The organism is Billgrantia lactosivorans, from assembly GCF_003254665.1.
Taxonomy (GTDB): Bacteria; Pseudomonadota; Gammaproteobacteria; order Pseudomonadales; family Halomonadaceae; genus Halomonas; species Halomonas lactosivorans.
In genome coordinates this window covers 168,303-224,175 of sequence record NZ_QHGY01000002.1, presented here as the reverse complement: position 1 = coordinate 224,175, position 55,873 = coordinate 168,303, and the positions used below count along the sequence as shown (strand labels likewise).

Genomic DNA, 55,873 nt, shown 5'->3' with positions numbered 1-55,873 from the left:
CAAGGGAAGCACCTGGCGCGGCAGCGTCAGGCGGAAGCACACGTCGAATTCCCGATCCTCGATCAGCGCCAGGCTGCCGTTCTGGATGCGCGCGCAGTCGGCCGCCACCGAGAGCCCGATTCCCGATCCCTTGAGCGGCCCCTTGCGCCGTGAACGCCCCTGGTAGAAGGGTTCGAACAGGCGCGGCCGGTCATGATCGGCAATGGGTTCGCCGCTGTTGGCCACGTCGAGGATCAGATGCTCGCGGCCGCCATGGGCGCGAATCATCAGCTCGCCGCCATCCTCGCCATAGGCAATGGCGTTGGACACCAGGTTGTCGAGAATGCGCCCCACCGCGGTACGGTCGACCACCCATTCCAGCGGGCCATCGAAGGCGATGACGTGCATACCCTTGTTCTCCAGCGCCAGCCGGTGCTTGGACAGCGTGGTCTTGACCAGCGTGGCCAGGTCCACCTGCTCGAGGCTGATGCGCTGGTTGTGCTGCAGCAGGTTGTAGTCGAGCAGCTGCTCGATCAGGCGCTGCAGCTCGCGGCCGCTGGCATCGATCAGCGTCAGGATCTCGCGCTGGCGGGGGCTCAGCTCGCCGGCGACTCCGTCGGCCAGCAGCGCCGAACCCTCGCGCACGCTGGCCAGCGGCGTCTTCAGCTCATGCGACATGTGGCGCAGGAACTGCTGCTTCTGTGCCTCCAGGTCACTGAGCCGGGTCGACAGCCAGTCGAGGCGGTCGCCGAGCTGCACCAGTTCGGCGGGCCCCTGGATGGTATCGCGGTCGTTGGTCTCCACGCCGCTGCCGATGCTGAGGATGCGGCGTTCGAGCTGGCGCACCGGCCGGATGATCAGCCAGCTGAACAGCAGCATGAGCAGCAGGCTGGCGGAGACCAGGGCCGTGGTCTGCAGCCATAGCCGCGACTGCACGGCTTCCGCTCGCGCACTGATCATCTCGATGCTGGCGTCGATCTGGCGATTGGTGGACTGGCGCATCGCCTCGGTGTGCTCGGCGAACGGCACGAACAGCGACAGCCAGACCTCGAGTGCCTCGGGCTCCAGCTCTGGCAGCTCGGCGAGCAGCAGCAGCTGCTCCTCGAGTGCCTTCACATCGGCGTCATCGGTCAGGAAACGGCGCTGCTGGGCCAGCAGCTCCTCGAATTCGGCGTGGCGCTCGGCATAGAGTTCGAGCAGGCTCTCCTGCTCCAGCACCGCGTACTGGCGCGCGCTGCGCTCCATCTCGACGGCCAGGTTGCTCAGCACCCGGGCGCGCCGGCTCTCCTCCACCGCCTGGCGAGCGCTGACATCCGCCAGGCGAGAGAGTTCGGACAAGGCCTGGCCGGCCTGGTACATGAGGATTCCCAACGGCAGCATTACCACCAGGAATGCCAGCAGCACGAGCTGCAGCAATGAGCGTGGACGCCAGCGGCGCGAGACCCGTTTGGTCATGACCAATGTTCTATTCAGGAGAAGATGAGGGACCACTATATACGTTCCTGAAGGATAACAGAGTTCCACGCTCGGCTACTGCCCCGCCACACCGCCCCGCCGGAAAAAAAAGAGGCCGGCGAACGCCGGCCCAATACGCAGGGAACTGAAGGGGTTGAAAATATAGGCATCGTTCGCCTGGTCGAGCCATGTCCCATACTTTCAGTGGACCCGAGGGTCCCGAAGCCCCGTACCGGCCCAGTGCCACCAGGAGCTGCCGATACGGGCGGGCGGCGAACCACCCGGCTTCGTCCTATGGCGCCACCGCGGGAGGAAACTCACCAGCGCTGGCCCGAAATTCGATCCCCCGAAGGGGATGAGGCATCCTTGCCGGGGCATCCTTGCCCTTCTGGTACCGTTCCTTGCCTGTCGGCGGTACCCGTCTCATCGCAACCTAAGTTACACATCGCGGAGCGAACGCTGATCGTCTTGAAGCCCGGGTCGCACAGGGCATGGGGGGGTGGTGTTACCCGAGCCTCCCGACGGTCCGAAGTGATTCGAGCCGTTTGAATCACTTCTTCGTTGCTCACCATGTATATTGCCATTTGCGTGCCAGGAATCTCGATATGGCTTTAAAATCAACAAAATAAAAAGGATAAAGAGTTGGCATGCCGACATCCGGGCGGGAAAGCGGGACAAAAATCGAGGGATCGGGCCGTTTTTCGTCACCGAAAGGAGACACCGTTTCGAGGAACTCCTCCGTGGTCATGAAAAAACAGGGAGTTGCAGTGTTCCCGTTCGGCGACAACGCGCCTGGCGGCGTTGCCCCGAAGCGACAGCCGCCGCCCGGCTAGCCATCTCCGGGCGGCGGCGAAGCCCCGAACAGCCTGTGACAGGCGCCTAGCGGGGCTCAGGCGAGCGTCTTGACGAGGATCTTCGACTTGCGCGCGTGGTTGTAGGTGTCGCGCCGCAGCGTGGGCAGCGAGTCGATATCCGACGGGCGGAAGCCGTGCTCGACGAACCAGTGGGCGGTATGCGTGGTCAGCACGAACAGCGCCCCGAGCCCGAGCCGGCGCGCGCGCCGCTCGACGCCCGACAGCAGCAGCGCGCCGCGGGCGCCGCCGCGGTAGTCGACGTGGATGGCCAGGCAGGCGAGCTCGCCCATCTCGGCTTCGGCGAAGCAGTGCAGCGCCGCGCAGCCGATGATCATGCCGTCGCGCTCGATCACCAGGTAGTCGTCGATCTCGTGCTCGAGGCGCTCGCGCGAGCGCGGCACCAGCATGCCGCGCCGCTCCAGCGGCTCCAGCAGTTCCAGCAGGCCGGCGATGTCGCCGAGCTCGGCCGGGCGCAGCTGCTCGTAGCGGTGCCGGGTGATCATCGTACCCACGCCGTCGCGGGTGAACAGCTCGCCCAGCAGGGCGTCGTGATCCTGCCACGAGAGCAGATGGGTGCGTGCCACGCCGTGGCGCGCCGCGGCACAGGCGGCGGCGATGTGGCGCGCCTGCTCGCAGCCCGGCTCGATCTGGCCCAGCAGCGGTTCGGCTTCGGCGGGGGTCAGCTGGCGCTGCAGGGCGCCGTTCTCGTCGTAGAGCCCGGCCGCCTCGCCCAGCAGGATCAGCTTGTCGGCGGCCAGCGCCATGGCCGCGTGCTGGGCCACCTCGGCGGCATCCAGGTCGAACACTTCGCCGGTGCTGGAGAAGCCCAGCGGCGGCAGCAGCACCAGCGAGCCGCGATCGAGCAGCCCCTGCACCGCCGAGACCCGCACCCGACGCACCTCGCCGCTGTGGTCGTAGTCGACGCCCTCGCGCACGCCCAGCGGCTTGGCCATCACCAGGTTGCCGGACACGGCCGTCAGCTCGACCCCATGCAGCGGCGTGTTGGGCAGGCCCAGCGAGAGCCGCGCCTCGAGCCACAGGCGCTGCTCGGCGGCGACCCGCTCGACGCAGGCCATGATCGCCTCGTCGGCCACCCAGCGTCCGTCGTGCCGCCGCGGCTCGATGCCCGCCTCGCTGAGTGCCTGCTCCACCTGGGGGCGGATACCGAACACCACCACCAGCCGCACGCCGAGGGTGTGCAACAGCGCCAGGTCCTGGATCAGCTGCTCGCCTCGCCCGCGCGCCATGGCCTCGCCCTCGATCAGGATCACGAAGGTTCGGCCCCGATGTGCGTTGATGTACGGGGAGGAATTGCGGAACCAGTCGACGAAGGGGAAACGAGTGTCCAAGGCCGCTCTCCGGCAGCAGATGAAAGGGAGGATGTATCGGTTTCGACTATATCAGAGCGACGAAAACGGCGGCACCTTCAAGGTGCCGCCGTGTACCGGTCATAACCCCAGCCAGATTTACGTCGCGAGCGATGACAGGCTGGTCGCCGCCGGAGCGCAAAAACCGGAGTGTAGCCTGCTACACGAGGATTTTGACGGTCCGACGCTTCGGCACCGCCGGCGGCCAGAATGTCGAGCGCAGCAGTCAATCAGCCGAAAATGCCCTTGAACATGAAGAAGAACAGTATAGCCAGCCCGGCCCCGGCCGGCAGCGTGATCAGCCACGACATGGCAATGGTGCCGATCACGCGCAGGTTGAGCGCCGCCATGCCACGCGCCAGGCCCACGCCAAGCACCGCGCCCACCAGGGTGTGGGTGGTGGAGATCGGCAGCCCCGTGCCCGAGGCGAGCACCACGGTCAGCGCCGCGGCCAGGGTCGCTGCGAAGCCGCGGCTGGGGGTCAGCTCGGTGATGCCGGTACCCACCGTGGCGATGACCTTGTGGCCGTAGGTGACCAGGCCCACCACGATGCCGCCGCCGCCCAGTACCAGTACCCACCAGGGCACCAGCGCCGACGTCTCGATGGCGCCGCCGTGCTCGACGACACTGATCACCGCCGCCAGCGGCCCCACCGCGTTGGCCACGTCGTTGGAACCGTGGGCGAAGGCCATGGCGCAGGCGGTGAAGATCATCAGCACGCCGAACACCCGCTCCACCCCGGTGAAGCCGAAGTGGTCGCTCTGGCGGCTGCCGGCCTGCACGCGCCGCTCCATCCAGCCGCCCAGCGCCATCATGCCGAAGCCGAACAGCAGCGACAGCAGCAGGTTAGGGCCGAAGCCGAGGTTCAGCCCCATGTGCTTGAGGCCCTTGGTCAGGGTCACCATGCAGATGGCGAAGCCGACCAGCAGCACGTAGAACGGCACATAGCGCTTGGCCGCGGCGAAGGGATCCTTGGCCTCGAAGATCAGGTGCTGCACCGACTTGAACAGGGTGAAGGCGATGGTGCCGGCCAGCAGCGGCGAGACCACCCAGCTGGCGGCGATCTGACCCACCTTGGGCCAGCCCACGGCATCGATGCCGAGCCCCGCCAGGGCGAAGCCGACGATGGCGCCGACGATGGAGTGGGTGGTCGATACCGGCCAGCCCTTCATCGAGGCGATGAGCAGCCAGGTGGCCGCCGCCAGCAGCGATGCCAGCATGCCGTAGACCAGCAGCTGGGGGTCGTGCTCCAGCGCGGCGGGGTCGATGATGCCCTTGCGGATGGTCTGGGTGACCTCGCCGCCGGCGAGCCAGGCGCCGAGGAACTCGAACACCACCGCAATCATGATCGCCTGCTTGATGGTGATCGCCCGGGAGCCGACCGAGGTGCCCATGGCGTTGGCGACGTCGTTGGCACCGACGCCCCAGGCCATGAAGAAACCGAAGAGGCAGGCCAGGATGATGAAGGTATTCGCGTGCTCTGCAATGATCGACATAGGGGGATGGGTCCTATGTGGCTGTCAGGTTGAGAGAGCGCCCCCCGGCGACGCCGGGCGCGGCGTCCTACCGGGCAGTGAGAATCTGGAGGCGGCTGCCGACGCGCTCGGCGCGATCGGAGAGTTCGCCGACCCAGTCGATGATCTTGTAGAGAAAGACCACGTCCACCGGCTTGAGCGTGTCTTCCAGGTCGAAGAGCCGGCGCCGGATGTCGATCTGCTGCTGGTCGGCCTGCTGTTCGAGGATGTGCAGCTCGCGGATCAGGTTCTGCATCACGTCGGAGACATGACGGCCGAAGCCGGACTCCAGCAGGTCCTGGAGTTCTTCCAGCGCCTGGCGTGCCTGGGCGACGCAGGCCACCGCGGTGTGCATGTAGTCGCGCATGGGCTGGGCCAGCTCATCGGGCACCCGCATGCGCCTGCCGAGCATGATCCCGGTGATGTCGCGCACCTTGTTGGCGATCTTGTCCTGCACGCTGATCAGGTCGAGCAGGTCGCTGCGCGAGACGGGCAGGAAGAGGGTGTTGGGCAGGTTGAGGCGCAGCTCGGTCTTGAGGCTGTCGGCCTCGTGCTCCAGCTGCGTGATGGTCTCGCGGACCCTGGCGGCCTCGTCCCAGTCACCGGCCAGCGACGCCTCGAAGAACGGCAATAGCTGATCGGCACACTCGTTGGACTTGGCGATATGCGCCAGCAGTGGCTGGAACGGCGAGCGGCCGAACATCGCCGAGAACGGATTGGATTTGACCATGGCGTAGTAATGCGCTTGTGGAATGGCGGCGCCAGTATAAAGAATGGCACCCTGTCACGTCATCGAAATATTTGATCCCACGATAGTTCCTGACGCGCACTCACACCAGTCAAATAGCAGGAAGAGGCATGAGCGAAGAGATCGAGATGAAGCTGGCACTGGGCGAGACGGGGCCGGAACGCCTGCTGCAGCACCCCTTGCTGCGCGGCGGGGTGGATGGCGCGCAGCGCCTGGCCAACACCTATTTCGATACCCCCGAGGGCGACCTCGAGTCCGCTCGCCTGGCGCTGCGCCTGCGCCGCCGCGACGACAGCTGGATACAGACCCTCAAGGCCAGCGGCGACGGCAGCGGTGGCTACAGCCGGCGCCGCGAGTGGGAGTGGCCGGTGGCGGGCGGCAGCCTCGACCGCGCCGGGCTTGCCGCCCTGCCCCCCATGGCCACGCTGGGTGCGCAGGTACTGGCACGGCTCGAGCCGCGCTTCGCCACCGACTTCGAGCGCCGCCTGTGGCGCCTGGAACTGGCCGAGGCCACCATCGAAGTGGCGCTCGACCAGGGCGAGATACGCGCCGCCGGACGCCGCGTGACGATCAACGAACTGGAGCTGGAGCTCAAGGACGGCGACCCCCAGGCGCTGTGGAGCCTGGCGCTGGCCTTCGCCGAGACGGTTCCCCTGCGCCCCGCCGACGCCAGCAAGGCCGCCCGCGGCAGCGCCCTGCTCGGCGGCCGCTGGACGCTACCCGAAGGAGCCGACGAAGGCGAGCGCCTGCACCGCGCCCTGCTGGCCCTGGATGCCTTGGCCGATACCGGCGACGATGCGTGGAGGGTGACGGCCCGGCAGGCACTGCTGTCACTTGCCGCCAGCGGCGGCGACGATGCCGGCCAGCTCGCCGCCATGCTGGCACAGCGCGACTGGTTCGACGTCGAGTTCGGTCGAACCGCACTGCGCCTGGCACACCGCCTGGCGGCGTGAGTCATTCTCAGCACCTGGCGCCTAGCCGACCATGAGCCACTTGCAGCAGGACGCAAACGCATGACTGAACCGCTCCGACCCGCCGCCGAAGGTGTGCGTACCCGCCTGTTCCAGGTCATCTTCGAGTCCGATACCCCGCTGGCCAAGGGCTTCGACCTGGCCTTGATCCTGATGATCCTGGCCAGCGTCATTGTGGTCATGCTCGATACCGTCGACCCTCTCAGCGCGGCCTATGGCGAATGGTTCTACTGGGTGGAGTGGGGCTTCACTCTCGCCTTCACCGCCGAGCTGCTGGTCCGCCTGTGGATCCTCGACAAGCCGCTGCGCTACCTGCGCAGCTTCTACGGCGTGATCGACGTTATCGCCATCCTGCCTACCTGGTTGATACTGCTGCTACCCGGCGCTCAGACCCTGGTGATCGTGCGCGTGCTGCGCGTGCTGCGCATCTTCCGCGTGCTGCGCCTGATGCAGTTCGTCGGCGAGGGTCGTCTGCTGGTGGAAGCGCTGTTACGCAGTTGGCACCAGATCTTCCTGTTCCTGTTCACGGTATTCCTGCTGGTGACCCTGTTCGCCTCTCTGGTCTACATGATCGAGCCCCCCGAGGCCGGCTTCACCAGCATCCCCAAGGCCATCTACTGGGCCATCGTCACCCTGACCACGGTGGGCTACGGTGACATCGTGCCCGTGACGCCCCTCGGCCAGGCGATCTCGAACCTGGTCATGCTGATCGGCTACTCGATCATCGCCGTGCCCACCGGGGTGTTCTCGGCCGAAGTGATCCGCTCGATTCGCGCTGACCGCTACTCCGATCAGGCCTGCCCCGGCTGCGGCCATGATCGCCACGAAAAACGTGCGCTCTACTGCCTCAAGTGCGGTACCTGGCTGGACGAGGAAACGCAAGACCCGCACCTCGCCGAACCGCCGAGCGACACGCGCAAGGAGTAGCGACTACGAAGCACTCAATCCTGGAACGGCGCCAGGTCGCCGCGCCCCTCGCGCACGATGATCGGCGGCAGCTCGCGCAGGTCGATCACGCTGGTGGGCTCCAGGTGGCAGGCGCCACCGTCGATGATCAGGTCCAGGTGGGCATCGTAGCGCTCGCGGATCTCCTCCGCGTCGGTCATCGGCAGCGCCTCGCCCACCGGGATCAGCGTCACGCTCATCAGCGGCTCGCCCAGGGCCTCGAGCAGGGCACGGGTGATGCGGTGATCGGGCACGCGCACGCCGATGGAGCGCCGCTTGGGGTGCAGCAGCAGGCGCGGCACCTCGGAGGTGGCGTTGAGAATGAAGGTGTAGGCCCCCGGCGTGTTGGCCTTGAGCAGGCGGAACACGCTGTTGTCGACCTTGGCGTAGGTACCGATGTCGGAGAGGTCGGAGCACACCAGGGTGAAGTTGTGCTTGTCGTCCAGCGAACGCAGCCACTTGATCTTCTCGATCGCCTTCTTGTCCCCCAGGTGGCACCCCAGGGCGTAGCCGGAATCGGTGGGGTAGGCGACCACCCCGCCCTGGCGGACGATCTGCACCGCCTGGTCGATCAGGCGCTTCTGCGGGTTTTCCGGGTGGATCTGGAAGAATTGCCCCATGAGTGGCCTCCCTGTCGTCATCGATTTTGTGCTGCCCACTATAGCGCGCCGGAGGCGGGCGCGTCGCAGCCCGCCGCGACGAAGCCGGCCAGGCGCGGGTGCGTCCATACCGGCGGCACCGCGGTGCGCGGCGGCGGGCTCATGCTGCCCGGGGCCAGGTGGCCGCCGGGGAAGTGGAAATCGCTGCCGAGCGAGGCATGCAGCTCCCGCTCGCCGAGCTGGCGGGCCAGGTCGCGGGTAACGTCGGCGTTCTGGAAGCCGCTGACCAGCTCGGCGGCCTGGCCGCCGGCCGCGGCGAAGTCGTCCAGCAGCTGCCCCCGCTTGCGCCGGGTCAGCCCGTAACGCAGGGGGTGCGCCAGTACCGCCACGCCGCCCGCCTCGATCACCCAGCCCACCACCTCGGCCAGTGCCGGCCAGTGCGCCTTGACGTCGCCCGCCTTGCCACTGCCGAGATGCTTGCGAAACGCCGTGCCCACGTCGGGCACCAGCCCCGCCGCCACCAGCGCTCGGGCGAAGTCGGGCCGCCCCAGGGGGCGATGGGGGCCGGCCTGCTCGCGGGCCCTGGCCAGGGCGTCGTCGAGCCCGACCCGCTCCAGGCGTGCGGCGATCTCCTCGGCGCGCGCCGCGCGTGCCACGGCCTGGGCCTCGAGGCCGGCGCCCAGCGCCCCGCGGACCCCCTGCGGCAGCAGCCCCACCACGTGGATGCCGATTCCCTGCCAGCGGGTCGACAGCTCCACCGCCGGCAGCAGGCTCACGCCCAGGCGGCTGGCCGCCTCGCCCGCCTCGGCCACGCCGGCCACGGTGTCGTGGTCGGTCAGCGCCATCAGCCTCACGCCGCGCGCGGCACACAGGGCGGCGACCTCGGCGGGCGCCAGGGCGCCGTCCGAGGCGGTGGAGTGCATGTGCAGGTCGACGCCCAGGGGGGCGGGATCGCCGGCGAAACGCGCGGGCAGGGTGGGCTGTGGCATGACGCAGGCAGGCAACTTTGTCAAAATGATGGCCCATGGTGCGCGCCCGGCGACGGCCGGTCAACGCACGCTTGGAGTCCGCGGTGAAACCGCGCTTGCCCGAGGAACGCTGCGATGCTGTACGCAATTATCAGTGAAGACGTGAAGAACAGCCTGGAGCGGCGTCTGGCCGCCCGCCCCGACCACCTGGCGCGGCTGGAGAAACTGCGCGACGAGGGCCGCCTGGTGCTGGCCGGCCCGCACCCGGCAGTGGATGCCGAGAACCCCGGCGATGCGGGCTTCAGCGGCAGCCTGGTGGTCGCCGAGTTCGACAGCCTCGAGACCGCCCAGGCCTGGGCGGACGCCGACCCCTACATGATCGCCGGCGTCTACGCCAAGGCGACCGTGAAGCCGTTCAAGAAAGTGCTGCCCTGAGCCCCCCGACGAGCGCGCTTATCCACAGGGGTTTTGCTCACAGCTTCTGTGGATAACGCTGTTGAAACGCCGCGGATGGCTTGCCCGATGCGCCATGCCACGCCGCGGTGACGCCATCGATCAGTTTTTGAGCAGCGCATCCGGCTCTGGAGAAGTTCGTGTCCCTACCCCCCCTTCCGCCGCTGGCCGGCCTCGAGTCCGCGCGCCTCGAGTGGCAGCGCGACGAGACCGGCGAGAGCGCCCCGCGGTCGACGCGCTTCGATGACGTCTACTTCTCGCGCCACGACGGCCGGGCCGAAACCGAACACGTGTTTCTCGCCGGCAACGACCTGCCGCGGCGCTTCGCCGCCTGGACGTGCGCCCGCCCCTTCACGATCGCCGAGACCGGCTTCGGTACCGGGCTCAACATGCTCTGCGCCTGGGCCTGCTTCGACGCCCATGCCCCGCCCGGCGCGCGGCTGCACCTGGTCTCCACCGAACGCTACCCGCTCAGCCGCGACGATCTCGCCCGGGCGCTGACCGCGTGGCCGGACCTGGCCCCCCGCGCCGAGCGGCTGGTGCGCCAGTGGCCCGAGCCGGTGGCCGGCGTGCACCGGCTGTGGCTCGACGCACGGGTCACGCTGGACCTGCACTATGGCGACGCCGCCGAGCGCCTGGCGCTGCTCGAAGGCCAGGTGGACGCCTGGTTCCTGGACGGCTTCGCCCCGGCCAGGAACCCGGAGATGTGGCGTCCCGAGCTGTTCGCCGCCATGGCCGCCCGCTCGCGGCCCGGGGCGAGCTTCGCCACCTTCACCTGCGCCGGCGCGGTCAAGCGCGGGCTGGCCGCGGCCGGCTTCGCCTGGCGCAAGGTGCCGGGCTACGGCCGCAAGCGCGAGATGCTCGCCGGCGAGATCGCCTCGCCGCCCGCCGACAGCCGTCGCCAGCGCACGCCCTGGTTCCGCCCGCCGCCGCCGCGCCCGGCCGGCCACGTGGCGGTAATCGGCGCGGGCATCGCCGGCGCCAGTGTCGCCGCCGCCCTGGCCCGGCGCGGGGTGACGGTGACCCTGGTCGATCGCTTCGACCGCGCCGAGCTGGGCCCCCTGCACCTGCAGGGGGCGCTCTACGTCAAGCTCGCGGTGGAGGCCAACCTGCAGAGCCGCACCTACCTGGCCGGCCTGCTGCATAGCCGGCGCTGGCTGGCCGAGCTCGACCCCGAGCAGACGCTGTGGCGGCCCACCGGCGTGCTGCAGCTGGCCCTGAGCGACAAGGAGCAGGCCCGCCAGGCACGCTTCCTGGACCACCACCCGCTGCCGGAAAGCGTGGTGCGCGGGCTCGACGCCGAGGCGGCCAGCGCCGCCGCGGGGACCCGTGTCGCGGGGCCGGGGCTGGATTATCCCAATGCCGCCTGGGTCAGGCCGCTGGCGCTGTGCGTGCGCCTGGCGCGGACCCCGGGGGTGCGCTTCCGCCGCGGCGAGGTGACGGCGCTGGATGGCGGTGAGGCGGGCTGGACCCTGGCCCTGGCTGACGGGGCATCCATCGCGGCCGACCAGGTGGTGATCGCCACCGCCAGCGAGGCCGCCCGCTTCGCCCAGACGGCGGCGCTGCCGCTGCAGCCGGTGCGCGGCCAGATCAGCCAGCTGGCGCTGCCCGAGGGCGCCCCGACGCTGGGGCGCGTGGTGTGTGCCGGCGGCTACGTGCCCCCGCCGGCGGATGGCGTGCTCAACTTCGGCGCCACCTTCAACCCGGGCGACACCGACCTGGCGGAGCGCGAGGCCGACCACGCCGCCAACCTGGCGGAGCTGGAGCGGGGTTTGCCGCATTTCGTGGCGGCGCTGCGCGAGGCCGGCGCCGAGCTCGCGCCCGGGCGGCTCACGGGCCGGGTGGGCGTGCGTGCGGCGAGCCCCGACAAGTCGCCCTACGCCGGCCCGGTGCCCGACGCCGAGGCCTGGCGCGAGGATTACGCCGTGCTGGCCAAGGATGCCACCCGTGTGCCGGACCTGGCGGGGCGCCACCACCCCGGCCTGTGGATCAGCGCTGCCCACGGTTCCCGCGGCCTGGCCAGCGCGCCGCTGTGCGCCGAGCTGATCGCCTCGCGCATCTGCGACGAACCGCTGCCGCTGGAGTGGCCGCTGGTGGATCACCTGCACCCGGGCCGGCGGGTCATCCGCGATCTCGTACGCGGCGGCTAGGAGTTGCCGGACAGGCGCTCCGGCTGGCGATGGCGGGCGAAGCGCGGCCCCGGCCGGCCCAGGTGGTAGCCCTGGCCGAAATCGATGCCCAGCCCCTTGACGGCTTCGAGCACCTCCTCGTCCTCGATGAACTCGGCGATGGTGCTCACGCCGAGGCTCTGGGCCAGGGTGACGATGCTCTTGACGAAGGCCATGTACTTCTCGTCGCTGAGCATGTTGCGGATGAACTCGCCCTCGATCTTGATCACGTCGATGGGGAACTGCTTGAGGTAGCGGAACGAGGAGTAGCCCGAGCCGAAATCGTCGATGGCGAAGTTGAAGCCCTCGAGCTTGAGGTCGAGGACGAACTTCTCCAGCAGCTTGAGGTTGCTCACCGTCTCGCGCTCGGTCAGCTCGAAGACGATGCGTTCCGGCAGGATGTCGTAGTCGATGGCCAGCTGGTGAATGTGGCCGATGAATTCGCCGATGATCAGCGACTTGGGCGACAGGTTGATGAACAGCATGCCTTTGTAGCCCTGCTCGCGGATCTGGGCAAAGGCCTTCTCGATCAGCTGGTAGTCCATCTTGTGGATCACCCCGATGCTTTCGGCGATGTCGATGAATTCGCCGGCCGGCACCAGGCGGTCGTCGAGCTGGATGCGCATCAGCAGTTCGTGGATGTGCACCTCGCCACTGCGCACGTCGGCGATGGGCTGGAAATAGGGCACGATGCGCTGCTCTTCCAGCGCGCTGAGCACCATCTGGTTCTTCTCGCCGACCTCGCGGAAGACTTCCGCCACCTCTTCCTGCTCCGGCAGCGCCACGCAGTTCTTACCCTTGCGCTTGGCCTTGTACATCATGTTGTCGGCCATCAGGAAGAGATCGTGGGGGTTGCCGGCATGGTTGGGGTAGCTGGCGATGCCGATCGAGGTCGTCGCCCGCACCGTGCTGCCGTCGGGCGCCGTGAGCACCTGGCGCGAAAGGTTGTCGGCGATGCGCAGCGCCACCGAGTAGGCCTGCTGTTCCTCGGTCTCGGGCAGAATCACGGTGAACTCGTCGCCGCCGTAGCGAGCCAGGAAGTCGCCGGGACGGATGGAATGGCTGAGGGTGTCGGCCACGGCATGCAGGAACTGGTCGCCGAAGGCGTGGCCGTGACGGTCGTTGACCGTCTTGAAGTTGTCGAGGTCGAGCATCAGCAGGCTGAAGTGGTCCTGGTGGCGCGTGGCACGGCCCACTTCGTAGGTCAGCATGTCCTTGAAGATGCGCTGGTTGTGCAGGTTGGTGAGCGGATCGCGGGTGGCATAGAACTCGAGATCCTTGGTGTACTTGTAGATCGCCTTGACCGAGCCCACCAGGTTGAGCAGCGTCGACAGGATGCCGTCGATGACGATGTGGCGGATCGGGTCCTGGGCCAGGTTCGACTGCACGCCGATACCGACGATGCCGCCGATCTTGGGCGCCTCGAGCAGCAGCGACTTGGTCTGCAGGCGGATGTCCTCGGGCGTGAGGTTCACCGTCTCCTCGCCCTCGCTCATCACGGTGTGGTGGTGGACCTTGAGGATGTTGCCCGCGGGGGTGTCCTCGTGCCGGCGTTCCAGCAACTGGGTCAGCAGCGTCTCGAAGGTCGCCCGGGTCTCGGGGGCCACCTCGCGGTACCAGAACACCTCCAGCTCGTAGCCTTCGTCCTCCACCTGGAAGATCGTCACCAGGGTGTGCGCCTGGATGATGGTGTTGATGTCGGCCAGCAGTTCCTTGATGAACTCGCGCCAGTCGCGCACCACCTCGGAGGTAATGATGAACTTGCTCAGCAGGCGGATCTCGAACTCGAGGATGTCCTTGTCCACCGCCACGTTGCGCAGCCGCGAGACCAGGGCGTTGACCTGCTGCAGGGCGACATCGATCTCATGGAAGCGCACCCGGGTGTCGCTGACGTCGAGGTTGCGGAAGTCCTCGACGGAATTGACCGCGCTCAGGCGGTGGCGGAACTGATCGAGGGTGACCTGGATCCGCTCGGCGAACAGCTTCGACATGCCCAGTGCCAGCAGCAGGATCAGCATCGCCGCGACGATGAACATGGCCACGTAGTTGAGGCGCATCTCGCGGCTGATCGGCGCCATGTCGTGGCGGATGTCGATCACCCCCAGCACGTCCCCCGAGGCCGCGTTCTGGTGGCAGGAGAGGCACTCCGAGCTGGCCACCAGCGGCATCACCCGGCGCACCGTGCCGGCCTCTCGCCATACCCGTTCGTCGCCCGATGCCAGGGCGGAGCGGATGGCGATGTCCATGGGTGGCTGGTCGATCTCGCCATAGCGCTCCGAGACCCGCTCGCCGCGATAGAACTCGAAACGGTAGCCGGAGCCAGCGTGGAGGCGTTTGGTCTCCTCGATGAAGGACTCCATCACCGCGCGGCTCCAGCCCTGGCGCATTACCTGCAGCATGGCATTGAAGCTCTGCCGCGCCAGGGTTTCCGAGGTCTGCTCCGCCTGGCGTGTCAGGATGTTCTCGTAGAGCAGCGAGGAGACCAGGGTGACGCCGAGGAACACGGTCAGCGAGGCGGAGAGGATCGCCACCAGCACGAACCCCTGAAGCGATTTCCACCAAGCGAAACGGGAGCGAAGGTAGGAGAGCATTGCGATACTCAGCGAGCGGGACAGGGAGCGCCAGAGCCCGACCCGGTAGGGTCGCCGCCGGCAGAGTGGGAAAAATCTCATTCTTGCCGGTTGAGCTTTCTCAGCACCTGACCTGTGTCAATTTCCCGTTACATTCCCGCTTCGGCACACTTGCACTTTGGTAGTGCAGTGCAGCATCACCGCCGATTTCCGCCCCGGCCAAGCCGAGCCAGCGTCTATCCTTCTTCCTCGTCGTCGGCCAGGTCGCGGCCGAAGGCACGCCACTGGGCCAGCGTCAGCACCTCGGTGCTCTCGGTCTGCAGGTCGTGGGCGATGATCAGCTCGCCGCGCTCGAGCTGGCGCCTGAGCTCGCCGACCCAGCCACGCATGCCCTCGCCGGTGTCGGTGGTATCGTAGCCCTGGCGGGTGACGAAGGCCTCGAGCAGGGCCTCCAGGGTCTCGGGCGGCAGCATGCGGTAGGGTACCTCGACGAAGCGCCCGCTCATGTTTCGCCCTCCTCATCGCCACCTTCACCGCGCTCCCAGGCGGCCAGCCGCTCGAGGAAGGCGGCCTCGTCGAGTACCTCCACGCCCAGCTCCCGGGCCTTGGCCAGCTTGCTGCCGGCGGCCTCGCCGGCGACCACCGCGGCGGTCTTCTTCGACACGCTGCCGGCCACCTTGGCCCCCAGCGCCTGCAGGCGCTCCTTGCCCTCGTCGCGGGTCATGCTCTCCAGCGTGCCGGTGAGCACCCAGGTCTGGCCGGCCAGCGGCTGGGGACGCTCGGCGACGCTCTCCTCGGGCCAGGTCACGCCCAGCTCGCGCAGCGCCTCGATGGTCTCGCGGTTGTGCTGCTGGCGGAAGAAGGTGTGCACGTGGGCGGCGACCACCGGGCCGACGTCCTCCACCGCCTCGAGGTCGGCCAGCTCGGCGGCCATCAGCGCATCCAGGGTGCCGAAGTGGCGCGCCAGGTTGGCCGCCGTGGCCTCGCCCACCTCGCGGATGCCCAGGGCGAAGATGAAGCGCGGCAGGCTGGTCTGCCTGGCCTTCTCCAGCGCGGCCACCAGCTTCTCGGAGGATTTCTGCGCCATGCGCGGAAGCGTGGCCAGGCGCTCGGCATCGAGGCGGAACAGGTCGGCCGGCGTCTTGACCCAGTCGAGCTCGACGAGCTGGTCGATGAGCTTCTCGCCCAGCCCGTCGATGTCCATCGCCCGGCGCGAGGCGAAGTGCTTGAGCGCCTCCTTGCGCTGGGCGGCGCAGTAGAGCCCGCCGGAGCAGCGTGCCACCGCCTCGCCCTCGAGCCGCTCGATCTCCGAGCCGCACACCGGGCAGCGGCTGGGGAAGACGATCTCGCGGGCGTCGGCCGGGCGCCGCTCCTCGAGCACCCGCACCACCTGGGGAATGACGTCGCCGGCCCGGCGTATCGCCACGGTGTCGCCGATCATCACGCCGAGCCGTGCGATCTCGTCGGCGTTGTGCAGGCTGGCGTTGGACACCGTGACGCCGGCCACCGAGACCGGCTCGAGCCGCGCCACCGGGGTGATCGCCCCGGTGCGGCCGACCTGGAACTCGACGTCGTTGAGCCGTGTGGTCTCCTCCTGGGCGGGGAACTTGAAGGCGATGGCCCAGCGCGGTGCGCGGGCGACGAAGCCCAGCTCGCGCTGCCGGCGCAGGTCGTCGACCTTGATCACCACGCCGTCGATGTCGTAGCCGAGGCCATCGCGGCGTTCGCCCAGGCGGCGGCAGTAGTCGATGACGCCCTGGCTGCCGGTGACCACCTGGAGTTCGGCGCTGCAGCGGAAGCCGAAGGCCTTGAGGTGTGCCATCAGCTCGCTGTGGCTGGCATCGCCCGGGTCGGGGTCGATGCGCGCCACCTGGTAGGCACTGAATTCGAGCGGGCGGGTGGCGGTGATGCTGGGGTCGAGCTGGCGCAGGCTGCCCGCCGCGGCGTTGCGCGGATTGGCGAAGACCTTGCCGCCCTCTTCCCGCGCCCGCTCGTTGAGCCGCTCGAAGCCGGCGTGGCTCATGATCACCTCGCCGCGCACCTCGAGCAGCTCGGGAGCGTCGCCACGCAGCTTGAGCGGGATCGAGCGCAGCGTGCGCAGGTTGGAGGTGATGCCCTCGCCGGTGCGCCCGTCGCCGCGGGTGGCACCGCTGATCAGCACGCCGCGCTCGTAGACCAGCGACACGGCGGCGCCGTCGAGCTTGGGCTCGCAGCAGAAGCGGATCGTGTCGCCATCGACCTCCAGGCGGTCGGCCACGCGCTTGACGAAGGCCGCCACCTCCTCCTCGTTCAGCGCGTTGTCCAGCGACAGCATGGGCACCGCATGCTCGACCTCGGGAAAGCCGGTGTCGGGCGGCGCCCCCACCCGCTGGGTCGGCGAGTCGGGAGTCACCAGCTCGGGGTGGGCCTGCTCCAGCTGCTGCAGGCGGCGCAGCTTGCGGTCGTAGTCGGCGTCGGTGAGCTGCGGCTCGTCGAGCACGTAGTAGCGGTAGTTGGCGTCGTCGAGCTCGGCACGCAGCTTGGCGACTTCATCGAGGGTGTTCTGATCGGGCTGGCTCATGCGTCTGTCATGTCTCGAAGAGGTTTTTCCGCCGCCTCAACACGACAACCCCGTGATCGCTCACGGGGTTGTCGACGGGTGCGGCATGGCACGCGGTCAGGCGTCAGTTCACCTGGTAGCGATTGAGGCGATTGCGGCGCTCGAACTCCTGCACGCGCTGGCGGGCGAACTCCACCGTCTGCGCGGTCATCACGCTGCGGTTCTCGTCCTTCAGCTCACCGCCGAGGTTGCGCACGATGACCATGGCGGTCTCGACCATCGCCTCGAAGGCGGCGGCGGTGTCCAGCGCCCCGGGCAGCGGCATCAGCAGGGTGATGCCCGGCGTGCGGAACTCGTCCATCGCCTCGATCGGGAAGGTGCCCGGCTTGAGCACGTTGACCATCGAGAACTGCAGCTCGCTGTCGGGGTCCTCGGTCTCGAAGCGGTGGAAGATGCCCATGTCGCTGCTGTAGCGCAGGCCGCAGGCCAGCATCAGGTTGAGCAGCGCCTCGCCGGAGAAGCCCTCCGCATCGCGCGACAGCACGCTGATGACGATGATCTCGTCGGCCTGGCTCAGGGTATCGCGGGCGCGTTCGGCATTGACGTTGTGACGCAGCGCCCGCGCCAGCGTCGGGTGGGCGCGCACCACGTCGTCGTCGCCGAGGGCTTCGGCCGGCTCGCCCTCGGAGGCCTCAGGCCCGGCATAGGCCGAGCGCGGCGGCTCTGCCGCACCGCGCACGCGGGGAGGCGCGAACAGCGGATCGTCGTCATCGGCCTGCTCGATGGCCTCGGCTTCCAGGCGCCGGCGCTCGGCCTCCCTGGCGGCCTGGGCCTCGGCGGCCTCGCGGCGCTGCTGGGCGTCGCGGGCGGCCTTCTCGGCCCGCGCCTGCTCGCGGCGTGCCTTCTCCTCGCGCTTCTGCTCGCGGCGCCTGGCCATGCGCTGGTGGAGGGAGAGGCCGAATCGCTGGACCGACTCGCCCATGCGGCGCGAGCCGTTCTTGAGCGAATCGCCCATGCCTTCGAGGTCGACCAGCCGATAGCGCTCGTCCTCGTCGTGGTGGGGGTCGTGGTCAGAGGGATCGGCGGCGAGCGGCTCTGACTCGTCGAGCGTGGCCTCGTCGTCCAGGGCGGAGAGGGTCGGCTCATGACGCCCCTGCTGCGCGTCCCGCGCCTGCGCGGCGGGCGCCGGTTGCTCGGCTGCGCTTGCGGTCACACCCTCGTCGAGGGCGACCTCCGGCTCGACGCGCGCGGCCGGCTCCGGCTTGGCGGCCGGCGCCTCGGCTCGGGCGGCCACGCTGGGCGCCTTCTCTTTATGCTCGTCGTGGCTGCCAGCGGTGCTGGCGCCCGCTGCCGCGGGTTCGGGCGCGGAGGCTTCTTCCGGCATGGCAGAAGCCGCCGGGCGCGTTGCCGCGGCGGCGTCCGAACTCGACGGCGGCCCGGGCGGGGCAGCGGTGCTCTTCAGACCGGCCAGCACGCGCGAAGGCCCGGGATGCTCCTGGCGTTCGAGCTTGGGCTTCGTCTGCACCTGGGTATAGCTGGCGGGCCTGACGACACGGGCGCCGCCGTTGGGCAGTTCCCAGTTCTCATCGCCGTCGGCCGCTGCCTGGCCATTGCCTTGGTTGTTGTTATCCCCTACCTGGTCCAGGCGGGGCACACGGCGCTGGCGCTTGAGGCGACGTACCCCATCGATCACGATGAGCGTCACCAGGGCCAGCCCCAGAATGATCAGCCATTCTCTAAGTTCCATGGGTCGTCTTGCCTATCACTAGGGCGCCATGCCGGATGGATGTTCGACAACAGCATAGCGCGATTGCCGGAAAAAGGGCCACTTTTTTTGTTTGTCAAGCCCCGGCATTATCGCTCGAGAGTCTCATCGACCCTGCGCCTTTCCCTGTCAATTCGCTTTTTTAATCTGCGGTATGACCGTGATGTGCTCTCTGATATCGCGTTTGACGCTCGCTTGCAAGCCCTTTTCAAGCCTCGGCCAGCGCCGCCGCCTCTTCTACCCCGACGGCCACCAGTCGCGAGACGCCGGGTTCCTGCATGGTCACCCCCATGAGTCTTTCGGCGGCCTCCATGGCGATCTTGTTATGGGTGATATAGATGAACTGGACAGACTCGGACATGTCCTTCACCAGTTTGGCATAGCGTCCGACATTGGCATCATCGAGTGGTGCATCGACTTCGTCGAGCATGCAGAAAGGCGCCGGATTGAGTTGGAAGATGGCGAAGACGAGCGACAGGGCGGTCAATGCCTTTTCCCCACCGGAGAGGAGATGAATGGTGCTGTTCTTCTTTCCGGGAGGTCGCGCCATGATGGCGACCCCGGTGTCGAGCAAATCCTCGCCGGTCAGCGTCAACCACGCGGTTCCACCGCCGAAGACCCGGGGAAAAAGTGACTGCAGGCCCTGGTTGACTCGCTCGAAGGTGTCGCGGAAACGGGTGCGGGTCTCCTGGTCGATGCGTCGTATCGCCCGCTCCAGCGTCTCCAGCGCCTCGTTCAGCTCGGCCTGCTGGGCCTCGAGGTAGTCGCGCCGCTCGGCCTGCTGGTCGTACTCCTCGATGGCCGCCAGGTTGATCGCCCCCAGCCGGCGGATGCGCTCGCCGACCTCCTCCAGGCGGGTCTGCCAGGCCGACTCGGTGGCATTGGGGTCGAGGTGCTCCTCCAGTGCCGCGGCCTGGTGGCCCAGCTCGGCGAGCTGCTCGTCCTGGGTCTCGGCCTTGAGTGCCAGGGCCTGCACCTGCATGCGCGCCTCCTGCAGGCGTTCGCGGATTCCCTCGAGATTGCGCTCGTGGCCCTGCCGCGCCAGCTCGTCCTCGCGCAGCCGCTCCACCAGCTCGGCCGCTCGCGCCTTGGCCTCGTTGAGCGAGCGCTCGTCGCCCTCGCGGCGGTGCAGCAGCTCGTCGAGCTTCTCGCGCTGCTCCTCGTCGGGCTCACGCAGCTGCTCGAGGGTCTCGGCCAGCTCCTCGCAGCGCGCCTGCAGGCGCTCGCGGGCATCGGCGCCGCGTCCCTGCTGCTCGGCCAGGCCGGCACGCTCGGTGCTGAGCCGCTGCCGCTCCAGCGCCAGCTGCTGCACTCGCTCGTTCAACGGCCGCTGCCGGGCGCGCAGGGCGGCCAGGCGCTCGCGGGCATCGCTGCGCGCCCGCTCCAGGCGCTCGCGCTGCTCGGCGCCCTCCTCCAGCCGCGCCATGGCCTGCTGCCATTTCTCGCGCGCCGCCTCAATGGCCAGCCGCGCCTCCTCGCGGGCCTCGTCCAGCCCCGCCAGCTCCTCGGCGAGCTCACCGGCGCGCCCCTGCAGGTGCTCCAGGCGGCTGGCGAGACCGCTGTCCTGCACGGCGAGCTGCTGCTGCTCGCCGGCCAGGCGACGCTCCTCCTGGCGGATGGTGTCGAGCTCGCGCTCGGCCTGCTCGGCGCGTTCGCGTTCGGCCTCGATCGCCTGGTCGCGCGCCGCCAGGCGGGTCTCGATGGCGTCGAGCTCGGCCGCCGCCTCCTCGAAGCGACGCCGGCTGACCAGCAGCGCATCGGGACCGGCTCCCTGGCCGCGATGACGCACCCAGTCGCGCCCCAGCCACAGGCCCTGCGGGGTGATCAGGCTCTCGCCCGTGGCCAGGCCGCCGCGCTGGGCCCAGGCCTGCGCATCGTCTTCCACGCAGCGGATCGCGGCCAGCCAGGCCGCGGCAGCACCGGCGCCACGCACCCGGGCGGCCAGGCTGTGCGCGGCGAAGTCCACCTCGAGGTGGGGCGACAGCGCCCCCAGTTCGGCGGGCGGCTGCGCGCTTGCCGGGCGAAAGGCGTCGGGGGCCGCCAGGCGCGCCTTGAGCCAGGGCGCCAGTACCCAGGAGACGCTGGCCTCCCAGCCGGGGTCGACCTCGAGCGCCTCCCCCAGGCGCGGCAACGCGCCGAGATCATGGCTCGCCAGATGCTCGGTCAGGGCCTCGTCGGGGTCGGTCAGGGCGGCCTGGATCAGCGCCTCGAGCGAGGCCAGCTCGCCCTGCAGGCTGCTGCGCCGGCCACGCTCCTCCTCGCGTTCGCGCTCCAGCGCGGCGGCGGCCTCGCGAGCGGTGTCGCGGTCGACCTGGAGCCGCTCCCGGCGTGCCTCGACTTCCTCCTGGGCCAGCCCGAACTCGGCCAGGCGCTCCTGGAGTTCGTCGCGCCGGGCGAGCAGCTCGGCCAGGTCGGGGAGTTCCTGCTGCTGCTGGCGGCGCCGCTGGGCATCGGCCTCGAGCCGCGTCAGGCGCTCCTCGAGTTCGCGCAGGCGGTCCTGGCCGCGCTCCGCATCGCGGCTGGCCTCGCGCCAGCCTTCGCTGAAGGCTTCGAAGGCCCGCTCGGCCTCCTCGGCATCGGGCTCGGCCTCCTCCAGCATCGCCTCCAGCTCGGCGAGCTGCTCGGCGAGCGCCTCCTGTTCCGGCACCAGGGTCTCGAGGCGCTCCTCGAGCCCGGCCAGCCGCTCGCGGTCGTGCTCGCCCAGGCGGTCGAGCTCGAGCAGCTCCTGGCGGGCACTCTCCAGGTCGCGGGCGACCTGCCCCTCGCGGCTGCGGGCGTGCTCCAGGCTCTGCTCGAGGCGGGCGATGGCGCCGCTGGTCTCGAAGAAGCGCGCCTGGCGCGCCTCGAGGGTTTCGGCCAGCGCATCGTGGTCGGCGCGCGCCTCCTCGAGGCGGGTCTCGCACTGGCGCAGGCCGAGGATCTCGCGCTCGACGGCGGTCTCCAGGTCGCGTACCCGGTGCTCCTCCTCGCGCTGGCGGGCGCGCAGGGCTCGGCCGCGCAGCAGCGCCAGCTCGCCCTTGAGGCGGTGCTCCTCCTCCTTGAGGGTCTGGTAGCGCCGCGCCGCCTCGGCCTGGCGACGCAGGCGCTCGAGCTGCTTGTCGAGCTCCTCGCGGATGTCCTCGAGGCGCTCGAGGTTCTCGCGGGTGCGGCGCATGCGGTTCTCGGTCTCGCGGCGACGCTCCTTGTACTTGGAGATGCCGGCGGCCTCCTCGAGGGTCGCGCGCAGCTCCTCGGGGCGCGCCTCGATCAGTCGCGAGATCATGCCCTGGCCGATGATGGCGTAGGAGCGCGGCCCGAGGCCGGTACCGAGGAAGAGGTCGGCGATGTCGCGGCGGCGGCACTTCTGGCCGTTGAAGAAGTAGCTCGACTGGCCGTCGCGGCTGACCAGGCGCTTGACCGCGATCTCGGCGTACTGGGCGTAGGGGCCGCCCATGGTGCCGTCGCTGTTGTCGAAGCGCAGCTCGATGGCGGCCTGCCCCACCGGCTTGCGCGCGGTGGAGCCGTTGAAGATGACGTCGGTCATCGATTCGCCGCGCAGGGTCTTGGCCGAGGATTCGCCCATCACCCAGCGCACGGCGTCGATGATGTTCGACTTGCCGCAGCCGTTGGGGCCGACGATGGCGGTCATGTTGCCGTCGAAGGGCACCGTGACCGGATCGACGAAGGACTTGAAGCCGCTGAGGCGAATCGAGGTGAGTCGCATCCCGGCTACTCGATCACGCGGTCGATCACGACCTCCGCGGGGTCGCCCTCGACGTCGCCCACCGGCACGCCTTCGAGGTCGCCGTACATGTCGCCGGGCTCGGGGGTGGCGCCGCCGCTCTTGGTCACGCGCACCAGCAGGCGCACCTCGCTGGCCTGCGACAGGCTCGCCGCCTCGGACATGGCGTGGCGGTCGTCGAGCACCAGGGTCGTCGGCAGCTCGCCGAGGGTCACCCGGGCCACCGCCAGCGGCGGCTTCTCGCCCTCCATGTCGCGGGCGATGACGAACACGCGGGTGTCGTCGTCGAGCATGCCCTCGAGGCTCTCGTCGAGGCTGACGCGCACCTGCACGCCGGGCCCCTGGGGAGCCGCGCCCTGCTCGTCGGCAGCCACGCCGAGGCGCTGCTGGGCGACCTGGATGCCCTCGCGCAGGGCCCGCGCCGAGTCGGAATCGGACATGCCGGCGATCGCCCGCCGCCAGTGGTTGATGGCCTGCTCGTAGTCGCCCCTGTCGAAGGCGTGCACGCCGAGCATGCCGAAGATGGTCGGCTCCCGCGAGTCGAGCTCGAGGGTCTCGTCGACCAGTTCCTGCACGTCGTCGGTGAGGGTCCGGTCGTTCATGAAGAACAGCAGCTGCGCCTTCTGCGCCAGCAGCGAGGGGTCGCGGCCCTCGAGTTCGATCAGCCGGTCGAGCGCCTCGATGGCGGCCTCGCCCTGGCCCGAGTCGCGATAGAGCGGAAACAGCGAGGCCCAGACGTCGGCATTGTCCGGCTGGCGCTCGGCCTCCTGCTGCAGGCGCTCGAGCAGGGTCGGCAGCGAATCGCTCTCCTGGAAGGCGGCGAACAGGCGCAGGTCGCCCTCGGCGCCCTCGTGCAGGTACCAGAGCATGGCGGAAAGCACCAGCGCCAGCGCCACCACGGGCACCGCGAAGCGTCCGGCGGTGGGCGAATGCAGCGGCTTGCGGGCCAGGTTCTCGGTGTCCTCGAGCAGACTGCGGTCGAGTTCGAGGCGGTCCTCGTCGAACTGCGCGCGATCGATGTCGCCGCGCTCGAGCGCCGCTTCCAGCGACGCCAGGCGGCGCCGGTAGATCGCCACGTTCTGCTCGCCCGCGCGGTCATTGGCCTCGAAGCTGGCCTGGGCGTCGTGGACCAGGCGCGAGCGCCGCAGCGGTGCCACCAGCAGCCACAGCGCCGGCAGCAGCAGCAAGGCAAAGGCTAGCCACAGCTCGATCATTGGCCTTCCCCCCGATTGATCAATGTCTCCAGGCGTCGACGCTCCTCGTCGCTGAGGGCGCGCACCGAGGCGTTGCGCCGCGTGCGCACCAGCAGCATCACGAGGATGCCGCCGGCCACCACCAGCGCGGCAGGCAGGCCCCACAGCAGGTAGGTACGCCCCTCGAAACGCGGGTTATAGAGGATGTAGTCGCCGAAGCGCTGCACCATGTGGTCCCGGATCTCCATGTCGGAGCGTCCCTCCTGCAGCAGCAGGTAGACGCGGTCACGCATGTCGCCCGACACCGGCGCGTCGGAGTCGTTGATCGCCTGGTTCTGACAGGTGGGGCAGCGCATCGAGGCCGTCAGGCTCTCGTAGCGTTTCTCGAGCACCGGGTCGTCGAATTCACGCACCTCGATGGCGGCGCCCTGGGCCAGGCCGGCCGTGAGCAGCGCCAGGGCGACGAGCAGACAGCGGATTACTGCCATTTTTCCACCTCCGGCAGGATGTGTTCACGCAGGTCGGACGGCGAGATGTATCCGGTGTGGTGATAGCGGATGATGCCGTCGCGGTCGACCAGGAAGGATTCCGGGGCCCCGTAGACGCCCAGCTCGAAGGCGAGCTCGCCTTCGGGATCGAAGATGTTGACCTCGAACGGATCGCCGAACTCCTCGAGGAAGCCCTGCGCCTTGTCGCGGGTGTCCTTCCAGTTGACGCCGACCAGGCGCACGCCGCGATCGGCCAGGTCGAGCAGCTGCGGCATCTCGCGCTTGCACTCGGGACACCACTCGCCCCAGACGTTGACCAGGGTGACCTCGCCGGGCATCAGCGACTCGTCGACGCGCTGCTCGGGGTCCTCCAGGGTGGTGAGCTCGAAGGCCGGAAAGGCCCGCGACTCCTCGACCAGCTTCGATTCGCGGTGGAACGGGTTGAGCCCCAGTCCCAGGTAGAGGAACAGCAGCAGCAGCAGGAAGCCGAGCAGCGGCAGCAGCAGCAGCAGGCGCCGGGTCATGCGGTGGCCTCCCGCGCCGCGCCTTCACGGGCGCTCTCCTCGGGGTCGCGCGATGTCGCCAGGCGCCGGTAGCGCCGGTCGATCACCGCCAGTATGCCACCGCTCGCCATCAGCAGCGCGCCGAGCCACAGCCAGCGCACGAAGGGCTTGTACTGTACCCGCATCGCCCAGCTGTTGTCGCCGAGATCCTCGCCCATGGCGACGTAGAGGTCGCGGAACAGCCCCGGGCGCAGCGCCACCTGGCTCATGGGCATGCCGCGGGCGATGTACATGCGCTTCTCGGGATTCATCATGAAGCTGCGCCGGCTGTCGCCACGCCGCACCTCGATCTCGGCACCGTCGGCGATGAAGTTGGGCCCGCGGCGGGTGGTCAGCTCGGTCATGGTGAAGGTGTAGCCGGCGACCTCGACGCTGTCGCCGGGGGACATGCGCACGTTGCGCTCAATCTCGAAGTTGGAGACCACCGCCACGCCGATGATGGTGACCGCTATGCCCAGGTGACCGAGCTGCATGCCCCAGTAGGCCAGCGACTGCTTCTTCAGCCCCGCGACGAAGGAGTCGGCGTGGCGGGTCTTGTCGTAGAGGTCGCGCAGCATCGGCAGCACGATCCACATCGCCGCCACCAGGCCGAGAGCGACCCAGGCGTTCCACCGCCCGCCGATGACGAACGGCATCAGCGCCGCGATGACCAGCGCCGCGACGCCGGCAAGCCACAGCCGCTTGGCCAGCAGGCGCGGGTCGGTCTGCTTCCAGCGCGCCAAGGGCCCCATGCCCATGAATACGCACATGATGACGGTGAGCGGCACGAACAGGGCGTTGAAATACGGCGGGCCCACGCTGATCTTGCCCAGGTCGAGGGCGTCGAGCAGCAGCGGGTAGACGGTGCCCATCAGCACGGTGACGGTCATGATCACCAGCAGGATGTTGTTGATCAGCAGCAGGGCATCGCGCGACAGCCAGTTGAAGCCGGTACGCTGGCTGACCCGCGGCGCCCGCAGGGCGAAGACCAGCAGCGACAGCCCCACGGTGATGCCCAGCAGGATCAGGATGAAGAAGCCGCGGGAGGGGTCGTTGGCGAAGGCGTGCACCGAGGTCAGCACCCCGGAGCGCACCAGGAAGGTGCCCAGCAGTGACAACGAGAAGGTGAAGATCGCCAGCAGCACGGTCCAGCTCTTGAACGCACCGCGTTTCTCGGTGACCGCCAGCGAGTGCATCAGCGCGGTGCCGGTCAGCCAGGGCAGCAGCGAGGCGTTCTCGACCGGGTCCCAGAACCACCAGCCGCCCCAACCCAGCTCGTAGTAGGCCCACCAGCTGCCCAGCGCGATGCCCACGGTGAGAAAGGCCCAGGCCAGGTTGGTCCAGGGCCGCGCCCAGCGGGTCCAGGCCGCGTCGAGGCGGCCGCCGAGCAGGGCGGCGATGGCGAAGGCGAAGACCACCGAGAAACCCACGTAGCCCATGTAGAGCATGGGCGGGTGCAGGATCAGGCCGACGTCCTGCAGCAGCGGGTTGAGGTCGGCGCCATCGCTCGGGACATTGGGCAGCAGGCGTTCGAAGGGGTTGGAGGTGACCAGCACGAAGGCCAGGAAGCCGACGGCGACCAGGCCCAGCACACCGACCACCCGCGCCACCATGTCGCGCGGCAGCTCGCGGGAGAAGCGCGCGGCCAGGTAGCTCCAGCCGGCCAGCATCAGGCTCCACAGCAGCACCGAGCCCTCATGGTTGCCCCACACGGCGCTGAACTTGTAGTACCACGGCAGCATCGAGTTGGAGTTGTTGGCCACGTTGGCGACGCTGAAGTCGTCGAGCAGGTAGCTCGCCGTGAGGCACAGATAGGCGATGAACACGAACAGGAACTGACCGGCCACCATGGGACGGGCATAGGCCATCCACAGCGGCCGGCGCAGCGCGGCGCCGGCCAGCGGCATCACGCCCTGTACCGCCGCCATCAGCATGGCGATGACCAGGGCGAAATGACCGATTTCAGGGATCATACGAATGAACATGACGTCTCCGGGATCAATTCTGGCTCGCGCCCTCGCGCTCCTCGACTCGCTCGGCCACTTCGGCGGCCTTGGCCTGGTAGTCGGCGGGGGAGTAGCCGGCCGCTTCGAGCGCCTCGGATACCTCGGGGGGCATGTAGTTCTCGTCGTGGCGCGCCAGCACCTGATCGGCCTTGATGTAGCCGTCGTGCTGCAGTTGGCCGACCACCACCACGCCCTGCCCTTCACGGAACAGGTCGGGCAGGATGCCACTGTAATGCACGCGCACATCCTCGACATAGTCGGTCACGGTGAACTCGACGTCGAGGCTGTCCGGGTTGCGCGCCACGCTGCCCTCCTTGACCATGCCGCCGGCACGGATCTGGCGTTCGTAGGGCGCGTCGCCGGCGACGATCTGGATCGGGCTGAAGAACAGGTTGATGTTGGATCGCAGCGCGTAAAGTGTCAGCCCCACGGCAATCGCCGCCAGGGACACCAGGCCCAGGACCATGTAGAGCTTCTGTTTGCGTTTAGGCCTCATTGGTGCTTCCACCCCTGCTAGTTTGAATCGGTTGCGCGCGGCCGGAGCGTCCGGCCTGGTGGGCTTCGCGGCGCACGCGGCGGCGCAGTTGGCGCAGCACCTGGCGGCGCTCGAAGCGGGCATGGAGCACGGCGCCCAGCAACAGCACGGCGGTCAGGCCCCAGGCCGACCAGACGTAGGGAGCGTGCCCGCCCATGGCGAGAAATTCCGGTAGGGTCGCGAAGGCCATCAGGTCGTCTCCTCGGCCAGCTCGCGCACCCAGCGCTTGCTGGCTTCGCGGCGCAGGATCTCGCTGCGCGTGCGCATCAGGGTCAGGGCGATGAAGAAGCTGTAGAAGCCCAGCACCATGATCAGCAGCGGCAACCACATCTCCATCGGCATGGCGGCACGCCCGGTGACGGTGAAGGTGGCGGGCTGGTGCAGCGTGTACCACCAGTCCACCGAGTACTTGATGATCGGGATGTTGATCACGCCGACCATGGCCAGCACCGAGGCGGCGCGGGAGGCGCTGTCGCGACTGGCGAAGGCGCCGCGCAGGGCGATCACGCCGAGGTAGAGGAACAGCAGGATCAGCATCGAGGTGAGGCGCGCGTCCCACATCCACCAGGTGCCCCAGGTGGGCACGCCCCACACCGCCCCGGAGAACAGCGCGACGAAGGTCATGGCCGCACCCAGCGGCGCCATCACGGTGGCCGCCATGTCGGCGATCTTGATCTTCCACACCATGTAGACCAGGCCCGTCACCGCCAGGGAGACGAAGATCGACTGGGCCAGGAAGGCGGCCGGCACATGCACGTAGATGATGCGGAAGCTGTTGCCCTGCTGATAGTCGGCCGGCGCGAAGGCCAGGCCCCAGACGCTGCCGGTGACGATCAGGATCAGCGCCGCCGCCCAGAACCAGGGCTGCAGCCGGGCGCTGATGGCGTAGAACCACTTGGGGGAACGCAGCTTGTTAATGAAGGCCCACATGCCTCGTCAACCTCTCAACCGTTGATACTGATGCGCAGCGATGCCGCGATCGCCAGTGGCGCGAAGATCAGGGCCAGCGCCAGCAGGGCGCCGAGAATCGCCAGGTGCGCCAGCACGCCATCGCCGAGGATGGCCGCCTGGACGGCCCCGGCACCGAAGATCAGCACCGGGATGTACAGGGGCAGGACCAGCAGCGACAGCAGCACGCCGCCGCGGGAGAGCCCCACCGTCAGCGCCGCTCCGATGGCACCAATCAGGCTGAGACTGGCACTGCCCAGTGCCAGTGAAATGGCCAGCACCAGGTAGCTGCCCGCCGGCAGCGCCAGCATGATCCCCAGCACGGGGGCCATCAGCGCCAGGGGCAGGCCGGTCAGCAGCCAGTGCACGGCCACCTTGGCCAGCGCCAGCAGCGCCAGCGGCTGGGGTGTCAGCAACAGTTGCTCCAGCGAGCCGTCGTCGTAATCGGCCCGGAACAGGCTGTCCAGCGACAGCAGGGCCGCCAGCAGCGCCGCCACCCACAGCAGGCCAGGCGCGATGGCCGCCAGCAGCGCCGGATCGGGGGAGATGCCGATCGGAAACAGGGTGATGACGAGGGCGAAGAACACCAGCGGGTTGAGCACTTCGCTGCGCCGGCGCAGCAGCATCACCAGGTCCCGCTTCAGCGTGGCCCACACTGCGACAGCGAGACCGCCGCGAGGTTCCTCGTGCACCGCAGCGACCCCCTCTCTCAGCGAGCCCTCAGATGCCGGCATCGGCCCCTCCCCCGCCCAGGCGAATGCGGCGCAGTTCGGCACATGGCGTGAGCTCATGGTGCGTCGTGACCAGCACGCAGCCGCCGCGACGGGCATGCTCGACCAGACGCCGCTCCAGTGCCGCGACGCCGTCGCGGTCGATCGCCGTGAAGGGCTCGTCGAGCACCCACAGCGGGCGCGGGGCAAGGACCAGCCTGGCCAGCGCCACGCGGCGCTGCTGGCCGGCGGAGAGCTGGCCGGCCGGCACGTCCTCGAAGCCGGCCAGGCCGACCTCCTCCAGCGCCCGGAAGCGGGCCGACTCGCCCCCCGCCTGACCGGCCAGCGCCTGGTACCAGGCGAGGTTCTCCAGCGGCGTGAGTGCCGCCTTGACCCCCGGCGCATGCCCCAGGTAGAGCAGGCTCGCGAGGAAGGCGTCACGCGCCTTGCGCATCGGCCGCTCGTCCCAGAACAGCTCGCCCTCGTAGTCCGCCAGCTGGCCGGAGAGAATCTTCAGCAGAGTGGTCTTGCCACTGCCGTTGGGGCCCTCCACACGTACGATCTCGCCCGCGCGAATGTCCAGATCCAGGCCCCGGAACAGCCAGCGGTCGTCACGTTCGCAGGCCAGGCTTTGCGCTTGCAGACGCAGGCTCAACGGCACTCTCCAGGAAAGGGTAAATTCGACGGAAATGCTACACGGAAAGGCCTTTAGCCGCTAGCGATCCGGGTGCGTCACGGCGCCACCCTTGCCGCAGGTCAAGGCAGCGATACATCAGCAAAACTTGCCACCCGGCGACCGCTTGGTATGATGCAGGATACCTGTACATTTCAACAGGGTCGCAAAGAGGGGGAACGCCAATGCCAACGCCTTCCATGCAGTACCTGTACCGACGCCCCAACCTGCCCATCGCCACCTCCTGGGCCAGCGTCGAGGCCACCGACCTCACCGAGGTGCCGCTGCTCGGCGACGTCTCGGCGGGCCTGCCGATCGAGGCCTGTCCCAGCGGCGGCAGCGTCCACGCCCCCGCCTGCATGGTCCGGCGCAACACCTACGCCCTGCGGGTGCGCGGCGACTCGATGATCGACTGCAACATCTTCGACGGCGACGTGATCATCATCGAGCGCCAGGAGAGCGCCGAGAACGGCGAGACCGCCGTGGTGCTGATCAACCAGCAGGAGGTCACGCTGAAGAAGCTCTATATCGAGAAGAGTGGCGTGCGCCTGCAGCCGGCCAACGAGAACATGGCCCCCATCTACCTCAAGAACAGCGACATCCAGGTGCTCGGCATGGTGATGGGCGTGGTGCGCCAGCAGGACCGGCGCGAGCTGACCCACTGATGCGCTATCCGGTGCCCGACCTGCCGCCCGGCAGCCGGCAGGAGAGCGTCATCGAAGTGGAGAAGAGCCGCTTCATCGCCTGGCTCTGCCACGCGCCGGACGTGGCGGCCTTCGAGGCCCTGCTGGCCGAGGCCCGCCGGGTGCATCCCACCGCCAGCCACCACTGCAGCGCCTATGTCGCCGGTCCGCCCGGCGAACAGCACGCCATCGGCTTCTCCGACGACGGCGAACCCGGCGGCACCGCGGGCCGCCCGATGTTCCAGGTCCTGGAAGGCGCCGGGCTGGGCCAGGTCGGCTGCGTGGTGACGCGCTACTTCGGCGGCACCAAGCTCGGCACCGGCGGCCTCGCCCGCGCCTACGCCCAGGCCGTGGCCCGGGGGCTCGACGCGCTGCCGCGGCGGGAAGTGGTCGAGCGCACCGCGCTCAGGCTCAAGGTCGATTTCGCCGGCGAGGCCGAGGCGCGCGCCTGGCTCGAGGGCCACGACGTGCCCGTCGTGGCGGCCGAGTATGGCAGCGACGGCGTGCTGCTAACCGTCGGCTGGCCCAGCGATGTCGAGGTCGACCTCAGCCCGCTGGAGGCAAGGCTGCGCGGGCGCCTCAGCCTGGTCGGGGAGTGACGCTCCAGGCGGCGATGACGTGGCCGTATTTGCACGGCAAAGAGTGATTAGGGTAAACCTGCAAAGCTTCGATCCGCCACCGGAACTCACTTCAGCTTGCCCGGGAGAGTCCATGACGCCGCATGACAAGGCGACGCTATCTGCCCTATTCTGGACCTTCACCCGTGTCGGCCTGTTCGGCTTCGGCGGGGGCCCCTCGATGATCCCGCTGGTACAGCAGGAGGTAGTCAAGCGCCACGCCTGGCTGAGCGACGAGCAGTTCGCCGATATCCTGGCCATCGCCAATACCCTGCCTGGCCCCATCGCCACCAAGATGCCCGGCTATATCGGCTACCGGGTAGCCGGCGCAAGCGGCTGCGTGCTGGCGGTGGTCGCCGTGATCCTGCCCATGATCGTGGCGATGATCGCACTGCTGACCGTATTCAGCCGCTACCGCGACGTGGGCTGGATCCAGGGCATGGGCCAGGCGGTGGTTCCCGTCGTGATGGTAATGATGGCCCAATTGACACTGGACTTCTGGCACAAGTCACGGCTGGCCCTGGGCTGGATCGCCAGCCTGGCCATGGCCCTGGCCGCCGGTGTGCTCATCTATGCGGCCGGGCTGCACCCAGGCCTGATCATCGGCGCCCTGCTGCTGGCCGCCCTACTGCGCCCCGCGCGACGCCACAAGGGGGCCACGCCGTGATCTACTGGAAGCTCTTCCTCGCCTTCTTCGTGCCCAACATCGTCGGCTACGGCGGCGGGCCGGCGATCATTCCGCTGATTGAGGCGGAAGTGGTGGGCCGCTACGGCTGGATGAACGCACGCGAGTTCGCCGAGACCCTGGCGCTGGGCAACGCCCTGCCGAGCCCCATCGCGACCAAGATGGCCGGCTACGTAGGCTACGACGTGGCCGGAGTTGGCGGTGCCCTGGTGGCAGTGCTGGCGACGGTGGCACCATCCCTGTTGCTGATGCTGGGTGCCCTGGGGCTACTTCAGCGTCACAGCGACTCGCCCCGGGTCAAGCGCATGAGCCAGTGGGTACGCCCGGTAATCACGGTGATGATGGCCTGGCTGACCTGGAGCTTCTTCAGCGAGGGGCTGACCAGCGCCGGCCTGCTTCATACGCTACTGATCGGCACGGGCGCCGCCGTCGCCCTGCTCCGCTTCCGCACCCATCCAGCCATCGTGATTCTCGCCGCGCTAGTCTATGGGGGCATCTTTCTCGGCTGAGCCGCTCAGCCGGATGCCGACCGGCAACACCTGCCCAAACCGCCAAGGAGCCTCCCCATGCAACTTGATGCCCACTACTATCCCAGCCCCTCGCGGCGCATGGCCACATATGGCGGCCGCGGCATGGTCGCCACCTCGCAGCCACTCGGGGCGCAGGCCGGCATGCAGATCCTGCAGCAGGGCGGCAATGCCGTGGACGCGGCGATCGCCACCGCCGCGGCGCTGACGGTAGTGGAGCCGACCTCGAACGGCCTGGGCAGCGATGCCTTCGCGATCGTCTGGATCGACGGTGCGCTGCATGGCCTGAACGCCAGCGGCCCGGCGCCCCGGGCCGCCACCCTCGAGGCGGTCAAGGCGCTGGGCCACGAGCGCATGCCCGAACACGGGGTGCTGCCGGTCACCGTGCCGGGAGCGCCGGCCGCCTGGGCGGCACTCTCCGAGCGCTTCGGCAAGCTGCCTTTCGCCGACCTGCTGGCCCCGGCCATCGCCCTGGCGGAGACGGGCTTCCCCGTCTCGCCGACCGTCAATCGGATGTGGGAGGAGGCCTTGGACGCCTACCGCCGCAGCGACGACCCCGCCCTGCGCCCCTGGTTCGACGTCTTCGCCCCTCACGGACGCGCCCCGCGTGCCGGCGAGCGCTGGGCGGCCCCCGACCACGCCCGCACGCTGTGCGCCATTGCCGAGTCCCGAGCCAGGGCCTTCTACGAGGGCGAGCTGGCCGAGCGTCTCGACGCCTTCTTCCGCGAGCATGGCGGCCTGCTGCGCCGCGAGGACCTCGCCGACTTCCAGCCCGAGTGGGTCGAGCCGATCGGCACCCGCTACCGCGGCCACGACGTCTGGGAGATCCCGCCCAACGGCAGCGGGCTGATCGCGCTGCAGGCACTCGGCATGCTCGAACGCCTGGGCGAGGAGGGCCGCGACCCGGTGGAAACCCTGCACCGGCGCATCGAGGCCACCAAGCTCGGCTACGTCGACGGCCTGCGCTACATCACCGAGCGCGATGCCATGGGGCCGAGTGTGGAACAGCTGCTGGCGGACGATTACCTGCGCACCCGCGCCGGGCTGATCGGCGAGCGCGCGCTCGACCCGCAGCACGGCAACCCGATCAAGGGGGGCACCGTCTATCTCGCCACCGCCGACGGCGAGGGCAACATGGTGTCGTTCATCCAGAGCAACTTCAAAGGCTTCGGTTCGGGCATCGTGGTGCCGGGCACCGGCATCAGCCTGCAGAACCGCGGCTGGTCGTTCTCGCTCGACCCTGCCCATGCCAATGCCCTGGCCCCGGGCAAGCGCACCTACCACACCATCATCCCGGGTTTCCTTACCCGCGACGGCGAGGCGGTGGGCCCGTTCGGCGTGATGGGCGGCTTCATGCAGCCGCAGGGCCACGTTCAGGTGATCACCGCCATGCTCGACGAGCACCTCAACCCCCAGGCGGCACTCGACATGCCGCGCTGGAAGTGGACCCAGGGCAGGACCGTCGAGGTCGAGCCGCACTTCCCCGATCACCTCGCCCAGGCCCTGGCACGCCGCGGCCATCACATCGTCAAGCGTAGCGACTCGCTGAGTTTCGGCCGTGGCCAGGTGATACTGCGCGACCGCGACAACGGTATGCTGTGCGGCGGTACCGAACCGCGCACCGACGGCGCCGTACTGGCCTGGTAGCTTCCAGACCTGTCATGTAGCCGTGATCTGTACGGGCTGTGAGAGACGCATCACACTGACCAACAGGGCCAGCAGCGCCAACCCAGCCGATAGCCACAGGGCCAGGGTGACGTTGCCGAACGGCAGCGCCATCACCAATGCCACAAGGGCGGAGCCCAGACACTGGCCGAAAGTGCGCAGCGACGCCAGCACCCCGGAAGCGCTGGCGCTCAGCGACAAGGGGGCGCTGCCCATGATTTCCCGATTGTTGGGCGCCTGGAAGAAGCCGTAACCCAGGCCGCAGAGCAGTGAGGGAATCACCAGATAGACCGCCGGGCCGGCGGCACTCAGCCAGCCCAGACCGACCATGCCGAACAGGAACAAGCCCAGTCCACCCGCCGCGAGCAGAGCCGGATCCTGCTTGTCGGCCAAGCGACCGGCCACCGGCCCCGAGACCAGCAGCGCCAGCGGCCAGGGAGTGAAGAGCAGGGCTGCCTGCAGCGGCGACACACCCATCTCGCCCTGATAGAGGAAGGGCAGCGCAACAAAAGCCGCGCCCTGGGCGGTGAAGGCCAGCACCGTCACCGTGGACGCCGAGGCAAAGCGTGGCGCCTCGAACAGCGACAGCGGCACCAGCGGGGTGGAAGTGCGACGCTGGCGCCAGACGAAGACAGCCAAGCACAGCAAGCTGAGGACACCAAGTCCGCCGGCCGTCAGGTAGTGCCCACCATGGCCAAGACGTTCCATGGTCAGCACAAAGCCGCCCATCATCAGTACGGAGAGCAACGCCCCCGGCCAGTCGAAGCCGCCGCGTCGCCATGGCTCGGCTGGCAGCACTCGCCAAGCCAGCCCGATAGCCACAAGCCCCACGGGAACATTGAGCGCAAAGACCCAAGGCCAGTCAGCCAGTGACAGTACCACGCCCCCGAGCGTGGGCCCGGAGGCCAGGCCAAAGGCGACGACCATGGCATTCAATCCGATCGCCCGACCCAGCAGCCGCGGCGGAAAGATATTGCGGTAGAGCGATGGCCCCAGGCTGAGGATCGCCGCCCCGCCCAACCCCTGCACGACCCGCCAGGCCAGCAGCAACTCAAGACCCGGAGCGAGCGCTGCGCCCAGCGCACCCAGACTGTAGAGCACGAGACCACTGGTGAAGACGCGCCACTGCCCCACCAGGCGGCTAAGCGCCGCGAAAGAGAGCAACGAGGCGGCACACACCAGCTGGTAGGAAGTGGCAACCCACACGGCACGGGATTCTTCCACTCCCAGGCTTGTGGACAGGGTCGGCAGGGCGATATTGACGATCCCCAGGTCCAGCACGGCCAGCAATGTGGCCAATACAACCACCAGCGTCGCCAGGCGCCGTTGCTGGCCGCCCAGCCCCGTATCGCCGGGGCGCTCCTCGAACAGCCGCTTCAGCATGTGAACCCCCTACCGCACGGATACCACCACACTCCCAACGTCCCGCTCGCCATTCCCGCCGTTCACCCCTCGCAAATTTTTCTGCTGCCTCGACCTCGGCCCACCTTCCCTGACGACCAGCGCTCGTGTTATGCGCACATGGTATACCAAAAGTTACGCCTTGACTATTAGGGGTGATAACACATCTCGGCGCCACGCCGACGGTGTTCGGACAGCATCGTTGACACCTCTCCGGGGCGTTACTGCATGGTTTCCGAGGTGTATGACGAGATACTGCCAACACATAACATGATCTTGATCACAAAACCTCTTGACAGGGTAGATTCGTGGAAATAGGCTCTTTCATGTGGCTTTTGGTATACCATGAGCCATTCAGCGGAATCCGGCTTATGACCGGCACCTTGACAGCCAACAACAAGAGCGCGGCCTGACAGGCCAGGCGGCGCACAAGCGACAAACAGGAGTCCTCCCCCATGGCACAGTTGATGAATCGCGACGAATTCCGTACCGCCCTGGAAGAAGCCATCAAGGGCAAGAGCGCCAACAAGGCACCGTTCAGCGTGGCCTGGGCCAGTGGCAAGCTGTCGCGCGAGCACCTCGCCCGCTGGGCCGAGAACCACTACCACTACGTGGGCCCCTTCGCCGACTACCTGGCCTATATCTATGCCAACACGCCGGAGAGCTACACCGAAGCCAAGGACTTCCTGCTGCAGAACATGTACGAGGAAGAGCTGGGCGGCGATCGCCATACCGACCTGCTGATTCGCTTCGCCGAGGCCTGCGGCACCACCCGCGAGCGCGTCGAGAACCCGGACAACATGTCGCCCACCACCCGAGGCCTGCAGAGCTGGTGCTACGCCGTGGCCATGCGCGAGCACCCGGTGGTTGCCGTGGCGGCCCTGGTCGTCGGCCTGGAGTCCCAGGTGCCCTCGATCTACCGTCGACAGACCCCGACCCTGCGCGAGAAGTACGGCTTCACCGACGAGGAAGTCGAATTCTTCGATCTGCACATCGTCTCCGACGAGATCCACGGCGAGCGCGGCTACCAGATCGTGCTGGAGCATGCCGACACGGTCGAGCTGCAGCAGCGCTGCCTGAAGATCTGCGAGATCGGCGCCCAGATGCGCCTGCTCTATACCACAGCGCTGTACTACGACTATGTCGCCGACGAGCTGCCCCTCACCGAACTCGACATGGCGGCCTGATCGAGCCCCCTCCCCGGTCTCGCGTCACGTCATCTGCTGGCCCGCCGCCAGCAGATGGCCGCCACGCGGCCGGGAGCGTCAAGACAGCCCGTGACGACAGCCAGCGACGACAAAGAGGTAAGCGTCTTGGATAACGCAACCCAGTTTCTCAACTATATCGACGGCCAGTGGGTCGCCAGCGCCTCGGGGGAAACCTTCGAGAACCGCAACCCCGCCGACCAGGACGACCTGCTCGGCCGGTTCCAGGCATCCACCGCCGAAGACGCACGCCAGGCCATCACTGTGGCCGACCGCTCCTTCGCCGCCTGGCGCGCGACTCCGATCTCGCAGCGCGCCAAGATCCTCAACCGGGCCGCCGACTACCTGATGCAAAACATCGAGCAGTTCGCCGAGGAGCTGACTCGCGAGGAAGGCAAGCTGTTGGCCAACAGCCGTGACGAAATCGCGCGTTCCGCCCAGACCCTGCGCTTCTACGCGGTCGAGGGGCAGACCATCACCGGCGAAACCTTCCCCCAGGACGACGCCAAGATGATGGTCTACACCCAGCGCGAGCCACTCGGGGTGGCCACCATCATCACGCCGTGGAACTTCCCCATCTCGATCCCGGCACGCAAGATCGCCCCGGCCCTGATCACCGGCAACAGCGTCGTGTTCAAGCCCTCGTCGGATGCACCGCTGATCGGTTACCGCCTGGCCGAGGCCTTGCACCATGCCGGCGTTCCGGCAGGCGTGTTCAACTTCATCACCGGCGCTGCCTCGGCAATCGGCGAAGAGATCACGGCCAATCCGGCGGTGAAGGCGATTTCCTTCACCGGCTCCACCGCCGCCGGTGAGCGCATTCACCGCACCGCGGCCATGGCCACCCGAACCCAGATGGAACTCGGTGGCAAGAACCCCTTGATCGTACTCGACGACGCCGACATCGATACCGCGGTCGACCTCACCGTGAAGGGCGGCTTCTCGCTGACCGGCCAGGCCTGCACCGGCACCAGCCGGGTGCTGATCGCCCGCGGCCGCAAGCAGGAATACCTGGCGCGTCTGGTGGAGAGGGTCAAGACGCTGAAGATCGGCAACGGCATGACCGAGGGCACCCAGATCGGCCCGCTGGCCACTCGTCAGCAGCTCGACAGCGTGCTCGGCTACATCGAGGCCGGCAAGCAGGAGGCCACGCTCGTTCACGGCGGTGAACACCTCACCGAGGGCGACTACGCCAAGGGCTTCTACGTGGCGCCGGCGATCTTCAGCGACGTGACCCAGGAGATGCGCATCGCCCGCGAGGAGATCTTTGGCCCCGTGGTCGCGGTGATCGAGGTCGACGGCTACGAGGATGCCATCGCCAAGGCCAACGATACGCCCTACGGCCTGTCGGCCGCCCTGGTGACCAACGACATCGCCCATATCCAGCGCTTCCCGCTCGATATCCAGGCCGGCACGGTGAAGGTCAACCGCACCACTACCGGCAACCTGGTCAACGCCCCCTTCGGCGGCCTGAAGCAGTCGAGCACCTCCACGTTCCGCGAGTCGGGGCGCGCCGGGCTGGATTTCTTCACTCAGAGCAAGACCGTCTACATCGGCCGCTGAGCGCGGCATCTACAACGACAACCTGACGACAAGGTGAGACCCCATGAAACAGGTATTCCGACTGGAACTGGAAGAAGCCAAGCTGATGGTGGACGCCGCCAAGCAGCGCTCCGAGGAAATCGGGGTGCTGGAAACCATCTGCGTGGTGGATGACGGCGGCTATCCGCTGGCCATGGAACGCATGAACGGCGCGCGTGTCACCGGCCCGCAGATCGCCTGGAACAAGGCCTTCACCGCCGCCGGGCACAAGCGTTCGACCCACCTGTTCAACACCGCCCCCAACGGCCCCGCCCTGCCGGGCAATGAAGCATTCGGCATCCAGTGGAGCTTCGAGGGCAAGTTCGCCGTGTTTGTCGGCGGCTTTCCCATCGTCGTGGATGGCGAGGTGATCGGCGGTGTCGGCCTGAGCGGCGGCAACGGCGAGCAGGATACCCAGGCCGGCTTGGCCGCCCTGCAGGCGCTCCAGGACCACCTGCGCGAGTCCGGCCACGAGGTCGTGGTCGAAGCCGATATCAAGAAATAAGCATGAGACGTCGGCAAGCGGCACCCACCCCTTGCCGACTCCCCTGACGACCGGCCGAGCGCCGATACCCGCCGATGACGACAAGGCCCAGGCCCTGGGCGGGTGAGCTCGAGGAGGCTGCCATGAGCTACCGTATCACTCTCTCCGAAACCTCGGATTCTTTCGAAGCCCTGCCGGGAGAACCGCTGCTCGAGGCCGCCGAGCGTGCGGGCTTTCCGCTCGTGCATGACTGCCGCTTCGGCGGCTGCGGCGCCTGCCGGGTCAAGCTGCTCGAAGGCGAAGTCGAATATGAGGAGTTTCCCTTCGGGCTGACCGAAGAGGAGGCCGGGGAGGGCTATGCCCTGGCCTGTCAGGCGTGCGCCCAGGGCGACTTGATCATCAGCGCCAAGCTGCTGCCGGCGGGCTTCATCCCGGCCGACTTCCATGTCGCCACCATCGAGCGGCTGGACAAGCTGAGCCACGATGTGACCCACCTGGTGCTGAGCATCCCGACGGCCAGCGAGGTGGAGTTCCATCCCGGCCAGTATCTCAACGTGATGCTGGACGACGGCAGCCCGCGCAGCTTCTCCATGGCCTCGCCCCACCGCGGCGAACTGTTCGATTTCCATATCCGCCGCGTGCCGGGTGGCTACTTCACCGGCAGGCTCGAGTCTCATTACAAGCCCGGCGACACCCTCGACGTGGAACTGCCCCTCGGCACCTTCCGCCACGACGCCGAGAGCCCTCGCGACCTGTTGCTGGTCGGCGGCGGCACCGGCCTGGCGCCGCTCAAGAGCATCATCGAATCGCTGCTGGACGAGCCCGACCGCCCGAGCCTGACCCTCTACTGGGGCGTGCGCCGCGCGGAAGATCTCTACCTCGACGAGCAGCTCAATGAGTGGGCCAGGACGCTGCCCGACTTCCGCTACGTGCCGGTGCTCTCGGAGCCCGACCCCGAGTGGGGCGGTCGCCGCGGATTCGTGCACGAGGCGGTATGCCAGGACTTCGATGACCTCAGCGCCTTCGATGCCTACCTGTGCGGCCCGCCGCCAATGATCGCCGCCGCCAAGACGAGCTTTTCCCAACGCGGCCTCGACGTCGAGCGCATCTATGCCGACAGCTTCAACTTCACCCATGAGCTCGAAGGCAGCGTGGCCTGAGGCATCACCGGATCCAGCGAGGTAATCGACATGCCGGATATCACATTTATCACCAATGGCGGCAAGGTCATCAGCGCCCCGGAAGATTCCAACCTGCTGCGCATCTCGTTGCGCGAGAAGGGCGGGATCCCGTTCAAGTGCGGCGGCGGGCTTTGCGGCACCTGCAAGTGCCTCGTCGAGGAGGGCCGCGAGAACACCGACGCGGTGAAGAAGAAGGAAGAGAAGCTGCTCTCGGCCGAAGAGCTCGAGCAGGGCTACCGCCTGGCCTGCCAGACCTTCCTCAAGGGCGACGTCAAGGTCTCCTGGGAAGAGGCGCCCAAAGGCGGCACCAGCGCACGGCAGGTCCAGTCCAAGGCGGAGGCATGAGCAGCACCATGACTAACAGCGAGAAGACGACACGGGTCGGCCTCATCGGCTATGGCACCGCCGGCAAGGACGTCGCCGAGGCCATCCTCGGCGGCCAGGCGGGCAACAGCCGCCTGGTCGCCGTGCTGGTGCGCGACGTGGCCAAGTATGCCGACGTTGCTCCGGAAGGCTGTCACTTCACCGACAGCGAGGAGGCCTTCTTCACCTGCACTCCCGACGTGGTGGTCGAGACGGCGGGCCACGCGGCCGTGGTCCGCTATGCCGAGTCCTCACTCGCCCATGGCTGCGACTTCATGGTGGTCTCGGTCGGCGCCTTCTGCGACCCGGCACTGTTCGACCGGGTCATGGCCAGCGCCGAGCGGCATGGCCAGCGGGTGCTGGTACCCTCGGCGGCGATCGCCGGTCTCGACCGTATCTCCGCTGCCGCCCAGGGTCCACTGGAGCGCGTCACGCTGACGACCCGCAAGCCGGTCAAGGCGTGGCGTGGCACCTTCGCCGAGGAGGTGGTGGATCTCGATACGGTGACGCAGCCGACGCTGATCTTCGAGGGCAATGCCCGTGAGTCATCCCGGGTCTTTCCCGAGAGCGTCAATGTCTCGGCGGCGCTGAGCCTGGCAGGCGTGGGCTTCGAAGCCACCAAGGTGCGGGTACTGGTCGATCCCACCATCGACAAGAACATGCATGAGGTGTCCGCCAAGGGCCTGTTCGGCGAGGTGCGTATCGAAGTCCGGAACACGCCCTCACCCAACAACCCCAAGACCGGCTATATTGTCGCCATGAGCGTTATCCGGGCGTTGAAGAGTCTTTCGGCTCCCCTGGTGATCGGCTGACCTCAGGGCGCCGAAGGCCCGGCGGCGCCCTGTTGCACCACCCCTTCGGCGCAAATCTCAATCACCCGCCGCCATGGAACCACTCAGGTAGGCCTTCTTCGATTTCTCGAGGTGGATGCGGGTGAAACTCTCGGCCAGGTCGGCCTCACCGCTGCGCACCGCGTTCAGGATGTCCTTGTGCTCGCGCAGTGCCTCTTTGGTACGTCCTGGAAGACTGCTGCTGAGATTGGAAAAGGCACGCACGTAGTCCTTCAGGTCGACCAGCATTTCGTGCAACTTGGGATTGCCGGCGGCACGACCGATCAGCTCGTTGTACTTCACATTGAGCTCCACGGCATCCTCACCATTGCCGTCACTCAATGCCGCATCCATCTCCGCCATCAACTGGTCGATTTCCGTCTCGGTCGCACCGTCCACTTTCTCGGCGGCCAGGCGCACGGCGAGTGACTCCAGCGACGCCAGGATCATGAACACCTCGAGGATCTCGGCCTGGGGGATTTCGTTGACCACCACCCCTCGACGCGGCACCGTGCGCACGAAACGCTGGGTCTCGAGCCGGAACAGCGCCTCGCGAATCGGGGTCCGGCTGATATTGAGTTTCTCGGCCAGCACCCGTTCGACCAAGCGATCGCCCGCCTTGTATTCGCCACGCAGGATGGCGTCCTTGAGATAGGTGTACACCTTATCGCGGATCGGAGAGAGGTCTTCCTGGGTCCAGATGTCGGCCATGCGGGCTACCATTGACGGTTTCTCGGCGGATGGGAGGAACCTCGACAGCTTAACATAACAGCAAGGCCCTGGAGCATGTGGTACACGAAGGGCCATAAACGAAACAGCCCTCGGACAGCATGGCCGAGGGCGTGTGCCACGGTAGGAACCGGATCAGTTCACCGGCGTCTTTTCCAAGCGGGCGTCGATCGAGCCGAAAGTCACCAGCTGCTTCAATTCGGCGCGTGCCGCCTCGACGCTGCCGAAGCGCTCGAAGAACTTCAGCGGCACGCTGTTGGTCACGCCATCTTCGGCGGTCTCGACGATACTTACTCGCCCCTGATCACCGTCGACCTCGGCAATGGTGAAATTCGCCTTCTTCTTGCCATAGAAGAAGTACTCGTAGGTCTCGACGGGGGCGATGCCCTGCCCCGGCCTGGCATCGTATTCGCCCAGCTTGCTTGTCAGGATGATGTACATGTCGGTGCTCTCTGTTGTTGTGGTCGGGTCGTGTTGAACTGGATCGCTGACCGCTTTGCGCGCAGCAGGGCTCAGCTCGCAAGCTCCCGCTCGCCATGCGCCGCGTGCATCGGCGCGGGCGCCTCTTCCAACAGGGGACGCAGCGCTGCGGAAAGCTCCTCCAACGCCTCCTCGACAATGGCCTCGCCGATGGCGTAGCTGGCCCGAGTGGCATCGCCGATACAGCCGTTACGTGTCATTTCCTCATAGCGGTAGAAACCTTGCATGGCCTGGCCAGGACGCATTCCTTCCCAACGACCGCCATGGACGATATCACCCTTCTCGAGACGCTCTGGGCGCACCAGGTGAGGGGCGAGATAGTAAGCTTCGGAAACCTCGCGCTCGCAGCTATGCCCGAAAAGGGTCGAGGAGATGTGCGCCTTCATCGCCTGCTTCGCGGAAGCCGTGGTCTTGGCGTAGTAGCAGTCCACGTCCAGCTCCTGGGAAAAGCTCGCACAGGCCTGGCCCAGGGTTCCCTGATTGCCGCCGTGGCTATTGAGAAACAGCACCTTGTCGATCCCATGATGCTTGAGCGAGACGACCATGTCGCGCAGCACGGCCAGCAGCGTTTCGGGGCGCAGGCTGATCGTGCCGGGAAAATTCATATGGTGAGGGGAAACACCCATATTGACGGTGGGTGTGACCAGGACCCAAGGGTGAAGCCTGGCGGCCAGGCGCTTGGCCATTTCAGTGGCCAGCACCGCATCGCAACTCTCGTTCATGTGGGGTCCGTGCTGCTCGTGGGCGCCGACCGGCACGATGGCCAGCTTGACACTCTTCAACGCATCTTCGATCTCCGGCCAGGTCATCTCGGTCAGAAGGTAGCTTTCCATCCCGCTCTCCTTCGGGCACCTGCGCGCCGGGCATTGTTACGGCAGGCGGTGGTTATCGGGTAAAGTAACTGGTATTTGGTATACCATACACCAAACACTAGACCAAGACCCCGGCGGGTGTAAAGCCCGTTTTGCCGCGAACCATGCTTGCCCGGCCCTCAAACCTGTTCACAGCTGAGCATGGCCACTTCGCTTGAAAGCGTGATGTGCTCCTCCAGCACTTCGCGGGCACGGCGAGCATTGCGAGCCAGGGCCAGGTCCACCAGCTCCTGATGCTGTGCATCGAGCCGGTGGCGCAACTCATCATGGCGCGGCGCCAGCCGGCGATAGCGGTCGAACTGATCGTGAAGCTGGGTGATGAATCGCAACAGCCAGGCCGAGCCACAGGGCGCTACCAGGGCATTGTGAAAGCGCGAGTGCAACAGCTCCCACTCGACGACCGGCGCCTGGGTCGCGGCCCTGGTCAGCCGGTGATTGGCCGCCAGCAGTTGCGATTCCCACTCCTCGTCGCCATGCTGGACGGCCAACTCCAGCGCCCTGCCCTCCAGTTGCCGGCGCATCTCCGTGATGTCGACGAGTTCTTCCGGGCTCAGTTCGAGCACCCGGAAACCGCGCTGATTCTCCTGCCTCAACAGGCCATACGCCGCAAGGCGGTTGAGCGCCTCGCGCAGCGGGCTCAATCCCACCTGGTAGGTATCCCGCAACAGCGAAATGGAAAGACGCTCACCCGCGCCGTATCGGCCATTGAGCAGATCCTGACGCAGCATTTCGTAGATTCGGCTCGCCGCGGTAGCGCCTCCCTGCTTGATGGTGTCGTTCATGGCGTTGCTCCATTCGTTTTTTGGAATTTGGTATACCGCTCTTGACGGGCGGCTTTCCGCTTTATAATCTAGGTCAAATAATCGATTATTTCGATAAAAAATACAACCCAAGCTCAACCTAAATGCTTGTTTCTCTATGAAATCGCCTGTGACACCGACCAGGACACCTGCAGACATGATGGCATCGCAACAGGGAAAGCTATTTTCTTCCTTCCTCCGGATCGGGCTTCTCGGCTTTGGAGGCGGCCCATCCATGATTCCTTTGGTACACCAGGAAGTGGTCAAGCGGCGCGGCTGGATGCAGGACGAAGAGTTCGCCGACGTGCTGGCCATCGCCAACACCCTGCCCGGCCCCATTGCCACCAAGATGCCTGGCTATATCGGTTTTCGCGTCGGCGGCACGCTCGGCTGCATCAATGCCGTGCTGGCCGTGATCCTGCCAATGGTCGTAGCGATGATCTTGATGCTGGGCGCCTTCAGCCGCTATCGCGAGGTGAGCTGGATCCACGGCATGGGCCAGGGCGTGGTGCCGGTGGTCATGGTGATGATGGGACAGCTCGCGTGGGACTTCCTGCAGAAGTCGCGCCTGGCGCTGGGCTGGTCGGTGAGCCTGGTGATGGCTGGTGTGGCCGGGGTGCTGATCTACTGGCTCGGCCTTCACCCCGGACTGGTGATCGGCGCACTGCTGATCGCCGCCTTGCTGCCGTCGCTGGCGAGAAGCAAGGCCACCAAGGAGGCGACGCGATGATCTACTTCGAACTTTTCCTCGCCTTTTTCATTCCCAACATCATCGGCTATGGCGGCGGGCCGGCAATCATTCCGCTGATAGAAGCGGAAGTGGTGGGCCGCTACGGCTGGATGAGCGGCCAGGAATTCGCTGAGGTATTGGGGCTGGGCAATGCCCTGCCCAGCCCCATCGCCACCAAGATGGCTGGCTATGTCGGCTACGAGGTGGCGGGCGTTGGCGGCGCTGCAGCCGCTCTCTTCGCCACCGTCGTGCCCACCATGCTGCTTATGCTGGGCGCCCTGGGGCTGCTTTATCGCTATCGCGACTCGCCACAGGTGAAGCGCATGAGCCAGTGGGTACGTCCGGTCATCGCCATGATGATGGCTGGCCTGGTCGTCAGCTTCTTTTCGACAAGCCTGGCCACGGCCGGTCTGCCGCATACGCTACTGATCGCTGCAGCGGCGGCCATCGCCCTGCTTTGCTTCAGAGTCCACCCCGCCTTCGTGGTCGCCGGCTCGCTGATATACGGCGGCTTGGTGCTCGGCTAGCTTCGCCGACCGCTCCCTCTGCCACCTCTCGACGACAGGAGACGACATGCAGACTTATCGAACCTGACCCCCTCACATGCACGGAAAACGTCAGCACCGCTTTCGTGGCATGTGGCAAATCGATCCGTGGCTATACAGCATCCCACAACTACAAGCACTCGATGGGCCGCCCGACATTCTCGGCTCCGCCATCGCCAAGCCTGACGACACGACAAGGTGCAACATGGAACAACTCGAACAGGTACAACTCACCGCATCGCACTGGGTCTTCCTTCTGGTGATCCTGGCGATCTTCGTTTCCATCGGCTTCCGCAAGGGCGTCATCATCCCGTCCATTGCCGGCATCTTCATGCTGGGCCTGCTGGCCGAAGCTCCCCATGATGGCGGAACCAACCAACTTATCTTTGCCGTACAAGTGGTTTTTCGCGCCCTGCTCAATGCCGGCAACGAGCTCTTCGACATCATGCTGGTCATTGCTCTGATGGTGGCCATGCTGAAATCGTTGCAGCACCAAGGCGCCGACAGGCTCATGGTGGCACCGATGAAGAAGTTGATGATCGGGCCCTGGACTGCGTTCTTCGCCCTCGGTATCACCATGTACATTGCCGCGGCGTTTTTCTGGCCCACGCCGGCCGTGGCGCTGGTCGGCACCGTGCTGATCCCCGTCGCCATGCAGGTGGGCCTGCCGGCCATCGGCGCCGCCATGGCGGTCAACCTGTTCGGCCATGGCATGGCGCTCTCCGCCGACCCGGTGATCCAGGGCGCTAGCCGACTGACTGCCGGAGCCGCGGGTATCGAGACGACGACGCTGATTCCCTATACCTTGCTGTTCTCCTTTGTGGTGGGTGTCGTGGCAGTCACACTCGCTTGCCTGCACCTGCGCCGCGACATGCGCTCGGGGGCGCTGGAGACCCCGCGAGGAGATACAGTCTTCGCTCCTCGCTCGGCAGGCGCCGCCGCCGTGCACGCCGATACGGTCGAAGAGACGCCGGAACCTGCAGCCGGCCCTTATGCGCGCCTCTTTGCCGTCGCCGTGCCGCTGATACTGCTCGGCATTGCGGCACTGATGATCTTCCGCGCTCTGTTCACGCCCGACCAGGCAATTCGCGGTGGCGATGCCACGGCCCTCCTGGGCGGCACGGCGACCCTGCTGCTGGTGCTCTCCTCCTTCGCTGGCCACGGTCACCACGCCCTGGACGGCATCAGCAGCTATACCCGCGAAGGCTTCTTTTTTGCCATCAAGATCTTCGCTCCGATCATCCCGATTGCCGGGTTCTTCTTCCTCGGCCACCCCGAGCATTCCGAACACGTCATCGGCGCCAGCGCAACAGGCTACTTGTTCGATATCGGTCACAACATCGGCCACTACATCGACGGCAACGTCTTCCTGCTGGCCTTCGGCATGGCCTTCATCGGCCTGCTTTCCGGCATGGACGGGTCGGGCTTCTCGGGTCTGCCTCTGGTAGGTTCGCTGTCCGGTGCGCTGGGTACCGGTGCCGGCGTCGACGTCAACGTGCTGGCTGCCCTGGGGCAGGTGGCAGCCATCTTCGCGGGCGGCGGCACGCTGGCGGCCTGGGCCTTCGGCGTGGCAGCCGATGCCGGCATCGCCGGCGTCCATCCCGCGTCTCTGGTACGGCGCAATTTCGTTCCGGTGATGTCCGGCATCGCCGTGGCAGCGCTACTGGCCGTGCTGCTCATGTAGCCAAGGGCAGCCCGGCAGGAGCGGAACTCAGTACTGCCTCCGCCTCCGAGTCGCCGTTCCGGCATCCAGCTGCGAACCCAGTGGCATACCATATGCCATAGCAATGACTGTGATGCCTGGCAAGACGGGTACGGCCGACAACTCGCCAACGCCCAGGTCCTTCCATTGACAGGTGGATTACCACCTCGCTGGTGGAGCCGAGCGATCTGGGTGAGTCCCTCACCTCCCACAGGCCGACGCAGGCCAACGACCGAAATCATGCAAACCGCCTGGAGCCTGCTCGAGTCACGCCGAAGCGGCGCTCAGGTATCCATCACAAGACACATCCACGAGACAGCGAAAGGATCAGAAAGTGACGACACAGAACAACGCCAAACAGATTGCCCTTCTCTCCGTCGGTGCCATGACACTGGCTGCTGCCGTATCCACCCATGCCTACGAGTTTGAAGTCGGGGAAACGACCGCCTCGATCTTCGGTTATGTCAAGCTGGACGTCATCTACGATATCGACAACGAACTCGGCGATACGGTTGACCGCTCCGCCCCGCGATTGGATGGGGACGAGGGCTCCGACGGTCATTTCAACATGCATGCTCGCGAGAGCCGTATCGGCTTCAGCACCTCCAGCCCGGTGGCCGGTAGCGAGCTGAAAACCACGATCGAAGGTGATTTCTATGGCGACGGCTCCGCCTTTCGCCTGCGTCACGCCTATGGCGAGTGGAACGATTTACTGGCTGGCCAGACCTGGACAAACTTCGCGGGGTTCGTCTCCAGCACTCCGCTGATCTCCTTTACCGGTCCGACAGGCCGACCCGCCGTGGAGCGCCAGCCTCAGCTCCGCTATACCTCAGGCAAGCTCTCCATGGCGCTGGAAAATCCCGCCGATGAAGGCGGTCAGGTTTCGGCCCCGGGCGCCAAGAGTCAGCTACCCGACGTCACGTTGCGCTATACCGACACGGAGGGAACCTTTCATTACTCCTTTTCAGGGGTCGCCCGCTACCTCGAGTTCGATAGCAGTGGCATCGAGACGCCGGCAGCCAGCGACGCCGCGTTGGGTTGGGGACTGGGGGTCGAGGTCGCCATGGAAATGGGTAATTTGACGCTGCGCGGCGCCTTGACCCATGGCGATGGCATCGGCGGCTACAACCAGGGCAACCCCCAGATCGCCCCAGCCTTCGCCACGTCCGAGGGTGAGCTGGAGACCATCGAGTCGACCGGCGGCACCCTGGGGGCCAGTCTTGCGGTGGGCCCGGGCGACTTCAACGCCGCCTACAGCCTGATCAACGCCGACCTCGACAGCAATCCCGCTTTCACCACCAACGACGATACCTACGAGGCGGCCTGGATCAACTATATCTGGTCGCCCGCACAGAGCGATCGTATCAGCTACGGCATCGAAGCCAACTGGAACAAGCGCGAGACGGTAGAGGGGCCCAAGGGCGATGCCTCGCGCATTCAGGGAATGGTGATGTACAGCTTCTAAGTTCCTGCAAGACGCGTTATCCAAGTGGTTAAGTGAACCTCCTGGCATGCCAACACTGTTTTCGTTGGCCTTCCCCCGACCCCTCAGGTCGGGGTTTCATCTTGCAGTCATGCCGATGACGACAGCACCGTCCATTGGCCGGAGGGCCTTGGACCCTGCTGTGCATCGCCATGGACAAGGTACTGAACGAGCTGTACAAGCGCTACTGGGATACCTAGCGTTCAGAGATCAGCCTGCCCCAGGCATGACCGGCTGGAGATATCCAGCCGGCCAGCATCGTTCGCTACACCACCAGCGGTGTAACGAAGAAGGCGATTACGAAAGCCGTGACCAGGCGCATCGCGATACCCAGCACGGCGGCCCCCATGGCCTCCCGCTCGGAGAGGTCTGAGCTTTCCGCCCACACTACCGGCACCTGGCCGAATACAGCGGAAAGCGGCAGGCCCGAGGAGGCCAATACGAAAGAGCCGACCACCAGCGAAGGATCGAGTTCGGCGGCGATGCTCTGTAGCTGCCCCATGGCCAGGGTCGGGCTCACCAGCACCGATAACACGCCAGTTTCCGGGTGGATGTTGAACATCAGCATGACCTTGCCGAGTCCCGCCTCGATCGGCGCCCAGATGCCGGCGTAGTCGAGCACGCCGATCACGGCGAAGACCAGAGCCACGGCTGGAATCAGGATCAACAGCAGCAGCTCTACGCCCTCTCGCGCGGCGCTGAACAGCGTAGGTACGAAGTCGCGATCCGGGGTGAATGTGGGCAGATGACCGATCTCGACTCGCTTGACATCACGATAGAGCACCTTCGACAGGATCAATGGCGAAATCACCAGCGGCAGGAACACCGCCAGCAGCACCACGGCAAACACGTTGACGCCGGCGAAGGTCAGCGCCATCAGTCCCAGCATGAATGTGGAGAACGACTGCTGCGACTGCACCATGGTGGCCACGGCGAGCTTCTGCTCGTCCTTGGTGGCGCCCGCCTTCTTGAGGATCGGCCCGGAGATCTTACCCGCCGCGTTTATGTCGCCGAAGATGTTGTAGACGCTAGGAATGATCACTGCCGGATTGACGCCCAAAAGCTTCATGGCGGGCACGAAGATGCGTACCAGGGCATCGGTGAAGCCCAGCCGCTCCAGCAGCCGACCGATGATCACGCTGACGATAATCGCCGTGCCGACCACGCCGGTAAGGAAGACGTCGACCACCACGGGCCGCACGGAATCGAGAATGGCGTTGAACAGTCCCGAGAGACTGGTGGGCGAGAGCAGCAATGTCAGCAAGCAGATGCACAGCAGTACGATGCCGACCACTTCAATGCGCTTCCAGGCCCGCTTGCTCGCGGGCAGCGCGGCCTTCGCTTCAGGGGTAGTAACTGAGGTCTTCATGTCGGTGCCTCTATTGTTTTTGAATGGGCCTTGTTTCGAATGGCCATGTTTCGAATGGACCTGTTTCGAGCGGCCACGTTATCGATCGGGTGCTTGTGGATAACGTGTGTTTAACATGTCATATACCTGTGCCCGCCTAGGTCTCGCTCAACGCATGCTTGCCCAGCAGGTAGCTCGCCGACATCTCGCGCGCATAGGCCTGCATGGCAGCGTTGCCGACCTTGTGCACCGGCGTGGAGGTGACCCGGTCGCGGAACAGCACCACTTCCACGCCTTCGAGCAGCTCGGCGAGAGCATGGGCCAGCGGCAGTCCGTTCTCCAGTATCTCCATCACGTGGCAGTTGCCAACCAGGAAGTTGAGCCCCAGCTCACGTGCCGTCTCGATCAGTTCGTGGCCGGCATAGACGCGGCTGATCGAGGCCAGCACGGTATCCACATCGGGGTACTCGGCCACGGCCTGGCGTAAGTTCTCCGGCGAGAAACCGGTATGTGGAAAGATGTGCAGTACGTTCTCGACCCGGCTGTTGCGCTCGCCGAGGTGAATGAAGCCCTGGGTCTCCACGCTGGTTTCGCGGATTTCCTCGATGCCGCGCACCAGGCGCTCCTCGGCCAGCAGGGTGCGGTCCTGGTCCAGCGCCATGAAGCCGTCCAGACGATCGAGAATGTCGCCCAGGGTGGCGATACCCGGCAGCGCCCGGCCCACGAACATGATATTGCCATGCACGCCGCCGTAGGAAATGCTGCCCTTCAGCACCTTATGGCCATGCAGGTAAGGAATACCGGGGTGCAGGCCGTGAAAGGCTTCGTGGCACTCCAGCCCCGCCACGTCGTAGAGATCGAGATAGTTCTTCAGCGTCACCCCGCCGCAGCTGGCGGCATCGGCGATAGGGTGATGCGCCACGACGGCATCCACGCCGGTGGCGCCCGCTAGTTCGATTACCAGCTCTGTCATGGTCATGCACACGGCGATTTTCTTAACCTTCTTGTTGGGGTTACCGTAGATCAACCCCGGAATCTCCAGCACCTCCTTTCCGTAGATTCCAGATGATTTCAGGATCACGAAGGGGTGATCCCCCCGCTTCACCTCCTCCATGGACGACACCGTCCTGCCGCCTGTTATCACGCTCATCGCATTGACGATATCCGCTACCTTGGCCATCGGCTCTCTCCTCTTTCGGTCGTCATCTCGACCACAAAAAAACCGCCAGCACAGCAAGAGGCCTTTGCCTCCAACTGCGCTGACGGTTTCGAGCACTCGTCCTGTCAGGGCGAGTTCACATCACCAGTCAACGGTCATTTCTGTACGGACTTGCGCCTATGCCCTGACATCGGGGGTCAGAGATAGTCGCGCACGTCTCGTTTCAACAACACCACGGTAGCGGAAAGCTCGGCCTGCGCGTCGTAGTCCTTGAAGATGGAAACGATCTCGAAACCGTACTTCTCTACCAGCAGCTGCTTGAATTCGTTCTTGAAACCCTTGATCAAGTAGTGGTCGGCCAGCTCGCTCACGTTACTGTTCAATGCACTTAGATAAGCCAGCGAGGGAACCCGCTTGTGCAGCGCGACGATGAGAATCTTGTCGCCCAGCACGTCGACTTTCTGCCGCACCACGCCGATACCGAAGAGGCGATGATTGACCTCATTGTAGTCCTTGATCAGCTCCTGCTTGAACTGCCCCAGGGAATGGGTCCCCGTAGAATGACTGTCCAAGACTCTCATGCTCGACCTCATATCGGCTCGGCCGGCTCTTGCCAGCTGGTATACCAAACTGTTACTCCAGTGAGACTAGCCAACCGACAAAAACCTGTCAACCAGGAATAATCGATTATTGGCGCATTAGCGATGACGGGTAGTAGCAGGCTAATAGGTCGAAGGATGCTCAAGCGGGTTCACCTCTTCGATAAAGCATGCGCCGTCGTGACACCGGTTGGCAGAGGCAGACTCTCTCTCGGTTGCTGTCAACTGCAATAGAGACGATTCGCTGACATATGGTTGACGGCCCCTCAATTATGGTACATGGTATACCATATTGCTCTAACACGAATGCAACTAAAACATCGTGCGAACCCGATTCAGAAGAGAGCCAGGTGAACGCTATGCCCATGATCACAATTCACAAGAACGGTGAAATCCATGAAGGCGAAGTCCAGCCCAACACCAACCTGGTGGTGCGTGCCGGAATCCGCCAGTTTCCGTACCCGCACCTCAGCTATGGCTGCGGCATGGGCAAATGCGCCAAGTGCATGTGCAAGGTAATCAAAGGCGGCGAGTCGCTGCCCGCCCCCAACTGGAAGGAGAAAAAGATGCTCGGCACGCATCTTGAGCAGGGCTATCGACTGGCCTGCCAGCTGTGGGTGAATGAGGACCTTGAGCTGGCCCAGAACAGCCCTGCTGATCCGAAGGGTAAAGACCGCTCAGAAACTGCTTCCGCCTACTGATCGAACTGCCCAGATGGGAGTGGCTGGAGAACAGAGCGCCCACTCGAATGGGCGCTCTACTCGGCGGTTTATCTCAGCCGAGGTACTTGATCATCACGCCGGCGGCCACCGCCGAACCGATCACGCCGGCCACGTTGGGCCCCATGGCGTGCATCAGCAGGAAGTTGTGCGGGTTGGCCTCGAGCCCCACCTTGTTGGAGACCCGTGCCGCCATGGGCACCGCCGAGACACCGGCCGAGCCGATCAGCGGGTTGATCGGCATGCGGCTGACGAGGTTCATCAGCTTGGCCATCAGCACGCCGGATGCGGTGCCGATGGCGAAGGCCACGATGCCCAGCCCCAGGATGCCCAGGGTCTCGACCGCCAGGAAACTCTCGGCCATCAGCTTCGAGCCCACCGAGAGCCCCAGGAAGATGGTGACGATGTTGATCAGCGCGTTCTGCGCGGTATCGGAGAGGCGCTCGACCACGCCACACTCGCGCATCAGGTTGCCGAAGCAAAACATCCCCAGCAGCGGCGCGGCGTCGGGCAGGAACAGCGCCACCAGCAGCAACAGCGAGACCGGGAAGACGATCTTCTCGAGCTTGGACACCGGGCGCAGCTGGGTCATGGCGATCTCGCGCTCGCGCCGGGTGGTGAGCAGGCGCATGATCGGCGGCTGAATCAGCGGCACCAGCGCCATGTAGGCGTAGGCGGCCACGGCGATGGCCCCCAGCAGCTCCGGCGCCAGCACGCTCGAGACGTAGATCGAGGTGGGCCCGTCGGCACCGCCGATGATGCCGATGGCGGCGGCCTGGTTGAGCGAGAAGTCCATCCAGCCGAGCGCCGAGAGGCCCACCGCGCCGAGCAGGGTGGCGAAGATGCCGAACTGTGCCGCCGCGCCCAGGAACAGCGTGCGCGGATTGGCCAGCAGCGGGCCGAAGTCGGTCATCGCCCCCACGCCCATGAAGATCACCAGCGGCGCGATGCCCGAGGCGATCGCCACGCTGTAGAACTGATAGAGCATGCCGTGGCCGTAGCCGGCGTCCAGCGCCAGGTCGTTGGCCGCCCGATACGCCTGCGGCGTGAGGTCGCCGTGCAGCGCTTCGCCGATGGCGTGGCGCCAGGCCTCCAGCGAGGCGCCCGGCGCCGGGTCCACGCCGACAATCGCGGCCAGCTCCTCGAGCACACCGGGGCGCGCCATGTGGGCGGCCTGCTCCGCCGCCGACAGCGCCAGCCCCGCCTCGGGGATGTTGGCGAGAATGCCACCGAAGCCGATCGGCACCAGCAGCAGCGGCTCGAACTTCTTGTAGATCGCCAGGTAGAGCAGCAGCAGGCCCACCGCGATCATGACCGCCTCGCCCCAGGTCAGGTTGTAGAGGCCGGAACCCTCCCACAGGGTCAGTAGCTTGTCCATGTGATACCGACCCCTAGAGTACGATCAGGGTGTCGCCGACCGCGACGCTGTCGCCCTCGTCGACCTTGACCTCGGATACGGTTCCGCCCTTGGCGGCGCGCACTTCGGTCTCCATCTTCATGGCCTCGAGGATGATCACCACGTCGCCTTCCTTGACCGTGTCGCCGGGACGCACGTTGACCTTGAAGATGTTGCCCGCCAGCGGTGCCTCGATGGTCTCGCCGCTCGTGGCGGCTTCAGGCGCCGGGGCGGAGGGGGGCTGGGGCTGTTCCTGAACCGCCCCGATCTCGCCGCCCTCGGCGACCTCGACCACGTACTGCTTGCCGTTGACCTTGACGGTATAGGTCTCGGGGCCGCCAGGCGCGGCGGCCGGGACCGGCACCTTGGCCTCGGCCCCGCCCTGCGGGGCAGCGCCCGGCCGCTTGGCGCCGGGTGACTCCTGGCCGGGGGCCTGGGGAGCGGGCTCGAAGGCCTCGGGGTTGTCGCGGTTCTTGAGGAATTTCAGCCCGATCTGCGGGAACAGCGCGTAGGTCAGCACATCGTCGACCTCGCGCTCGCCCTCGGCAAGGCGGATGCCCTCGGCCTTGGCCTTGTGCTTGAGTTCCTCGGCCAGTCGCGCCATCTCGGGCTCGAGCAGGTCGGCGGGGCGGCAGGTGATCGGCTCGCCGCCCTCGAGCACGCGGCTCTGCAGCGCCTTGTCGAAGGGCGCCGGGGCGGCGCCGTATTCACCCTTGAGCAGCGCCTGGACCTCCTTGGAGATCGACTTGTAGCGCTCCCCCATCATCACGTTCATCACCGCCTGGGTGCCGACGATCTGGGAGGTGGGCGTCACCAGCGGGATGAAGCCCAGGTCCTCGCGCACGCGCGGGATCTCGGCGAGCACCTCGTCGAGCTTGTCGCCGGCGCCCTGCTCCTTGAGCTGGCCCTCCATGTTGGTGAGCATGCCGCCCGGCACCTGGGCCACCAGGATGCGCGAGTCGATGCCCCTCAGCGAGCCCTCGAAGGCGGCGTACTTCTTGCGCACCTCGCGGAAGTAGCCGGCGATGTCCTCGAGCAGCTCGAGGTCGAGGTTGGTGTCTCGCTCGGTGCCCTTGAGGATCGCCACCACCGATTCGGTGGGGCTGTGGCCATAGGTCATCGACATCGAGGAGATGGCGGTGTCGACGTTGTCGATGCCGGCTTNNNTCGACGTTGTCGATGCCGGCTTCCACCGCCTTGACGATGGTGGCGGTGGAGAGTCCGGTGGTGGCGTGGCAGTGAAGCTGGATCGGGATCGACAATCGTTTCTTCAGCCGCGAGACCAGTTCGAAGGCGTCGTAGGGCGCGAGCAGGCCGGCCATGTCCTTGATCGCCAGCGAGTCGGCGCCCATGGCGGCGATGGTCTCGGCGAGCTCCACCCAGCTATCGAGGGTGTGCACCGGGCTCACGGTGTAGGAGATGGTGCCCTGGGCGTGGCCCTCGACGTCGCGCACGGCCTTGATCGCCCGCTCCAGGTTGCGTGGATCGTTCATGGCGTCGAACACGCGGAACACGTCGACGCCGTTGCGCCTGGCGCGCTCGACGAAACGGTCGACCACGTCGTCCGCATAGTGGCGGTAGCCGAGCAGGTTCTGGCCGCGCAGCAGCATCTGCTGGGGCGTGTTGGGCATGGCCTCCTTCAACGCCCGTATCCGCTCCCACGGGTCTTCGCCGAGGTAGCGGATACAGGCGTCGAAGGTGGCCCCGCCCCAGGACTCGAGCGACCAGAAGCCGACCCGATCGAGCTTCTCGGCGATCGGCAGCATGTCGTCGAGGCGCATGCGGGTGGCAAACAGCGACTGGTGAGCGTCGCGCAGCACGACGTCGGTGATGCCCAGCGGGCGCTTGGTCTCACTCATCAGGATGACCCCGTAGATGACGTGTTGTGTAGTAGTATTGGCACTTCGCCCCGCGGCGATCAGCGGCGGTGGCGACGGCGATAGCGATGAAGGGCGGCGCTGATGACGGCCATCAGCTCGGCGTCATCCGCCTGGCCCGGGGATGTCGCGGCCGGCACCGGGGCCGGAGGCACGGGAGAAGGCGCCAGACGACGGACGATCAGCGACATCAGGGTCGTGACCAGCACGAGGATTGTAAGAAAAACAAAAACGAACCCCATGCCGACGCCCATCAGGGCCAGGCCGTCGAGTAGCAACTGCTTGTCCTGCATGCTCGCGCTCCCTCTTTCTTCACGACTTGCTCACGAACTGCCGCAAACATGTCGCCAATCTGTAAAAAGTTGGCCCTATAAACTGCCACACTCTGGATATATTGCAAGCGCCCTATGGTGGAAGCCAAAGTTGTTGTTTTACTACAAGGCAGGATCGGCCTTGCCCCCATGGAAGGGGTGATCGACGCCCATACCCGCGACCTGCTGA

General features: G+C 66.7%; 51 protein-coding genes and 1 pseudogene (2 of these 52 only partly in view). 21 read left to right on the top strand and 31 right to left on the bottom strand.

Translation table 11 applies throughout. The annotated features are described in order from the left end of the window. The 4 genes from DIS04_RS06590 to DIS04_RS06575 all read right to left on the bottom strand — a co-directional run. Positions 1–1,434, bottom strand: partial view of a sensor histidine kinase gene (locus DIS04_RS06590; protein ID WP_111412987.1) — the 5' portion only. Its footprint begins 72 nt before the window's first position; the window shows 1,434 of its 1,506 coding nt (coding positions 1–1,434); the start codon lies at positions 1,432–1,434; its stop codon lies off the left edge, out of view. Positions 1,435–2,323: 889 nt separating this feature from the next. Beyond that, complete coding sequence (gene argA, locus DIS04_RS06585) at positions 2,324–3,637, bottom strand: amino-acid N-acetyltransferase (RefSeq protein ID WP_111412986.1); 1,314 nt, start codon at positions 3,635–3,637, stop codon at positions 2,324–2,326. 248 nt (positions 3,638–3,885) lie between these two features. Continuing rightward, entirely contained in the window at positions 3,886–5,151 is a 1,266-nt protein-coding gene (locus DIS04_RS06580; RefSeq protein ID WP_111412985.1) for an inorganic phosphate transporter, read from the bottom strand. Between the two features lie 67 nt (positions 5,152–5,218). Further along, a complete protein-coding gene (locus DIS04_RS06575; RefSeq protein WP_111412984.1) occupies positions 5,219–5,899 on the bottom strand; it encodes a TIGR00153 family protein in 681 nt (226 codons plus the stop codon). A gap of 128 nt (positions 5,900–6,027) precedes the next feature. Between DIS04_RS06575 and DIS04_RS06570 the strand changes: the two genes are divergently transcribed. Continuing rightward, positions 6,028–6,870 carry a CYTH domain-containing protein gene (locus DIS04_RS06570; protein WP_111412983.1) on the top strand — a complete coding sequence of 281 codons (843 nt, stop codon included), beginning with the start codon at positions 6,028–6,030 and terminating at the stop codon, positions 6,868–6,870. 60 nt (positions 6,871–6,930) lie between these two features. Next, positions 6,931–7,815 carry an ion transporter gene (locus DIS04_RS06565; RefSeq protein ID WP_111412982.1) on the top strand — a complete coding sequence of 295 codons (885 nt, stop codon included), beginning with the start codon at positions 6,931–6,933 and terminating at the stop codon, positions 7,813–7,815. Positions 7,816–7,829: 14 nt separating this feature from the next. Here DIS04_RS06565 and DIS04_RS06560 read toward each other — a convergent pair whose 3' ends face one another. Both DIS04_RS06560 and DIS04_RS06555 read right to left on the bottom strand, forming a co-directional pair. Continuing rightward, complete coding sequence (locus tag DIS04_RS06560) at positions 7,830–8,453, bottom strand: L-threonylcarbamoyladenylate synthase (protein ID WP_111412981.1); 624 nt, start codon at positions 8,451–8,453, stop codon at positions 7,830–7,832. 38 nt (positions 8,454–8,491) lie between these two features. Then, positions 8,492–9,421 (bottom strand): PHP domain-containing protein, encoded by a 930-nt coding sequence (locus DIS04_RS06555; RefSeq protein WP_111412980.1) that lies wholly within the window; start codon positions 9,419–9,421, stop codon positions 8,492–8,494. Between the two features lie 114 nt (positions 9,422–9,535). On the opposite strand from DIS04_RS06555, the gene DIS04_RS06550 reads away from it, so the two are divergent. Together DIS04_RS06550 and mnmC are read left to right on the top strand one after the other, a co-directional pair. Beyond that, positions 9,536–9,835, top strand: a complete 300-nt coding sequence (locus tag DIS04_RS06550; RefSeq protein WP_111412979.1) for a YciI family protein — start codon at positions 9,536–9,538, stop codon at positions 9,833–9,835. Positions 9,836–9,993: 158 nt separating this feature from the next. Further along, complete coding sequence (gene mnmC, locus DIS04_RS06545) at positions 9,994–12,003, top strand: bifunctional tRNA (5-methylaminomethyl-2-thiouridine)(34)-methyltransferase MnmC2/FAD-dependent 5-carboxymethylaminomethyl-2-thiouridine(34) oxidoreductase MnmC1 (RefSeq protein WP_111412978.1); 2,010 nt, start codon at positions 9,994–9,996, stop codon at positions 12,001–12,003. Here the strand turns inward: mnmC and DIS04_RS06540 are convergent. The 14 genes from DIS04_RS06540 to ccmA all read right to left on the bottom strand — a co-directional run bounded on the left by DIS04_RS06540 (position 12,000) and on the right by ccmA (position 29,693). After that, the gene (locus DIS04_RS06540) at positions 12,000–14,612 is read right to left on the bottom strand and encodes a putative bifunctional diguanylate cyclase/phosphodiesterase (RefSeq protein WP_111412977.1); all 2,613 of its coding nucleotides are present in this window, start codon (positions 14,610–14,612) and stop codon (positions 12,000–12,002) included. The genes mnmC and DIS04_RS06540 overlap by 4 nt on opposite strands. 215 nt (positions 14,613–14,827) lie before the next feature. Continuing rightward, the gene (locus DIS04_RS06535) at positions 14,828–15,097 is read right to left on the bottom strand and encodes a YheU family protein (RefSeq protein ID WP_111412976.1); all 270 of its coding nucleotides are present in this window, start codon (positions 15,095–15,097) and stop codon (positions 14,828–14,830) included. Further along, positions 15,094–17,151: an NAD-dependent DNA ligase LigA gene (ligA, locus tag DIS04_RS06530; RefSeq protein ID WP_111412975.1), complete on the bottom strand. Its 2,058-nt coding sequence runs from the start codon at positions 17,149–17,151 to the stop codon at positions 15,094–15,096. Before ligA ends, DIS04_RS06535 begins: the two co-directional genes overlap by 4 nt. Before the next feature lie 103 nt (positions 17,152–17,254). Continuing rightward, entirely contained in the window at positions 17,255–18,877 is a 1,623-nt protein-coding gene (gene zipA, locus DIS04_RS06525) for a cell division protein ZipA (RefSeq protein ID WP_111412974.1), read from the bottom strand. 226 nt (positions 18,878–19,103) lie between these two features. Beyond that, complete coding sequence (gene smc / locus DIS04_RS06520; RefSeq protein ID WP_111412973.1) at positions 19,104–22,598, bottom strand: chromosome segregation protein SMC; 3,495 nt, start codon at positions 22,596–22,598, stop codon at positions 19,104–19,106. A 5-nt stretch (positions 22,599–22,603) separates the two neighbouring features. Beyond that, positions 22,604–23,830 (bottom strand): c-type cytochrome biogenesis protein CcmI, encoded by a 1,227-nt coding sequence (gene ccmI, locus DIS04_RS06515; protein ID WP_111412972.1) that lies wholly within the window; start codon positions 23,828–23,830, stop codon positions 22,604–22,606. After that, positions 23,827–24,297: a cytochrome c-type biogenesis protein gene (locus DIS04_RS06510; RefSeq protein WP_111412971.1), complete on the bottom strand. Its 471-nt coding sequence runs from the start codon at positions 24,295–24,297 to the stop codon at positions 23,827–23,829. Before DIS04_RS06510 ends, ccmI begins: the two co-directional genes overlap by 4 nt. Continuing rightward, positions 24,288–24,821, bottom strand: coding sequence for a DsbE family thiol:disulfide interchange protein (locus DIS04_RS06505; protein ID WP_111412970.1), 534 nt, complete (start codon positions 24,819–24,821; stop codon positions 24,288–24,290). The genes DIS04_RS06510 and DIS04_RS06505 overlap by 10 nt, the downstream gene beginning before the upstream one ends. Beyond that, on the bottom strand, positions 24,818–26,824 hold the full coding sequence (locus DIS04_RS06500) for a heme lyase CcmF/NrfE family subunit (RefSeq protein WP_111412969.1): 2,007 nt from the start codon (positions 26,822–26,824) through the stop codon (positions 24,818–24,820). The genes DIS04_RS06505 and DIS04_RS06500 overlap by 4 nt, the downstream gene beginning before the upstream one ends. A gap of 13 nt (positions 26,825–26,837) precedes the next feature. Further along, positions 26,838–27,341: a cytochrome c maturation protein CcmE gene (gene ccmE, locus DIS04_RS06495; protein WP_111412968.1), complete on the bottom strand. Its 504-nt coding sequence runs from the start codon at positions 27,339–27,341 to the stop codon at positions 26,838–26,840. Next, the gene (gene ccmD, locus DIS04_RS06490; protein WP_111412967.1) at positions 27,331–27,570 is read right to left on the bottom strand and encodes a heme exporter protein CcmD; all 240 of its coding nucleotides are present in this window, start codon (positions 27,568–27,570) and stop codon (positions 27,331–27,333) included. Before ccmD ends, ccmE begins: the two co-directional genes overlap by 11 nt. Next, positions 27,570–28,310, bottom strand: coding sequence for a heme ABC transporter permease (locus DIS04_RS06485; protein WP_111412966.1), 741 nt, complete (start codon positions 28,308–28,310; stop codon positions 27,570–27,572). The genes ccmD and DIS04_RS06485 overlap by 1 nt, the downstream gene beginning before the upstream one ends. 14 nt (positions 28,311–28,324) lie before the next feature. Continuing rightward, positions 28,325–29,062 carry a heme exporter protein CcmB gene (gene ccmB, locus DIS04_RS06480; RefSeq protein ID WP_111412965.1) on the bottom strand — a complete coding sequence of 246 codons (738 nt, stop codon included), beginning with the start codon at positions 29,060–29,062 and terminating at the stop codon, positions 28,325–28,327. Then, positions 29,049–29,693: a cytochrome c biogenesis heme-transporting ATPase CcmA gene (ccmA, locus tag DIS04_RS06475; protein ID WP_111412964.1), complete on the bottom strand. Its 645-nt coding sequence runs from the start codon at positions 29,691–29,693 to the stop codon at positions 29,049–29,051. The genes ccmB and ccmA overlap by 14 nt, the downstream gene beginning before the upstream one ends. Positions 29,694–29,896: 203 nt before the next feature. Between ccmA and DIS04_RS06470 the strand changes: the two genes are divergently transcribed. From DIS04_RS06470 to DIS04_RS06450, 5 genes are all read left to right on the top strand, one after another. Continuing rightward, positions 29,897–30,376, top strand: coding sequence for a LexA family protein (locus DIS04_RS06470; protein ID WP_245904505.1), 480 nt, complete (start codon positions 29,897–29,899; stop codon positions 30,374–30,376). After that, on the top strand, positions 30,376–30,993 hold the full coding sequence (locus DIS04_RS06465; protein ID WP_111412962.1) for an IMPACT family protein: 618 nt from the start codon (positions 30,376–30,378) through the stop codon (positions 30,991–30,993). The genes DIS04_RS06470 and DIS04_RS06465 overlap by 1 nt, the downstream gene beginning before the upstream one ends. A 112-nt stretch (positions 30,994–31,105) precedes the next feature. Further along, positions 31,106–31,678 carry a chromate transporter gene (locus tag DIS04_RS06460; protein ID WP_111412961.1) on the top strand — a complete coding sequence of 191 codons (573 nt, stop codon included), beginning with the start codon at positions 31,106–31,108 and terminating at the stop codon, positions 31,676–31,678. Beyond that, the gene (locus DIS04_RS06455) at positions 31,675–32,205 is read left to right on the top strand and encodes a chromate transporter (RefSeq protein WP_111412960.1); all 531 of its coding nucleotides are present in this window, start codon (positions 31,675–31,677) and stop codon (positions 32,203–32,205) included. Before DIS04_RS06460 ends, DIS04_RS06455 begins: the two co-directional genes overlap by 4 nt. A 57-nt stretch (positions 32,206–32,262) precedes the next feature. Next, positions 32,263–33,870, top strand: coding sequence for a gamma-glutamyltransferase family protein (locus DIS04_RS06450; protein WP_111412959.1), 1,608 nt, complete (start codon positions 32,263–32,265; stop codon positions 33,868–33,870). A gap of 12 nt (positions 33,871–33,882) precedes the next feature. Here DIS04_RS06450 and DIS04_RS06445 read toward each other — a convergent pair whose 3' ends face one another. Beyond that, a complete protein-coding gene (locus DIS04_RS06445; RefSeq protein WP_111412958.1) occupies positions 33,883–35,271 on the bottom strand; it encodes an MFS transporter in 1,389 nt (462 codons plus the stop codon). A gap of 473 nt (positions 35,272–35,744) precedes the next feature. Between DIS04_RS06445 and DIS04_RS06440 the strand changes: the two genes are divergently transcribed. The 6 genes from DIS04_RS06440 (at position 35,745) to nadX (ending at position 40,915) form a co-directional block, all read left to right on the top strand. Continuing rightward, complete coding sequence (locus DIS04_RS06440; RefSeq protein ID WP_111412957.1) at positions 35,745–36,476, top strand: iron-containing redox enzyme family protein; 732 nt, start codon at positions 35,745–35,747, stop codon at positions 36,474–36,476. A 126-nt stretch (positions 36,477–36,602) separates the two neighbouring features. After that, complete coding sequence (locus DIS04_RS06435; protein WP_111412956.1) at positions 36,603–38,057, top strand: aldehyde dehydrogenase family protein; 1,455 nt, start codon at positions 36,603–36,605, stop codon at positions 38,055–38,057. A gap of 43 nt (positions 38,058–38,100) precedes the next feature. After that, positions 38,101–38,580 carry a GlcG/HbpS family heme-binding protein gene (locus DIS04_RS06430; protein ID WP_111412955.1) on the top strand — a complete coding sequence of 160 codons (480 nt, stop codon included), beginning with the start codon at positions 38,101–38,103 and terminating at the stop codon, positions 38,578–38,580. A 122-nt stretch (positions 38,581–38,702) separates the two neighbouring features. After that, on the top strand, positions 38,703–39,719 hold the full coding sequence (locus tag DIS04_RS06425) for a 2Fe-2S iron-sulfur cluster-binding protein (RefSeq protein WP_111412954.1): 1,017 nt from the start codon (positions 38,703–38,705) through the stop codon (positions 39,717–39,719). 30 nt (positions 39,720–39,749) lie between these two features. Next, positions 39,750–40,085: a 2Fe-2S iron-sulfur cluster-binding protein gene (locus tag DIS04_RS06420; RefSeq protein ID WP_111412953.1), complete on the top strand. Its 336-nt coding sequence runs from the start codon at positions 39,750–39,752 to the stop codon at positions 40,083–40,085. Then, positions 40,082–40,915, top strand: a complete 834-nt coding sequence (gene nadX, locus DIS04_RS06415; protein WP_245904504.1) for an aspartate dehydrogenase — start codon at positions 40,082–40,084, stop codon at positions 40,913–40,915. Before DIS04_RS06420 ends, nadX begins: the two co-directional genes overlap by 4 nt. A gap of 57 nt (positions 40,916–40,972) precedes the next feature. Here the strand turns inward: nadX and DIS04_RS06410 are convergent, their stop codons facing one another. The 4 genes from DIS04_RS06410 to DIS04_RS06395 all read right to left on the bottom strand — a co-directional run bounded on the left by DIS04_RS06410 (position 40,973) and on the right by DIS04_RS06395 (position 43,973). Continuing rightward, entirely contained in the window at positions 40,973–41,644 is a 672-nt protein-coding gene (locus DIS04_RS06410; RefSeq protein ID WP_111412952.1) for a GntR family transcriptional regulator, read from the bottom strand. Between the two features lie 153 nt (positions 41,645–41,797). Continuing rightward, complete coding sequence (locus DIS04_RS06405; protein ID WP_111412951.1) at positions 41,798–42,103, bottom strand: ferredoxin; 306 nt, start codon at positions 42,101–42,103, stop codon at positions 41,798–41,800. A gap of 71 nt (positions 42,104–42,174) precedes the next feature. Continuing rightward, entirely contained in the window at positions 42,175–42,975 is an 801-nt protein-coding gene (locus DIS04_RS06400; RefSeq protein WP_111412950.1) for a creatininase family protein, read from the bottom strand. A gap of 158 nt (positions 42,976–43,133) precedes the next feature. Then, on the bottom strand, positions 43,134–43,973 hold the full coding sequence (locus DIS04_RS06395) for a GntR family transcriptional regulator (RefSeq protein ID WP_422667609.1): 840 nt from the start codon (positions 43,971–43,973) through the stop codon (positions 43,134–43,136). On the opposite strand from DIS04_RS06395, the gene DIS04_RS06390 reads away from it, so the two are divergent. The 4 genes from DIS04_RS06390 to DIS04_RS06375 all read left to right on the top strand — a co-directional run bounded on the left by DIS04_RS06390 (position 43,972) and on the right by DIS04_RS06375 (position 48,256). Further along, a complete protein-coding gene (locus tag DIS04_RS06390) occupies positions 43,972–44,544 on the top strand; it encodes a chromate transporter (protein ID WP_111412948.1) in 573 nt (190 codons plus the stop codon). The genes DIS04_RS06395 and DIS04_RS06390 overlap by 2 nt on opposite strands. Then, the gene (locus DIS04_RS06385) at positions 44,541–45,071 is read left to right on the top strand and encodes a chromate transporter (protein WP_111412947.1); all 531 of its coding nucleotides are present in this window, start codon (positions 44,541–44,543) and stop codon (positions 45,069–45,071) included. The genes DIS04_RS06390 and DIS04_RS06385 overlap by 4 nt, the downstream gene beginning before the upstream one ends. A gap of 76 nt (positions 45,072–45,147) precedes the next feature. Continuing rightward, a complete protein-coding gene (locus tag DIS04_RS06380; RefSeq protein ID WP_245904503.1) occupies positions 45,148–46,773 on the top strand; it encodes a hypothetical protein in 1,626 nt (541 codons plus the stop codon). A gap of 352 nt (positions 46,774–47,125) precedes the next feature. Further along, entirely contained in the window at positions 47,126–48,256 is a 1,131-nt protein-coding gene (locus DIS04_RS06375; protein WP_111412945.1) for a DcaP family trimeric outer membrane transporter, read from the top strand. A gap of 283 nt (positions 48,257–48,539) precedes the next feature. Here the strand turns inward: DIS04_RS06375 and DIS04_RS06370 are convergent, their stop codons facing one another. The 3 genes from DIS04_RS06370 to DIS04_RS06360 all read right to left on the bottom strand — a co-directional run bounded on the left by DIS04_RS06370 (position 48,540) and on the right by DIS04_RS06360 (position 51,362). Beyond that, positions 48,540–49,643: a hypothetical protein gene (locus DIS04_RS06370; RefSeq protein WP_111412944.1), complete on the bottom strand. Its 1,104-nt coding sequence runs from the start codon at positions 49,641–49,643 to the stop codon at positions 48,540–48,542. A gap of 136 nt (positions 49,644–49,779) precedes the next feature. After that, positions 49,780–50,802, bottom strand: coding sequence for a Nif3-like dinuclear metal center hexameric protein (locus DIS04_RS06365; RefSeq protein ID WP_111412943.1), 1,023 nt, complete (start codon positions 50,800–50,802; stop codon positions 49,780–49,782). 176 nt (positions 50,803–50,978) lie between these two features. Continuing rightward, positions 50,979–51,362 carry a Na-translocating system protein MpsC family protein gene (locus DIS04_RS06360; protein WP_111412942.1) on the bottom strand — a complete coding sequence of 128 codons (384 nt, stop codon included), beginning with the start codon at positions 51,360–51,362 and terminating at the stop codon, positions 50,979–50,981. Between the two features lie 377 nt (positions 51,363–51,739). Between DIS04_RS06360 and DIS04_RS06355 the strand changes: the two genes are divergently transcribed. After that, entirely contained in the window at positions 51,740–52,081 is a 342-nt protein-coding gene (locus tag DIS04_RS06355; RefSeq protein WP_111412941.1) for a 2Fe-2S iron-sulfur cluster-binding protein, read from the top strand. A gap of 73 nt (positions 52,082–52,154) precedes the next feature. Here the strand turns inward: DIS04_RS06355 and DIS04_RS06350 are convergent, their stop codons facing one another. The 3 genes and pseudogenes from DIS04_RS06350 to DIS04_RS06340 all read right to left on the bottom strand — a co-directional run bounded on the left by DIS04_RS06350 (position 52,155) and on the right by DIS04_RS06340 (position 55,665). Next, entirely contained in the window at positions 52,155–53,477 is a 1,323-nt protein-coding gene (locus DIS04_RS06350; RefSeq protein WP_111412940.1) for a sodium ion-translocating decarboxylase subunit beta, read from the bottom strand. 13 nt (positions 53,478–53,490) lie between these two features. Beyond that, a pseudogene (gene oadA, locus DIS04_RS06345) lies at positions 53,491–55,354 on the bottom strand (sodium-extruding oxaloacetate decarboxylase subunit alpha). A 59-nt stretch (positions 55,355–55,413) separates the two neighbouring features. Then, positions 55,414–55,665, bottom strand: coding sequence for an OadG family protein (locus tag DIS04_RS06340; RefSeq protein ID WP_111412939.1), 252 nt, complete (start codon positions 55,663–55,665; stop codon positions 55,414–55,416). Between the two features lie 168 nt (positions 55,666–55,833). Between DIS04_RS06340 and DIS04_RS06335 the strand changes: the two genes are divergently transcribed. After that, on the top strand, positions 55,834–55,873 hold the start of the coding sequence (locus DIS04_RS06335; RefSeq protein WP_111412938.1) for a tRNA dihydrouridine synthase. The gene runs 923 nt beyond the window's last position; only the first 40 of its 963 coding nucleotides appear in the window; its start codon is at positions 55,834–55,836; the stop codon falls past the right edge of the window.

Excerpts from the sequence above, each read along its gene's own strand:
- DIS04_RS06580 (WP_111412985.1), bottom strand. The coding sequence starts at position 5,151 with ATGTCGATCATTGCAGAGCACGCGAATACCTTCATCATCCTGGCCTGC.
- DIS04_RS06575 (WP_111412984.1), bottom strand. The coding sequence starts at position 5,899 with ATGGTCAAATCCAATCCGTTCTCGGCGATGTTCGGCCGCTCGCCGTTC.
- DIS04_RS06570 (WP_111412983.1), top strand. The coding sequence starts at position 6,028 with ATGAGCGAAGAGATCGAGATGAAGCTGGCACTGGGCGAGACGGGGCCG.
- DIS04_RS06565 (WP_111412982.1), top strand. The coding sequence starts at position 6,931 with ATGACTGAACCGCTCCGACCCGCCGCCGAAGGTGTGCGTACCCGCCTG.
- DIS04_RS06560 (WP_111412981.1), bottom strand. The coding sequence starts at position 8,453 with ATGGGGCAATTCTTCCAGATCCACCCGGAAAACCCGCAGAAGCGCCTG.
- DIS04_RS06555 (WP_111412980.1), bottom strand. The coding sequence starts at position 9,421 with ATGCCACAGCCCACCCTGCCCGCGCGTTTCGCCGGCGATCCCGCCCCC.
- DIS04_RS06550 (WP_111412979.1), top strand. The coding sequence starts at position 9,536 with ATGCTGTACGCAATTATCAGTGAAGACGTGAAGAACAGCCTGGAGCGG.
- DIS04_RS06540 (WP_111412977.1), bottom strand. The coding sequence starts at position 14,612 with ATGCTCTCCTACCTTCGCTCCCGTTTCGCTTGGTGGAAATCGCTTCAG.
- DIS04_RS06535 (WP_111412976.1), bottom strand. The coding sequence starts at position 15,097 with ATGAGCGGGCGCTTCGTCGAGGTACCCTACCGCATGCTGCCGCCCGAG.
- ligA (WP_111412975.1), bottom strand. The coding sequence starts at position 17,151 with ATGAGCCAGCCCGATCAGAACACCCTCGATGAAGTCGCCAAGCTGCGT.
- zipA (WP_111412974.1), bottom strand. The coding sequence starts at position 18,877 with ATGGAACTTAGAGAATGGCTGATCATTCTGGGGCTGGCCCTGGTGACG.
- smc (WP_111412973.1), bottom strand. The coding sequence starts at position 22,598 with ATGCGACTCACCTCGATTCGCCTCAGCGGCTTCAAGTCCTTCGTCGAT.
- ccmI (WP_111412972.1), bottom strand. The coding sequence starts at position 23,830 with ATGATCGAGCTGTGGCTAGCCTTTGCCTTGCTGCTGCTGCCGGCGCTG.
- DIS04_RS06510 (WP_111412971.1), bottom strand. The coding sequence starts at position 24,297 with ATGGCAGTAATCCGCTGTCTGCTCGTCGCCCTGGCGCTGCTCACGGCC.
- DIS04_RS06505 (WP_111412970.1), bottom strand. The coding sequence starts at position 24,821 with ATGACCCGGCGCCTGCTGCTGCTGCTGCCGCTGCTCGGCTTCCTGCTG.
- DIS04_RS06500 (WP_111412969.1), bottom strand. The coding sequence starts at position 26,824 with ATGTTCATTCGTATGATCCCTGAAATCGGTCATTTCGCCCTGGTCATC.
- ccmE (WP_111412968.1), bottom strand. The coding sequence starts at position 27,341 with ATGAGGCCTAAACGCAAACAGAAGCTCTACATGGTCCTGGGCCTGGTG.
- ccmD (WP_111412967.1), bottom strand. The coding sequence starts at position 27,570 with ATGGCCTTCGCGACCCTACCGGAATTTCTCGCCATGGGCGGGCACGCT.
- DIS04_RS06485 (WP_111412966.1), bottom strand. The coding sequence starts at position 28,310 with ATGTGGGCCTTCATTAACAAGCTGCGTTCCCCCAAGTGGTTCTACGCC.
- ccmB (WP_111412965.1), bottom strand. The coding sequence starts at position 29,062 with ATGCCGGCATCTGAGGGCTCGCTGAGAGAGGGGGTCGCTGCGGTGCAC.
- DIS04_RS06470 (WP_245904505.1), top strand. The coding sequence starts at position 29,897 with ATGCCAACGCCTTCCATGCAGTACCTGTACCGACGCCCCAACCTGCCC.
- DIS04_RS06465 (WP_111412962.1), top strand. The coding sequence starts at position 30,376 with ATGCGCTATCCGGTGCCCGACCTGCCGCCCGGCAGCCGGCAGGAGAGC.
- DIS04_RS06460 (WP_111412961.1), top strand. The coding sequence starts at position 31,106 with ATGACGCCGCATGACAAGGCGACGCTATCTGCCCTATTCTGGACCTTC.
- DIS04_RS06450 (WP_111412959.1), top strand. The coding sequence starts at position 32,263 with ATGCAACTTGATGCCCACTACTATCCCAGCCCCTCGCGGCGCATGGCC.
- DIS04_RS06445 (WP_111412958.1), bottom strand. The coding sequence starts at position 35,271 with ATGCTGAAGCGGCTGTTCGAGGAGCGCCCCGGCGATACGGGGCTGGGC.
- DIS04_RS06440 (WP_111412957.1), top strand. The coding sequence starts at position 35,745 with ATGGCACAGTTGATGAATCGCGACGAATTCCGTACCGCCCTGGAAGAA.
- DIS04_RS06430 (WP_111412955.1), top strand. The coding sequence starts at position 38,101 with ATGAAACAGGTATTCCGACTGGAACTGGAAGAAGCCAAGCTGATGGTG.
- DIS04_RS06425 (WP_111412954.1), top strand. The coding sequence starts at position 38,703 with ATGAGCTACCGTATCACTCTCTCCGAAACCTCGGATTCTTTCGAAGCC.
- DIS04_RS06420 (WP_111412953.1), top strand. The coding sequence starts at position 39,750 with ATGCCGGATATCACATTTATCACCAATGGCGGCAAGGTCATCAGCGCC.
- nadX (WP_245904504.1), top strand. The coding sequence starts at position 40,082 with ATGAGCAGCACCATGACTAACAGCGAGAAGACGACACGGGTCGGCCTC.
- DIS04_RS06410 (WP_111412952.1), bottom strand. The coding sequence starts at position 41,644 with ATGGCCGACATCTGGACCCAGGAAGACCTCTCTCCGATCCGCGATAAG.
- DIS04_RS06405 (WP_111412951.1), bottom strand. The coding sequence starts at position 42,103 with ATGTACATCATCCTGACAAGCAAGCTGGGCGAATACGATGCCAGGCCG.
- DIS04_RS06400 (WP_111412950.1), bottom strand. The coding sequence starts at position 42,975 with ATGGAAAGCTACCTTCTGACCGAGATGACCTGGCCGGAGATCGAAGAT.
- DIS04_RS06390 (WP_111412948.1), top strand. The coding sequence starts at position 43,972 with ATGATGGCATCGCAACAGGGAAAGCTATTTTCTTCCTTCCTCCGGATC.
- DIS04_RS06395 (WP_422667609.1), bottom strand. The coding sequence starts at position 43,973 with ATGTCTGCAGGTGTCCTGGTCGGTGTCACAGGCGATTTCATAGAGAAA.
- DIS04_RS06385 (WP_111412947.1), top strand. The coding sequence starts at position 44,541 with ATGATCTACTTCGAACTTTTCCTCGCCTTTTTCATTCCCAACATCATC.
- DIS04_RS06380 (WP_245904503.1), top strand. The coding sequence starts at position 45,148 with ATGCACGGAAAACGTCAGCACCGCTTTCGTGGCATGTGGCAAATCGAT.
- DIS04_RS06370 (WP_111412944.1), bottom strand. The coding sequence starts at position 49,643 with ATGAAGACCTCAGTTACTACCCCTGAAGCGAAGGCCGCGCTGCCCGCG.
- DIS04_RS06365 (WP_111412943.1), bottom strand. The coding sequence starts at position 50,802 with ATGGCCAAGGTAGCGGATATCGTCAATGCGATGAGCGTGATAACAGGC.
- DIS04_RS06360 (WP_111412942.1), bottom strand. The coding sequence starts at position 51,362 with ATGAGAGTCTTGGACAGTCATTCTACGGGGACCCATTCCCTGGGGCAG.
- DIS04_RS06355 (WP_111412941.1), top strand. The coding sequence starts at position 51,740 with ATGCCCATGATCACAATTCACAAGAACGGTGAAATCCATGAAGGCGAA.
- DIS04_RS06350 (WP_111412940.1), bottom strand. The coding sequence starts at position 53,477 with ATGGACAAGCTACTGACCCTGTGGGAGGGTTCCGGCCTCTACAACCTG.
- DIS04_RS06340 (WP_111412939.1), bottom strand. The coding sequence starts at position 55,665 with ATGCAGGACAAGCAGTTGCTACTCGACGGCCTGGCCCTGATGGGCGTC.